The sequence below is a fragment of the Bradyrhizobium cajani genome (genome assembly GCF_009759665.1).
Lineage (GTDB): Bacteria > Pseudomonadota > Alphaproteobacteria > Rhizobiales > Xanthobacteraceae > Bradyrhizobium > Bradyrhizobium cajani.
The window spans coordinates 1-48,470 of record NZ_WQNE01000046.1 but is presented as its reverse complement, the minus strand read 5'-3'; the positions used below and the strand labels follow the sequence as shown (position 1 = coordinate 48,470).

Genomic DNA, 48,470 nt, shown 5'->3' with positions numbered 1-48,470 from the left:
CGCCCGCCCTGTTCGATCGCGCATTGCTGCATGCGCGGCAGCGTCGCGCGCTGGCGCAAGGGCCGGTGACCTTCCTGCTCGATCGCGTCGCGGAGGACATGTCCGATCGGCTGGCGGCAGTGATGCGCGAGTTTCACGCACCGGCCGATCTCTGGACGCCCGGCGAGGGTCTCGCGGCGTTGCGCACGCGGCTGCCCGCCATCGCGCGCATCGCACCCGATGCGGCGGCTGCGGAGACGTTGCCTTTCGCGCCGGAAAGCCTCGATCTCGTCGTCTCGGCGCTGGCGCTGCAATTCGTCAATGATCTGCCGGGCGTGCTCGCGCAAATCCGCCGCGCGCTGAAGCCGGACGGGTTGCTGCTCGCCGCGATGATCGGCGGCGACAGCCTGACCGAGCTGCGTCAGGCTTTTGCTGCGGCGGAAGCCGAATGCGAGGGCGGCGTTTCGCCGCGCGTGGCGCCGTTCGCCGACCTGCGCGACATCGGCGCACTGTTGCAGCGGGCGGGCTTTGCGCTGCCGGTGACCGACGTCGACCGTGTCGTGGTGCGCTATGGCAACGCGTTCGCGCTGATGCAGGATCTCCGCCGCATGGGTGCGGCCAATGTGCTGATCGAGCGGCGGCGCACGCCGACGCGCCGCGCGACGCTGCTGCGCATGGCCGACATCTACACCGAGCGCTTTGCCGATGCCGACGGCCGCATTCGCGCCACCTTCGACATCATCTGGCTCTCCGGCTGGGCGCCGCATGCGAGCCAGCAGCAGCCGCTCAAGCCGGGGTCGGCGAAAGCGAGCCTGGCGGAGGCGGTGAAGAAGGCGGGAGAGACGTAGGCTGTTGGTGCCGTCATTCCGGGGCGGTCCGCAGGACCGAACCCGGAATCTCGAGATTCTCAGGTGCGCAATTGCGCACCATAGGTCGCGCTGTCGCGCGCCCCGGAATGACGGTCGTGAAAATTCACATCAGCAGATCAATCAAATGCGGGATCAGCGGAATGTCCGCTGGCGGCATCGGGTAGTCGCGCAGCTTGTTGGCGCGAACCCAGGCCAGGTTTTGGCCTTCGCGTGCGGTGACCTGCCCCTCCCAGCGCCGGCAGATGTAGAGCGGCATCAACAGGTGGAAGGTCTCGTAGCCGTAGCTCGCAAAGGTCAGCGGCGCCAGGCACGGCTCGGCGACGGTGATGCCGAGTTCCTCGTGGAGCTCGCGGATCAGGCTCTGCTCCGGCCGCTCGCCCGCCTCGAGCTTGCCGCCGGGGAACTCCCAGAGGCCGGCCAGCGCCTTGCCTTCGGGGCGCTGCGCGATCAGGACGCGCTTGTCGGCGTCGACCAGCGCGCAGGCCACCACCAGTGTCAGTTTGAGATCGGCCATCGGCTTTCAGCTACGACCTGTAATCCCCGTTGATCGCGACATACTCCTTGGTCAGATCGCAGGTCAGCACGCGGTCGCGGCCCCTGCCGAGCCCGAGCGAGACCTTGATCGCGATCTCCGGCGCCTTCATCGCGTCCGACACCTGCGCCTCGTCATAGGACGGATCGCGCGCGCCGCTCTTGGCGACGCGGATGCCGTTGAAGGAGATCGACAGCTTGTCGCGGTCGGCCGGCTCGCCGGCCTTGCCGACCGCCATCACCACGCGGCCCCAATTGGCGTCCTCGCCGGCGATCGCGGTCTTCACCAGCGGCGAGTTCGCGATCGACATCGCGATCTTGCGCGCCGAGGCCTTGGTCTTGGCGCCCTCCACGGTGATCTCGACCAGCTTGCGCGCGCCTTCGCCGTCGCGGGCCACCTGCTCGGAAAGATTGGCGAGGATCTGATTGAACGCCTTGACGAAGGCCTTGAGGCGCGGGTCGCTGGCGCGGCTGATCTTCGGCGCGCCGTGCTCGGCCGCAGCCCCCGTCGCGAAGGCGAGTAGGGTATCCGAGGTGGAGGTGTCGCCGTCGATCGTCACCGCGTTGAAGGTGTCCTCGACGCCGCTTTTGAGCAGGGCCTGGAGCGCGGCCGGCGCGATCGGCGCGTCGGTGAAGATAAAGGACAGCATCGTCGCCATATCGGGCGCGATCATGCCCGCACCCTTGGCCATGCCGTTGATGGTGACCTTGGCCTTGCCGAGCTTCACGGTCGCGGTCGCGACCTTCGGGAAGGTGTCGGTGGTCATGATCGCCTTGGCCGCGGCGAGATAATCGCCGGGCTCGGCGGTCTCGGCGAGACGGCCGAGCACGCCGTCGAACTTGGTCGCGTCCAGCGGCTCGCCGATCACACCGGTCGAGGCCAGGAAGATCTCGCTCTCGCTGCACCCCACCGCCTTGGCCGCGATCTTCGCGGTCAGCGCCGTGGAGGCCCGGCCGGTCTTGCCGGTGAAGGCGTTGGCGTTGCCGGAATTGACGACGAGGGCGCGTGCCTTGCCGCCCTTCAGCTTGGCGCGGCACCATTCCACGGGGGCGGACGGGCATTTCGATTTGGTGAAGACGCCGGCGACCGCGGTGCCCTTGTCCATCACCGCCAGCAGCACGTCGGTGCGGTTCTTGTAGCGGATGCCGGCCTCGGCCGTCGCAAGACGGACGCCCGCGATCACGGGCATCTCGGGAACGTGTTTCGGGGCGAGGGGAGAGACGGAGGAGGACATCGCGGGGCGCCTTGGTGAGGTCTGAATATGCAGATGCCCGGCACAGGGCCGGGCATCACGAAGGCTTAGATACTCTTCACGTCACCGAAGTGACAGCGAATTCTTACTTCTTCGCCGGCGGCGCCATCTTGCTGTCGGACGGCTTTGCGTCAGAAGGCTTGGCCGGGTCGGCCGGCTTAGCATCCGGCTTGGCATCCTTGGATGCATCCGCCTGGTCCAAGCGCTCGACCTTGGCTTCCGCGCGCAGCTTGGCGACGTAGTCGGCCTGAGCCTTGCGGGTGACGTAGTTCTCGATCTGGGCCTTGACCTGCTCGAAGTCCGGCGCCTTGCGGTTGCGCTTTTCCTCGACCTTGATGATGTGCCAGCCGAACTGCGACTTCACGGGGTCGGAGATCTTGCCCGGCTCGAGCGCAAAGGCCACGGCCGAGAACTCCGGCACCATCTGCTCCTTGGTGAAGAAGCCGAGGTCGCCGCCGTCGGCAGAGCCCGGATCCTTGGACTTCTTCTTGGCCAGCTCGGCGAAATCGGCGCCCTTGTCGAGCTCGGCCTTCACCGCCTTGGCCTCGTCCTCGGTCTCGACCAGGATGTGGCGGGCGCGCACTTCCTGCTCGCCGGTGATCTGCTTGGAGGCCTCCTCATAGACCTTCTTCATGGCGTCGGGGGTGGTGGCGGCCTTGCCCTCGCCCGCGAGCAGGCTGTCCATCAGCAGCCGGTTGCGGGCGAACGCCAGGCGCTTCTTGAACTCCTCGCTGTCGCCGACCTTCTTGTCCTCAGCCGCCTTGGCGACGATCTTCATGTCGATCAGGAAGGACAGGACGTTCTCGTCCTTGGTCGCCGGGTCCATCTGGGCGAGGCTGGGCCCGAGTTCCTCCTCGGCCATCGCGACGTCGCTCTTCTTGATTTCCGCGCCATTGACCTTCGCCAGCACCGGATCGTCGGCGGCCCGGAGCGGGCCCGCGAACGCCAGGGACAGCGCCAAAGCGAGGCAGCCAGCCAAGGCGGAGGCATGGCGGAAACGCTGGCCGGTGGTTACCGGGAACGAGGTGGTCATGGAAAATCCTTTTGTTGAAGCAGGGGGCTGCTCGAGCGGGGCGGACACTCGCCCAATTCAGGGGGGCTTGGCAACGCGAAAAGTCTGTCAAAATGATGAATTAGCGGCAAGGCGGCCGCCGTTGACAAGGCCCTGACCGGGCCATATCTCTGCGCGGTCGCGTCCATGGCGATGGCGTTTATTTTGCTGCGTTTTTGGCCGTTGAACCCAGACTTGCCCAATTCCCACCCATATGGCGGATGAGCCCCGCAGTCCGGGCCAAAAGCGCCATCAGGCGTCACGGTGAGTTGATAGGCAAAAGGGTGACAACTTCTTGGCTGCAACGCGGTTAAATCGCGAACACAGGAACTAGGCATGATCGGCGCGCTCGCCCGCAAGTTTTTCGGCTCCGCCAACGACCGGCGGGTGAAGGGATATCAGTCCCGCGTCAACGCGATCAACGCGCTGGAGCCCGAAGTCTCGAAGCTCTCCGACGAGGCGCTGAAAGCGCGCACCGCCGAGTTCAAGAAGCAGATTGCCGAGGGCAAGACGCTCGACGACCTGCTGGTGCCGGCCTTCGCCACGGTGCGCGAGGCCGCCAAGCGCACGCTCGGCCAGCGCCATTTCGACGTCCAGCTCATCGGCGGCATGGTGCTGCATGAGGGCGACATCGCCGAGATGAAGACCGGCGAAGGCAAGACGCTGGTGGCAACCCTCGCGGTCTACCTGAACGCGCTCGCCGGCAAGGGCGTCCACGTCGTCACCGTCAACGATTATCTCGCCCGCCGCGACTCCGGCTGGATGGGCCAGATCTACGGCTTCCTCGGCATGACCACCGGCGTGATCGTCCACGGTCTCGACGATGCCGAGCGCAAGGCGGCCTATGCCTGCGACATCACCTACGGCACCAACAACGAATACGGCTTCGACTACTTGCGCGACAACATGAAGTACCGGCTCGAGGACATGGTCCAGCGGCCGCACTTCTTCGCCATCGTCGACGAGGTCGACTCCATCCTGATCGACGAAGCGCGCACCCCGCTGATCATCTCCGGCCCGCTCGACGACCGCTCCGACTTCTACAACACCATCGACGGCTTCCTGCCCAAGCTCGACAAGTCCGACTACGAGGTCGACGAGAAGCAGCGCACGGTGACGCTGACCGAAGCCGGCATGGAGAAGATCGAGACGCTGCTGCGCGATGCCGGCCAGCTCAAGGGCGAGTCGCTCTACGACGTCGAGAACGTCTCCGTCGTGCATCACATCAACCAGGCGCTGCGCGCCCATACGCTGTTCACGCGCGACAAGGACTACATCGTCCGCGACGACGAGGTCGTCATCATCGACGAGTTCACCGGCCGCATGATGCCGGGCCGGCGCTACTCGGAAGGTCTGCACCAGGCGCTCGAAGCCAAGGAGCACGTCCAGGTTCAGCCCGAGAACCAGACGCTGGCCTCGATCACCTTCCAGAACTACTTCCGCATGTACGAGAAGCTGGCGGGCATGACCGGCACGGCCGCGACCGAAGCGGACGAACTGTTCGACATCTACAAGCTCGAAGTCGTGGAGATCCCGACCAACCTGTCGATCGCGCGCCTCGACGAGGACGACGAGGTCTACCGTACCCAGCAGGAAAAATACGGCGCGATCCTCGCCGAGATCGAGCGCGCCAATTCGCGGCTCCAGCCGGTGCTGGTCGGCACCGCCTCGATCGAGAAGTCGGAAGTGCTCGCCGAATTCCTCAAGAAGAACGGCTACAAGCAGATCGACTTCGGCAAGGACAACGCGCTCGACAAGCTCTATGCCGCGGCCCGCGCCGGCAAGCCGGCCAAGCTGTTCGCCGTGCTGAACGCGCGCTTCCACGAGCAGGAAGCCTACATCGTCGCTGAAGCCGGTGTCCCCGGCGCGATCACGATCGCGACCAACATGGCCGGCCGCGGCACCGACATCAAGCTCGGCGGCTCGCTGGAGATGCGCATCCAGCAGGAGACCGCCGCGATCACCGACGAGGCCGAGAAGGCCAAGAAGATCGAGCAGATCAAGGCCGACATCGCGCATTTCCGCGACATCGTGCTGAAGGCCGAGGAGACCGTCGAGATCGAGCCGGCGAAGGGTTCGAAGCCCGCCAAGACCGTGAAGAAGCCCGGCGGCCTCTACATCATCGGCTCCGAGCGGCATGAATCCCGCCGCATCGACAACCAGCTCCGCGGCCGGTCCGGCCGTCAGGGCGACCCCGGCCGCTCGAAGTTCTTCCTGTCGCTCGAAGACGACCTGATGCGCATCTTCGGCTCGGATCGTCTCGACAGCATGCTCCAGCGTCTCGGCCTGCAGGAGGGCGAGGCGATCATCCATCCCTGGATCAACAAGGCCCTGGAAAAGGCGCAGCAGAAGGTCGAAGCGCGCAACTTCGACATCCGCAAGAACCTGCTCAAGTTCGACAACGTCCAGAACGACCAGCGCAAGGTGATCTTCGACCAGCGCGTCGACCTGATGAAGGACGAGAGCGTCGCCGAGACCATCGCCGACATGCGTCACGCCTTCATCGACGATCTCGTCGCCAAGCACGTGCCCGAGCATGCCTATGCCGAGCAGTGGGACGTCGCCGGCCTGAAGGAGGAGCTCAAGCGCGTGCTCGATCTCGACCTGCCGGTCGACGACTGGGCCAGGGAGGAGGGCATCGCCGACGAGGAGTTGCTCACGCGCATCGAGACCAAGGCCGACGAGCATATGGCGGCCAAGGTCGCGCAATGGGGTCCCGACGTGATGCGCTACGTCGAGAAGACCATCCTGCTCCAGACCCTCGATCATCTCTGGCGCGAGCACCTGATCATGCTCGACCATCTGCGCCAGGTCATCGGCCTGCGCGGCTACGGCCAGCGCGATCCGCTCCAGGAGTACAAGACCGAGGCCTTCAACCTCTTCCAGGAGATGAGCGCGCATCTGCGCGAGGCCGTCACGGCGCAGCTGATGCGGGTCGAGATCATCCCGCCGGAGCAGGAAGCCCCGGTGCTGCCGACTATGGAAGCGCACAAGCTCAATCCGGATACCGGCGAAGACGAAATGGCCCTCGCCAGCGTCACGCTCGCCCCGCAAGCGACCGACGCGGCGCTGCGCGATCCCAGGAACCCCGCAAGCTGGGGCAAGGTCGGCCGCAACGAGGATTGCCCCTGCGGCAGCGGCAAGAAGTACAAGCACTGCCACGGGCGGTACGCGTAGCAGCTAGCTCCGCGAACGTGGGGCGCGATGTTCGCGCTTCACTTTCGACCGTCATTGCGAGGAGCACTTGCGACGAAGCAATCCAGAATCTTTCCGCGAACAGATTCTGGATTGCTTCGCGGAGCCTGTTATCGGGCCGCGCTCCGCGCGGACCCGTTGGCTCGCAATGACGGGGTAGGGCACGAGCGTGTCCCCCACCGTCGTCGCCCGGCTTGACCGGGCGACCCAGTACGCCGCGGCCTCCCGGTTCAATCTCATCCGTCTCTGGAATACTGGATCGCCCGCTTGCGCGGGCGATGACAGCTGAGTGTGTGGTGCGCAGCTCCCACCACATCGTCGTCCCTGCGAACGCAGGGACCCATACCGCGGAATCTATCGACGGCGCGCAGTCGTCGTACCGCGCGAGAAAGCGCAACCAGCAGTCTTCGCCAAATCCAATCCTGTGGTTATCGCGACGAGCGCAAACGCTCGCGCGGAGGTCCCGGATCTGCGCTTGTCCGGGACGACGTGTCGAGAGAACTCGTAAGCCGCCTTGTAGCCCGGATGGAGCGAAGCGCAATCCGGGAATTCTGTCGTTGTTCGGGGAAAGACCCGGATTGCGCTTACGCTCCATCCGGGCTACTGCCGTGCAGCGAGACGCGCTGCCCATCGCTCAATTCGAGCTGTCGATCAGGCTCTCGAGCAGCCGCTTCAATTCGCTGGTCGACTTGTCGCCGTAGCTTTCCAGGATGTGCTCCTCCTGGTCCACCGCGAGCGAGTTGAGTTTCTTGCACAGCACCTTGCCGCGGTCGGAGATGAACATCAAAACCTTGCGGCGGTCGTTCGGGTCCTGCACGCGATAGACCAGCGTGTCGGAGACCATGCGGTCGATCATCTTGGTCAATGTCGGATGGTTGAGCAGCACGGCGTCGGCGAGCTCGCCCATCGAATGGCCGTTGCCATCCGACAGCACCTTGAGAATGCGCCACTGCTCGACCGGCACGCCTTCCTTGCTCAACCGCAGTTCGAGCTGCCGGTTGATTTCCCGGTTGGCTTGCGCGAGCAGGTAGGCGAGGTGTTCGGTGATCGGGGAGTTTTCTTTCGACGGTTTTGCCACGGCTAAGACTTCGTCTTGACCCAAATGAGTGAATGTCTTGCAATCAATGCTGCATCTATATGCACTTCAATTGTTGAATATTCAATATTTTCAAAATAGGATCATTGCCCAACAAAAGGGCGGAAGCCGCGGCCGCCTGCTCAATGTGCTTTCAGGTCTGGTGTCAGACAGGAGTTGGCGTGCGCGCGACGGTGAACTTCCCGGCTCATGGCGGCCCGGCGTTGCCGCCGTCATTGCTGTTCAGGAATCTGTCGTCATCGGCGGCTGATGCTGCGTTGTCGCCGAGCGATCACGCCTTCTTCAGGCGGCGGGGCGCCAACAGGCTGCGCATCGGCGGTTTCATCTGCTGCACCGGTTCACCCGGAGTCTGGGGGCCTTGCGCCACCAACAGCGCGCGGCTCGCGGTCGCCGAGATCAACAAGCGCGGCGGCCTCCTCGGCCGCGAGATCGAGCTTTCGATATATGACGCCGGCGGGCCGCTCGATGAAGTGTTGAACCGCGCCGAGCAGGCCATCGCGTTCGACGAGGTCGATCTGATCGTCGGGCTGCACACCAGCGCGGTCCGCGTCGGCTTGCGCGACGTCACCACGCGTCATCGCATTCCCTACATCTATACGCCGGTCTACGAAGGCGGCGAGCGCACACCCGGCGTGATGGCGATCGGCGAGACGCCGCGCTGGCAGAGCCGGCCGTCGATCCACTGGCTCGCCGACGTCAAGAGGGCGACGCGTTGGTACCTGATCGGCAGCGACTACGTCTGGCCCTGGCAGTCGCACCGCGCCGTGAAGAACTACATCAAGGAAACCGGCGGCCACGTCGTCGGCGAGGAGTTCGTTCCCCTCGGCGAGGACAATCACGAGCCGCATCTGGCGCGCATCCGAGCCGCAAGGCCGGACGTCGTGCTGATCTCGCTGATCGGCACCGACAGCATCACATTCAATCGTGCCTTCGGCGAATGCGGCCTTGGCGCCACCACGCTGCGGCTGGCCGGGGCCATGGACGAAACCGTGCTGCTCGGCATCGGCGCCGACAACAGCGAGAACATGTTCTGCGCCTCGGGCTATTTCACCGGCACCGGCACGCGCGCCAATGACGACTTCCAGAGCCGCTATCGCGCGATGTTCGGGCCGAACGCTCCGCCGATCGGCTCGGTCGGGCAGTCCAGCTACGAAGGCCTGCGCTTTCTCGAAGCGGTCGCGAACAAGGCCGGTTCGCTGTCGATGGGGCCGATGCTCGCAGCCGGCCGCAACATCGTCTACAGCGGCGCCCGCGGTCGGGTCACCGTTCGCAATGGGCATGCGCGGACGCCGATGCATCTCGCCGAAGCCGACGGTCTCGACTTCAGGCTGATCAAGCCGATCTGACACGCGCGGCGATCCGCGCACGCTTCAATTCAAAATAATACTTGAAAAGGAAAATATTTCCGTTTTGAATGTTTCGGCGAGGCCGATGGTGCGCGTCGCGCATGGGCGGCCGCGCCCAAGGGACAGTTCCAAGGGACCGTTTCAAGGGATCGTTTCAAGAAACTTCAGGAGAGCGCCGTGACAGTTGTCCTTCCCACGCCAGCCCAACTTCGCAGCGTCGCCGAGCAGTGCGGCCTTTCGCTCACCGACGACGACATCGCCTCGTTCCGCGGCCTGATGCAGGGCTCGATCGAGGCCTACAATCTCGTTGCCGCGATGCCGGACGAGGTGCCGGAGGTCAAATACCCGCGCACGCCGGGCTACCGGCCCTCGGCCGAGGAGAACCCGCGCAACGCCTGGTACCGCAAGTCGACCGTGAAGGGCGCTGCCAGCGGCAAGCTCAAGGGCAAGACCGTCGCGCTGAAGGACAACATCATGCTGGCCGGCGTGCCCATGACCAACGGCTCGTCGACGCTGGAAGGCTATGTGCCCGATTTCGACGCCACCATCGTCACGCGCATGCTGGATGCCGGCGCCGAGATCAAGGGCAAGGTGCATTGCGAGCACTTCTGCCTGTCCGGCGGCAGCCACACCGGCTCCTACGGGCCGGTGCACAATCCGCACAAGATGGGTTACTCGGCCGGCGGCTCGTCGTCAGGCTCGGGCGTCGTGGTTGCGCTCGGCGAGGTCGACATGGCGATCGGCGGCGATCAGGGCGGCTCGATCCGCATGCCGTCCTCGTTCTGCGGCATCTACGGCATGAAGCCGACCTGGGGCCTCGTGCCCTATACCGGGATTATGCCGATCGAAATCTACGTCGACCATACCGGCCCGATGACGGCGACGGTTGCCGACAACGCGCTGCTGCTCGAAGTGCTCGCCGGCGACGACGGCTACGATCCGCGCATCAAGGCGCCGAAGGTCGAGGAATACACCAAGGCGCTCGGCCAGGGCGTCAAGGGCATGAAGATCGGCATCGTCAAGGAAGGCTTTGAGCAGCCGACCGCGGAGGCCGCGGTGAATGAAAGCGTGCGCGAGGCGGCGAAACGCTTCAAGGATCTCGGCGCCAGCGTCGAGACGGTCTCGATCCCGATGCATCTCCTGGGCGGCGCGATCTGGACCCCGATCGGCACCGAAGGCCTGACCCAGACCATGATGTTCGGCGACGGCTACGGCCTCAGCCGCGGCGATCTCTATTCGACCTCGCTGATGGATTTCCATCGCGGCTGGCGCCGGCAGGCCGACTCGCTGTCCGAGACCACGAAATTGTTCATGATGCTCGGCACCTACATCAACAACAATTTCGGCCCACGCTTCTACGGCAAGGCGCTCAACATCTCGCGACGGCTGACCGCGGCCTACGACAAGGCGTTCGGGGACTACGATCTGTTGCTGATGCCGACCACGCCGATGAAGGCGACCAAGCTGCCGGAGCCCAACGCCAGCCGCGAGGAATACGTTGCCCGCGCGCTGGAGATGATCTCCAACACCGCGCCGTTCGACATCACCCATCATCCCGCGATGTCGCTGCCCTGCGGCATGGTCGATGGCCTGCCGGTCGGCCTGATGCTGGTCGGCCGTATGTTCGAGGAAGCCACCATCTACCGCGCCGCCCATGCCTTCGAGCAGAACGGCGACTGGAAGAAGATGTGAAAGGTCTGTTGATGCAGGCCGGAAGCGCAGCGCATGGCTAACGCGTTCGTCGCGGCGTTCGAGATCCTGAGCTTCGGCGCGATCATCGTCCTGATCGTGCTGGGGCTCGGGATCATCGCCAGCATGATGGGTATCTTCAACTTCGCGCAAGGCGAGTTCGTCCTGCTCGGGGCCTACATCACCTGGCTCGCCTACGCCAAGGGGTTGCCGATCTGGGCCGGCATGGCCGCCGCGCCCGTCCTGGTCGGCGCGCTCGGCTTCGTGCTGGAGGCGCTGATCATCCGCAGATTCTACGCCGCGCCGATCGTGGCCATGCTCGGCACCTACGCGCTCGGCCTGATCATCCGCGAATCCGTGCGCGGCCTGATCGGCGGCTTCTATCTCACCGTGCCCGAACCGATCGGCGGCTCCATCGATATCGGCGCCATGCACATCTCGGCCTGGCGCTTCACCATCATCGTCATCACGCTGCTGGTGATGGCGGGCTGCTATCTGCTGCTGTCGCGCACGAGCTTCGGCCTGCGCATGCGCGCCACGCTCGAAAATCCGTCGTTGGCGCGGGCTTCCGGCATTTCAACGCCCTTGATGTACGGTGCCACCTTCGCCTTCGGTTCCGCGCTTGCCGGGCTTGCCGGCGCGCTGATCGTGCCGGTGTTCAGCCTGTACGCGGATCTCGGCCTGCGCTTCCTGATCCAGGGCTTTGTCGCCGTGATGGTCGGCGGCGTCGGCTCCTTCATCGGCCCGGTCGCGGGCGCCGGGGTCATCGGCACGCTCAGTGCCGCGTTGCCCTGGGTGATGGCGCCCGTCGTCGCCGACGTGCTCGTCTTCGTGCTCGCCATCGTCTTCATCAAATTCCGCCCGCAGGGCCTCATCGCTGGAAAAGGGGTTTAATCACATGTTCGATACTCAGATTTCGCGACGCCGCTTTCTCTCCAATTTCGCCTTTGCCTCCGGCGCGGTCGCAACCGGCGTCGGCAGCTGGGTGATCCCGGCGCCCTGGGCCAATGCGGCCGAGGCCCCGATCAAGGTCGGCATTGCGACGGACCTCACCGGCCCGATCGCCTATGCCGGCAATGCCGACGCCAATGTCGCCAAGATGGTGATCAAGGAAATCAACGCCGCCGGCGGCCTGCTCGGCCGTCCGCTCGAGCTCTACATCGAGGACACCGCCTCCAACGAATCCGTCGCCGTCGGCAACGTTCGCAAGCTGATCCAGCGCGACAAGGTCGACATGGTGCTGGGCGGCATCACCTCGTCGATGCGCAACGCGATCAAGGATCCGATCGTGGCGCGCGGCAAGACGCTCTACATCTACCCGCAGCTCTATGAGGGCAAGGAGTGCACGCCGTATCTGTTCTGCACCGGACCGACGCCGGCGCAGCAATGCGACGAGTTCATCCCCTGGCTGATCAAGAACGGCGGCAAGAAATTCGCGCTGCCGAGCGCCAACTACGTCTGGCCGCACACACTCAACGTCTATGCCCGCAAGGTGATCGAGCAGAACGGCGGCGAGGTCGTGTTCGAGGAATACTATCCCCTCGACCAGGTCGATTTCTCCGCGACCGTCAACCGCATCGTCTCCAACAAGGTCGACGTCGTCTTCAACACCGTCATTCCGCCGGGCGTCGGCCCGTTCTTCAAGCAGCTCTATGAAGCCGGCTTCCTCAAGAACGGCGGGCGTCTCGCCTGCGTCTACTATGATGAGAACACGCTCAACATCAATCAGGCCGCCGAGATCGAGGGCCTCGCAAGCTGCCTCGACTATTTCAAGGTGCTGACCAAGGAGAACCCGTTCGACGCCAAGATCCAGGCGGCCTACGAGAAGGACTTTCCGGGCAACTTCCTGTTCGCCGCCGGCAGCGCCGCCACCGGCACCTATCGCGGCCTGAAGCTGTGGGAGGCCGCCGTCAAGGAGGCCGGCAAGATCGATCGTGAATCGGTCGCCGCCGCGCTCGACCACGCCAAGATCGCCGAAGGCCCTGGGGGACCAGCCGAGATGGTGCCGGGCAAGCGGCACTGCAAGATGAAGATGTACACCGCGGTCGCCAAAAGCGGGAATTACGAGATCGTCGGGCGCAGCAACGGCCTCGTCGATCCCAAGGAATGCTGAGGCGGAATGCTGAAGTCGATGAGTGTGGTAAGAGAGGCCATCGCCGGCGACGAAGCGGACGACGCGATGGCTGAACGCGTGGCAGCGGGACAGGCCAGGAAACAAGTCAAGGCAGGTCGAAAGGTCCTGCCGATCGTCGAGGGCGTCGTGCTCGTCGCGGCCCTGCTCGCCCCACTGGTGCTGCAGGACTACCTCACGGTGTTCGCGACGCGCGTGATCATCCTGGCGCTGTTCGCGCTGTCGTTCGATCTGGTCTGGGGCTACGCCGGCATCATGAGCTTCGGCCAGGCCCTGTTCTTCGGCTCGGCCGGCTATGGCGTGGCGCTGCTCGCACGCGACCTCGACATCACCAACATCTTCCTGGTGCTGCCGGCAGGCACCATCATCGGCCTCACCTTCGCGCTGCTGCTCGGCGGCTTCCTGCTGCTCGGGCGGCATCCCTCCAGCGTGATCTTCGTCTCGCTGGGCACGCTGACCGGCTCTTACGCCGCCGATCGCCTGGCGCGCGGCTGGTACTATCTCGGCGGCCAGAACGGCATCCCCTCGATCGCGCCGATGACGCTCGGTGGTTACGAGTTCTCGGAAGGGCCGGCATTCTACTACCTGGTCCTCGGCATCCTCGTCGTCGTCTACCTGCTCTGCCGCTTCCTGGTGCGCTCGCAATTCGGCCTCGCGCTCGCAGGCTTGCGCGAGAACGAGCAGCGCATCGCCTTCTTCGGCTACAAGGCGCAGCATCTGAAGGCGATCATCTTCGCCATCGGCGGGGCGATCGCAGGCCTTGCCGGCAGCCTCTATGCCTTCCACGAGGGCTTTGTCTGGCCCAACATGGTCGGTGTGGTGGTCTCGACGCAGGTCGTGCTCTACGTCCTGTTCGGCGGCTCCGGCACGCTGATCGGGGCCGTCATCGGCACCGTCATCGTCGAGGGCGTCAGCTTCTGGCTGTCAGACAATTACCGCGACGTCTGGCCGATCATCCTGGGCGTGCTGCTGCTGCTCGTGATCCTGTTCCGGCCGCTCGGCCTGATCAGCTTCGTCTTGGGCGAACGCGAGCGGGTCGGCAGTTTTGGTGCCAAGGCAAAGGAGAAGCGCAATGCCGCTCCTTGAAGCCGCCGGCATCAGGAAGGTGTTCGGCAAGCTCACCGCGCTCGACGATGCCGCGCTCACCGTCGGCGAGAACGAGTTTCACGGCCTGATCGGCCCGAACGGCTCCGGCAAGAGCACGCTGATGAAGTGCATTGCGGGTGCCGAAGTGCCGACGCAGGGCAAGGTCTCCTTCGTCAACAGCGATATCACGACGTTCACGCCGACCGAGCGCGCCCGGGCCGGCATGAGCCTGAAATTCCAGATCACCAGCGTGCTGCCGTCGCTGACGCTCTACGACAACATCCTGCTCGCGCTCCAGGCGCAGTGCTCGCTGTTCGATCTCGTGTTCTCGCGCACGCGGGGCGCGCTGCACGATCAGGTCATGACCATGCTGAGGCAATTTCGCCTCGCCGACCGCGCCTTCGATGCGGCGGCTGCCTTGTCGCACGGCCAGCAGCAATGGCTGGAGATCGCGATGGCGCTTGCCGGCAAGCCGAAGCTGTTGCTGCTGGACGAGCCGACCGGCGGCATGAGCCTGGAGGAGCGCCGCGTCACCGGCGAATTGCTCCAGCCGATCAAAAAGCATTGCTCGCTCGTCATCGTCGAGCACGACCTCGATTTCATCCGCGACATCTGCGATCGCCTCACCGTGCTCGACCAGGGCAAGGTGCTGGCATCGGGCACCGTGTCCGAGATCCAGGCCAACACATCCGTCCAGGAGATTTATCTGCGCCGTGCCTGAATTTCTGGATATCAAGCATCTCGACGCCGGCTATGGCCGCAGCCAGGTGCTGTTCGACGTCACCCTCGGCATTCCCTGGCGCGGCGGCGTCGCGGTGCTCGGCCGCAACGGCGCCGGCAAGACCACGCTGATGAAGACCATCGTCGGCGAATTGCCGGCGTGGAAGGGCGAGGTCGCCTTCGACGGCCGCGACATCAGTCGCCGCCGCACCGAGGAACGCGTCCGCGCCGGCATTGGCTACGTGCCGCAGGAGCATTCGGTGTTCGCGCGCCTGTCGGTCCGCGACAATCTCGCGGTCGGCTCGCTCGCGAGCAAGGATAGCGCTGCGGTCGATCGCGTGCTGACCATCTTCCCGAAGCTCGGCCAGCGCCTCGACCAGCCTGCCGGCACGCTCTCCGGCGGCGAGCGCAAGATGCTCGCCATCGGCCGCGCCATGCTCGGTGATCCCAAGCTATTGCTGCTGGATGAACCCACCGAAGGCGTCTGGATCGGCGTGATCGAGGAGATCACCGAACGCCTGATCGAGCTTGCGAAGTCAATCGCCGTCATCATCGTCGAGCAGCACCTCGACCTCGCTTTGCGCGTCGCCGACTACGCCTACGTGCTCGACCGCGGCCGCGTCGCGCTGCAGGGGGAGGCGGGCGAGGTGAGGGGCAATCCGGAACTGATGCGGTATCTGGCGCCGTAGGGCCGCGACTGCCGTCAAATTGCATGGCGCACGATAGTCACGGCATGCTCTGAAGAAACGGATTGACGATGGTGAGGCCGCCGAGACTACGGCCATGCTGCAGGTCTTCGCTGTAAAGCGAGTTGCAGCCTGCCTCGAGCGCGGTGGCAACGATCAGTGCATCGTAGAATGCGAGAGTGTGATCACGGGCGAGCGCGATGGCCGCCGCGTGGGTGTCGGCCGTGATTGGCACGATGTCGGGAAAACGGAAACGAATGGACTGCACGGCTGCCTCGACGACCGACCAGTCCTGCCTCTGCTTCTTGCGCAGCACGTTCGTGAACTCGTTCAGCACCTGCGCGCTAATGACGCCGCCGCCGGCAATCGTGTTCAGCGCCCGCTCGCGCCGGGTATCGGTCGAAAAGGCATAGATCAAAATGTTGGTGTCGAAGAACGCACTCACCGCTCGTTCGCTTCATCGCGGTTGAATTTGTAACCTTCGGGCAGGGGGAATCGGAATTGCTCCACCTGCTTGAGAAATTCCGCTTGCCTGTCGACCTTCTCCACTGCGAGCTGACCTTTCGAGGCTTCCACTACGTTAAGCTCGTCCCCGGGCGACAGGTTCAAGGCTTCGACGAGTGCCTTGGGTAAGCGAACCGCGAGGCTGTTGCCCCATTTGGAGACCAGCATCGGCCTGCTCCATGATATACAAAGTTGATGTATATCATAGAGCGGATATTCCATGATGCAAGGGGGCCTCAAGGCCCGTTTCGACCGTGCTGGACGCCTCGATACTAACCACTATCTGCGCTAAGCGCCTAAGAATTGGAGCCTGGCGCTATCTTGGTTCGGCAGAATACGTGGTCGGCGTCATGAAGAGTGCATTTTCAAGCGGTGGAGCGATCTCGAACATTTGCGCGCGGTTACGAAAGTGAAATACACGTCGAATTCGATATCGATCACTTTTCTCTGCAGCGACTTCAACCTCCCTTCTCGTGAGCCAGAACGCTGTGCGTTCGTGTCCGCAGGTCGTCTTGATCTCCAACAGCCGCTCTTGGCCATCAGGCTCGAAAGATCGGACGTCGTAACCGTAGCCATCCCCGTCGAGATCGGAAATCCAGCGAACGCCATCAGCAAGATCTTCGCGCCCAGCACGCCGCAAACGGTCGCGCTCGAACTCCACAACGAATTTCTCTCCGGCTTTCCCCAACTCGCGATTTCTCGCATCGCGCTCGGCAGGGTCGAACTTCCCGACTAATCGCCGGACGGCGGGCGTCAGTGTCTTGTCGAAGTCCGCGACAGACGGCGGAACAACGAAAACGGCATCGTCGTTGAGCGCCAGCGGTTGAGTGTCCGTGCTTGCGGGGTAAAGAAAATCCGGCGTACCTCGAACGTTGCGCTCAACTGCAGCCACCAACGCATCTTGATAATGCGCCAACGGTTTGTAGCCGTTGATCCACTGTGTCCCGAGCATATCGAGAACGGCGGAGATGTTTTGAAGCTTGCGTTCGATTGAGCCTTCGGACCGACGGACGATTTTCATAAGCTGGCGCCGGCTCTGCGCCTTGCTGTAGGCGACGCCCGCTCTCTCTGAAGTTAGCATCCGAAAATAGCTGTCGACCACGGCGGAGAGTTCACTCTCCGTCCAGGGTGTTCCAGCAATCCCTTCAGTATTCTCCCGATCCAAGTCTCGCCCCTCGGACCCAGAGAGTATCAGGGAGGCCACTGGGCGCAATCTCGGTGCGCAATGCCATAAGGAGTGAAAGTTCGAGAGCGACTAAATCGCTTTACTTCACCGCCCCAAACCGGCTGTCGAATGAATTCGACGACACCACCGGCGCGGCGCCAGCCATCTGCCCGCTGTCACCGGCACCATCGCTCCCCGACGGCTTCAGCGCCGGGCGCGTTGCGGCGACCTTGGTTTCGGCCGGCTTCGCCGGCTCGGCGGGCTTGGCGGCAACCGCAGCCGGCTTCGGCGCGTCCTTCGCTGCATCCTTCACGGTATCTTTGGGCTTGTCATGGCCGGGCACGAAGCGGGTCACTGCGGCCTTGAGCCGCGATGCTGCCGTGGGCGGCGTCGTGGAGGTCTGGGCCGGAGCTGCGGACGCGGTGGCTTGTGGCGGCGGCGTGGTCGCCGTGGTGTCGGCGGTGCCGAAGCCCATCTTGCGGCCGAGGTTCGAGAAGAAGCCTCCGCCTTGCGATTTGTCTTGCGATTTCTCTTGGGATTTCTCGGCCGGTGCAGCGGCGGCGACGCGGGTGCTGGTCGCGGGCGCGCTGACGGCTGTGACCGGCTCTTCCCGCGGCGCGGTCGCGGCCGCATCGAGATTCGGTTTCGGCGGATTGACGTGGCCGGGAATGGTGCCGGGCGCCTTCGCCATCGCCAGCATCTGCAGCGTGGTGCCTTCGGCGCCTTCCGACAGGCCGGTCGAGCCTTCCGGAATCTTCGCGGCGAACACCTTGTTCATGCCGCCGTCGATGCCGGTGTTCATGCGCGCCACCGGCGTGCCCTTGGCGACGAGCTTAGCGTATTCCGTCTCGTCCTTGGCCTGCTTCTCGCGCACAGCGCTGGCGATGTCCTCGGGGATCACATAGGCCGGACATTTTGCCGAGGCGTCGAACACCGGATCGCGCTTGGCGTCCGCCGGCTTCGCCGCGTCGAACACGTATTTCTTCTCGCAGAAATCGACCTTCGGCTCCTGCCGCGTCACCTCGAAATGATCGTAGCCTTCCTTGATCATCTTCCAGAACGCCATGTTCGGATTGTTCCGGTGCTTGGCCATGTTCACCGGCGTCATCTTGAACGGATAGGCCTGGAGCTGGAACGCCTTCTGGCCGCCGAAGAAGGACTCGCGGCCGAGCGAATAGATCTCCGCGATCTGCTCGTCCGTCATGGCGTAGCAGCCGCGCGACGAACAGTCGCCATGCACCATCAGCTGCGAGCCGGTGCGGCCGAGCGCCTTATCGAACGCGTTCGGATAACCCGTGTTGAACGACAGATAATAGGCCGACTGCGGATTCATCTGGCCCGGGTTGATCGAGTAGAATCCTTCCGGCGCCTGGCGGTCGCCCTCACGCACCTTGGGGCCGAGATCGCCCGACCAGCGGCAGATCGGATAGGTCTTGAGCAGCGCGAACTGGCCGTTGCGGGTCTGCTTCCAGACCTCGAGCTCGGCCTCCTGCTTGAACAGGCGGACCAGGATCGGCGATTGCAGATCCATGTCCTTCTCGACCATCGCGGCGAGCAGCTTTGGCGGCACCGGCTGGTTGGCCTTGGCGTTGGTCGCGAGCGAGACCTGGTCGGTGTCGCAGCCGGCCAGCACAAGACTGGCGGCAAGCGCGACCGAAGCCAAAAACGCGCGAGCAAGCGAACGAGAAATCAAGATCGACCCCACACCGAGCCGGGCAAGCGGCGCGAACCCCAATCTTTTGGAGCATGGCCTGGCCGGAGAACCGGACCCGTCGTGACGGGCTTTTTTCAGACCACGCTCCAGCGCTTATGCCCTGAAGCCATTGATTAAAATTCTAACCTCTGGGTCATGTGGTCGCAACCCGAGCGGGGATCACGAGCCCGTTGGCCCAGTGGCATGGTCAACGAAGACTGAATGGACGCGACTTGGGACGTAACTTGGGCCTTTCGGCCCGATTGGAACAGAGATCGCTGATTTGGGCAAAAAAAGGGTTAACGCCGGGTTACCGGGGTGGTCCGGCGCGGTTTGGCCTGGCGTCAAATTCAGTGTCGTCCTGGCTTTCGCCAGGACGACGGCGGGGTGGGGCCCAAACGCGCCCGAATCAGCCCAGTTTCCGGCCGATATCGAGGAATTTCTGCCGCCGCTGCTTGCGGATGGCGTCGGCGTCGAGGCCGCTGAGCTCGTCAAAGGCCTTGGCGATGGCATCGCCCGTGGTGGCGATCATAGCGGCGGGGTCGCGATGGGCGCCGCCGACCGGCTCCTTCAAAATGCTGTCGATCACCCCGAAGCGGAGCATGTCCTGGGCGGTGATCTTCATGTTGTTGGCGGCTTCCTGCGCCTTGGTGCCGTCGCGCCAGAGGATCGAGGACGCCGCCTCCGGCGAGATCACGCTGTAGATCGCATGCTCCAGCATCATCACCTTGTTGGCCGTGGTGATGGCGATGGCGCCGCCCGACATGCCCTCGCCGGTGATGATGGCGACGTTCGGCACGCCCAGCGCCAGGCAGGCATCGGTCGAGCGCGCGATCGCCTCGGCCTGGCCGCGCTCCTCGGCGCCGATGCCGGGATAGGCGCCGGCGGAATCGGCGAGCGACAGCACCGGCAGGCCGAACCGCTCGGCCATCTCCATCAGCCGCACGCATTTGCGATAGCCCTCCGGCCGCGCCATGCCGAAATTGTGCTTGATGCGGCTCTCGGTGGAATCGCCCTTCTCCTGGCCCATCACGCAGATCGGCTCGCCGCGGAAGCGGCCGAAGCCGGCGACCAGCGCCTCGTCCTCGCCGAACTTGCGGTCGCCGGCGAGCGGGGTGAATTCGGTGATCAGGCCCTTGATGAAGTCGTTGAAATGCGGCCGCTGCGGATGCCGCGCGACCAGCGTCTTCTGCCAAGGCGTCAGGTTCAGATAGAGGTCGGCCAGCGCCTGTGCCGCCTTGTCCTCGATCCGCCCGATCTCATCGGTGATGTCGGTGCCGGAGGCGGCCAGCGCGCGCAATTCGTCGACCTTGGAATCAAGCTCGGCGACGGGCTTTTCGAAGTCGAGATAGCTGCGCATCTGGTCTTGCATCAACTCAATATAGGGAGGACGGGGCGAGGCGGCGAAGCGGATTTAGACCGGAGTAAAGAAGTTCAGCTTCTTCAATGAGTTGGCCTGTGTGCTCCTGGCGCCGGCCAAATCAGTCATGAGGCCACGGCTCTTTCTGCGGAGATGTGGCCGAAGTCAAGGCGGTTTCGTGGGGGCGCCCGTAGCCCGGATGGAGCGAAGCGCAATCCGGGAAGGTCTTTCCGCGAGGTGACAGTCCCGGATTTCGCTGCGCTCCATCCGGGCTACCGTTTACGGCCTACTTCTCCGCCAGCGGGTGCAGGTCGCGCACGAGGCTCTTCAGCCGCTCCTCGACCACATGGGTGTAGATCTGGGTCGTGGAGATGTCGGTGTGGCCGAGCAGGGTCTGCACGATGCGCAAATCCGCGCCGTTGTGCAGAAGGTGGCTGGCAAAGGCGTGGCGCAGCACGTGCGGGGAAACCAGGCGGGCCTGCAGCCCCGAGGCGACCGCGAGCTCCTTGAGGTCGCGGGCAAAATGCTGCCGCGTCAGATGCCCGCTCTCGCCGAACGACGGGAACAGCCATTTCGAGGCGGCGAGGCTGTCCTTTTTCTTCTCCGTCTTCGCGGCCTCCGTCGCGGCAAGATAATCCGCCATCGCCTGCCGCGAGGCGTCGTTGAGCGGCACCAGGCGTTCCTTGTTGCCCTTGCCGCGCACCACGATCATGCGTGCGTCGCGCTTGGCCGCCGAGCGCGGCAGCGCCACCAGCTCGGAGACGCGCAGGCCCGTGGCGTAGAGCACCTCGAGCAGGCAATAGAGCCGCAAGCTCCGCAGCCGCTTGGCTGGCGAAGCCTCCTCGGCCTCGCTCAGCTCCTTGGCGCGGCGGAGCATGCGGTCGACGTCGGCGATCGACAGCACCTTTGGCAGGCCGCGGCCGCGCTTGGGGCCGGACAGGATCGCGGCGGGATCATCGCCACGGATGCGCTCGTTGAGGAGAAAGCGGTAGAGATGCCGCATCGCCGACAGGCGGCGGGCGACGCTGGTGGATTTGAAGCCGCGCGTGTCGAGATCGGCGAGGTAGTCGCGCAGCGTCTGGGTGTCGGCGTCGGCAAAGCTATGCCCGGCGCGGGTCAGAAAATCCGAGAAATCGGTGAGGTCCCGGCGGTAGGCATCCAGCGTATTCGGGCCGGCGCCTTGTTCCGCCGCGAGCATGTCGAGGAACAGGCCGGTGAGCTTGGCATCTGAGGGCTTTGCGCGCATGCCCCGTACGCTAGCTCCTATTTCTTGAGAAATTTGTCAGGCGGGATCGTCACGGTCATTTCCCGCGATTTGGGGCTGACGAAGTTCGCCAGCGCGAAGATCACGCCATAGACGATGCCGGCGATCACGGCGACGACCGTCAGGAAGCGGAACAGGCTGGGCATCGGGAAAGGTCTCGGGGCATGGCAAATTAACCAATGAAATCATCCAACATGTTCGCCGTTTCGTGGCAAGAGTCCTCTGGCGAGGCCCCCTGCGGGGTCGTATAGGTGGCCAAAGCATGCCGCCTTTGGCGGCAGATCGAGCGAGATCCAGAGCAAGATCCAAATGTCCGACGCTGCGTTGCCGATCCAAGCTTCCCCTGAGGCCGACATCCTGTCGGCTCTGGGGGCGCGCTCGATCGTGCTCGTCGGCATGATGGGGGTGGGCAAATCCACCATCGGCCGCCGCATGGCGGCCCGGCTCAAGCTGCCCTTCGTCGATGCCGACACCGAGATCGAGGCGGCGGCCGGCATGACCATACCGGAAATCTTCGAGCGTCACGGCGAGCCGCATTTCCGCGACGGCGAGGCCCGGGTGATCGCGCGTCTGCTCGACGGCGGCCCGATCGTGCTGGCGACCGGCGGCGGCGCCTTCATGCGCGAGGAGACGCGCAAGCGCATCGCGGCGAAGGCGGTCTCGATCTGGCTCAAGGCGGACCACGACGTCATCATGCGCCGCGTCCGCCGCCGCGCCGATCGCCCGCTGCTCCAGACCGCCGATCCCGAGGGAACCGTAACGCGCCTGCTCACCGAGCGCGAGCCGGTCTATAGCCATGCCGACCTCACCATCGCCTCGCGCGACGTGCCGCACGACAAGATCGTCGAGGAGTGCATCGAGACGCTGCGCACCCATCTCTGCGGCGAACAGGCATCCCAACCACCTTCCGATGTCGCGAGTGCCGCACGATGACTGCGCCGTTGAAACATTCCGATCCTGTCAACGTCGACGTCGCGCTCGGTGATCGCGCCTATGACATCGTCATCGGCCGCGGCGTGCTGGCCTCGCTCGGCGAGCGGGTCGCCGCCTTGCGCCCCGGCGTGCGCACCGCCATCGTGACCGACCGTACCGTCGCGAAATATTGGCTCGAGCCCACCGAGGCTTCGCTTGCGGCCGCGGGCATCCCGACCTCGCGCATCGTGGTCGAGGAAGGCGAGATCTCCAAGACCTATGCCGGCCTGGAGAAGGTCAGCGAAGCCCTGATCGCCGCCAGGATCGAGCGCAACGATCTCGTCATCGCGCTCGGCGGCGGCGTGGTCGGCGATCTCGCCGGCTTTGCCGCGGCGATCCTGCGTCGCGGCGTCGATTTCGTGCAGGTGCCGACCTCGCTGTTGGCGCAGGTCGATTCCTCCGTCGGCGGCAAGACCGGCATCAACTCGCCGCAGGGCAAGAACCTGCTCGGCGCCTTCCACCAGCCGGTGCTGGTCATCGCCGACACCGCCGTGCTCGATACGCTGTCGCCGCGGCAGTTCCGCGCCGGTTATGCCGAGGTCGCCAAATACGGCGTGCTCGGCGACGAGGCTTTCTTCACGTGGCTGGAGACGAACCACGCCGATATCTTCAAGGGCGGCTCCGCGCGCGAGCATGCGATCGCGACCTCCTGCCGCGCCAAGGCGGGTGTCGTCTCGCGTGACGAGCGCGAGACCGGCGAGCGTGCGCTGCTCAATCTCGGTCACACCTTCGGTCACGCGCTGGAAGCGGCGACCGGCTTCTCCGACCGTCTCTTCCATGGTGAGGGCGTCGCGATCGGCATGACGCTGGCGGCGCAGTTCTCGGCGAAACTGGGTATGATCGGCGAGGCCGATGCCGCCCGCGTCGAGCGTCACCTCATCGAGGCCGGCCTGCCGACGCGCTTGCAGGACATCGCCGGCTTCGCGCAGGAGGGCCTTGCCGACACCGACGCGCTGATGGCGCTGATGGCGCAGGACAAGAAGGTCAAGCGCGGCAAGTTGACCTTCATCCTGCTGGAGGCCGTGGGCCGCGCCGTGATCGCGAAGGATGTCGAGCCGGCGCCGGTGCGCGATTTCCTGAAGGCGAAATTGTCGCAGTGATGGCGGGCTCGTCTGGATCTGCCGCCCGCGAAACGGCGCGGAATGCCGGGGCGGCCGCGAGGCAAACATGAGTTCGATCTCGATCAATCTGCTGCTTGCGGTCCTCCTGCTCGCCGCCAACGCATTCTACGTGGCGGCCGAATTCGCCCTGGTGAAGAGCCGGGGGTTTCGGGTCAAGGCGATGGTCGAGCAGAATCGCTTCGGTGCGCGCCTGCTGCAGACGATGATGGGGAACATCGAATCCTATCTCGCATGCTGCCAGCTCGGCATCACCATGGCCTCCCTCGGCCTCGGCTGGATCGGTGAGCCGACCGTCTCTGCGCTGCTGAGCCCGGTTCTCCGTCCGCTGGGATTGTCCGAGGGCACGCTGCACTTCACCTCGTTCGTGGCGGGCTTTCTCGTGTTTTCCTCGCTGCACATCATTATCGGCGAGCAGGTGCCGAAGACGTTTGCGATCCGGGAGCCGATGCCCGTGTCGCAATGGATCGCATATCCGCTTCACGTCTCCTACCTGGTCTTCTATCCGCTGAGCTGGTGTCTCAACACCGCGTCGAGTGCGATCTTGCGCCTGATCGGGGTCCAGGAATTTTCCCAGCACGAGATCCTCACGAACTCCGAGATCGAGGGTCTGGTTGAGGAATCGGCCGTCCACGGCCAGATCGAGAGCGGCGAGGCCGAGTACATTCACAACGTCTTCCGCCTCGGTGACCTGACCGTGTCCGACGTGATGGTTCACCGCACCGCCATGGTGATGATCAATGCCGACCTGCCGCCGGAGGAATTGGTGCGGGAGGTGCTGGCCACCGAATACACACGGATTCCGCTGTGGCGCGACAAGACGGAGAACATCATCGGCATTCTGCACGCCAAGGATCTGTTGCGGGCGATCCGCGCATCGGAGGGAGATACCTCGCGCATCGACGTTGCCAGCATCATGCTGCCGCCCTGGTTCGTGCCGGAAATGCGGCCGATATCCCAGCAGCTCAAGGCGTTCCGCCGGCGCAAGACCCATTTCGCGCTCGTCGTCGACGAGTACGGCGAAGTTGAAGGTCTCGTGACGCTGGAAGACATCCTGGAGGAGATCGTCGGCGACATCTCCGACGAGCATGACGTGGTGGTGGCGGGGGTACGCACCCAGCCCGATGGCTCGGTCGTCGTCGACGGCTCGGTGCCGATCCGCGATCTCAACCGCGCCATGGACTGGCATCTGCCTGACGAAGAGGCAACCACGGTTGCCGGCCTCGTCATTCACGAGGCGCGCTCGATCCCCGATCGCGGCCAGAGTTTCACCTTCCACGGCTTCCGCTTCCGCGTCCTGCGCCGCGAGCGCAACCGCATCACCGCGCTCCGTATTTCACCGGTGCCGCGCGAGGCGGAGCTGGAAGAGGCAAAGCCGAGGCGGGCCGGGACGTCGTTTTGACGCAGCAGCTATTGGCGCTCAAGCATCCACATCGTCATGGCCGGGCTTGACCCGGCCATCCGCGTCTTACTTGCTGCACCAAAAACGTGGATGCTCGGGACAAGCCCGGGCATGACGACCGTTTTCGTACTGCCCGCAGGGCTCCTCGCAGGGGAGGGTGAGGAGCGCTACCCTTCCCCCGGCGCCTGCGCGTGAATCGCGAGTGCGTGCACGCCGCCGGAGAGTTCCGCGGCCAGCGCTGAATTTATCATGCGGTGGCGGTCGACACGGGTCTTCCCTTTGAAGGCGGCAGATACGATATAAACACGGAAGTGCGTCTCGCCGCTCGGTCGGTGGCCGGCGTGCCCCTCATGCAAATGTGACTCGTCGACGACTTGCAGGCTTTCCGGCGAGAAAGCTTCCTGCAACTTGTTGCTGATAATGTCTCTGATAGCCATGTGTGCCATTAAGGTGCGCGTTCGCACCCCGTCAATACCCGGGAGTTCTAGGTAATTGCGACCGGGTGCTCAGCTAATTGCAATGTCAAGACTTGAAGGTTTTTGCATTGCGTAGTCAAAGTCAGCCATGCCGATCGATTCATCAAAGTTCTTCGACTCCATCCGCGTCAAGCCGCGAGGCAAGCAGCCGGAAGCGAAGCCGCGCGAGACGGTGGTCGCCTGCGAATGGACGGGCTGCCAGAACAAGGGCAGCCACCGCGCGCCGAAGGGGCGCGAGAATTCGCGCGAGTACTGGCACTTCTGCCTCGATCACGTGCGCGAGTACAACCAGAACTACAATTTCTTCTCGGGCATGAATGCCGATGCCGTCGCGCGCTACCAGAAGGATGCGCTGACCGGCCATCGTCCGACCTGGAAGATGGGCGCCAATGGCGGCGTCAAGAAGGGTTCGGAAGCCGAGATCGACGGCGCCTTCGATCCGTTCAGCATGTTCAGTGAGATCAACGGCCGCGCCAACTGGCGCCGCGGCCCGGAGGCCCAGCCCAAGGCCGAGACGCGCAAGGTGATGAATGCCGAACGCAAGGCGCTCCAGGTCATGGGCCTCGGCCCCGATGCGACGCTCGCCGACGTCAAGACCAAGTACAAGGCCCTGGTGAAGCAGCACCACCCCGACGCCAATGGCGGCGACCGCTCCACCGAAGACCGCCTGATCGAGATCATCAAGGCGTATAATTATCTGAAGACGGTGGTGCGCGAGGCGTAGGGCTTCGCTGAGAGCCGCGTGGGCACGCGGCGCCACGCCCTCGGTGTCGTCCCGGACAAGCGCAGCGAAGCGGAGCGCCGATCCGGGACCCATAGCCACAGGGAGAGCTTTGGCGAAGACTCGCAGTGAATCGTGTCTTCCCGCGGTACGCACACCTTCATTTCACCGATAGATCACGCGGTATGGGTCCCTGCGTTCGCAGGGACGACGGCGGAGTGGGGAACGCCGCCCCGTAGCCCGGATGGAGCGTAAGCGTAATCCGGGGCTTCTCACACAACGACCACTTTCCCGGATTGCGCTTCGCTCCATCCGGACTACGCATTCATCACCCCTCCGGCATCGCCCCCACATACGACGAGCTCGGCCGGATCAGGCGCCCTGTCCGCTGCTGTTCGCGTGCATGCGCGGTCCATCCTGCAGCGCGCGCCACCGCAAAGATCGGCGTGAAGGCCTGCCTCGGAATCGCGAGCGCATCGAGCAGGATCGCGGTGAAGAACTCGACATTGGTCTCCAGCGGCCGGTCCGGATTCTTCTTGCGCAGGGCGCTGCGGATATAGGCCTCGACCTCGCCGGCGAAGGGCAGGTCGGCGCCGTTGGAAGCCAGTGCCTCGATCGCTGTCTTCAGCACGTCGGCGCGCGGGTCGCGCACGCGATAGACGCGGTGACCAAAGCCCATCATCCGCTCGCCGCGTGCCAGCGCCGCATCCACCCAGGACTGGATGCGCTCGCGCGAGCCGATCGCGTCGAGCATTTCCAGCACCGGTTCGGGCGCGCCGCCGTGCAAGGGGCCGGTGAGCGCGCAATAGCCCGCGGTCACGGCGGCGAACAGATCGGCCTGCGTCGAGGCCACCACGCGCGTCGTGAAGGTCGAGGCATTCATGCCGTGGTCGCAGACGGTGACGAGATAGGCATCGAGCGCGGTGACCTCGCGCGCTGCAGGCGCGCGTCCGTGCAGCATACGCAGCGTGTCGGCGGCATGGCTCACGCTGGGATCGGGCGCGACCGGCTCCAACCCCGTCGCGCGGCGGACCAGCGCGCCCGCGATCACCGGAAACGCGCCGACGATGGTCGCCTCGTGCTCGAGGCCATGCTCCGCACGAAGCCCGGCGACGGCTGCGCGAAACCCGTCGATGATGCCGATGCCTTGTGTCGCCGGCAAAAGCTCCGGCAATCGCGCGAAGGCGCGCTCGCGCGCGGCGCCCAGGCTCGCCCGCACATTGGCTTCGCTCAGTGCAGTTTTGCTGGCGCCGTTCCAGAGCCGGGCGGTGACGCCCTCGAAGCTCGATTTGGCGGCGAGGCTGCCGATGTGTTCGCCGGCGATGATCAGTTCGCCGCGCTCGCCATCGACATGGCTCAGCACGGTCTCAGCCGCGGGAACGCCGTCCAGCCCGATCTGGCTCTTGGTGAGGTGGATGTTCATGGCCCAAATCTCCTTTCCAATGCAGGAAAGGTCAGGCCTCTCGACAGATTGATCAATCTTGATTACATAAATCAATATGAAAAATTCTTCGGCGCTGTACCTCTCCGCCCGGGAAGCCGCGGCCGAGCTCGCGATCTCGCCGGCCACGCTCTACGCCTATGTCAGCCGCGGCCTGATCCGCTCCGAGCCGACGCCGGATTCGCGCAAGAACCGCTACCGCGCCGAGGACGTCCGCGCGCTCAAGGAGCGGCGGGTGCCCTCGCCGGAGCCGCGGGGGCTGCGCAGCTTCGACGCCGACCTGCCGGTCATGGACACTGAGATCTCGACCATCACCGAGGCCGGCGCGATCTATCGCGGCGTCAACTGCGTCGATCTCGCCGAGAACGACACGCTGGAGCACACGGCGACGCTGCTGTGGGACGTCTCCGGCGTCGATCCCTTCGCGCCGGACAATTTGCCCGAGATCTCCGACGAGATGCGGGCGATCGCAGAGGCCGCGCGCAGAGCCGCGCCGATCGACCGCGCCATCGCCGTGCTGGCGCTGGCAACGAGTGCCGATTCGCGTGCCTTCACCCGCGCGCCCGAGGGCCGCGCGCTGGTCGGCGCGCGCATCGTCCGGCTGCTGGTCGCGACCATGCTCAACGCCGAGCCGTCGTCCGAGCCGCTGCATCAGCAGATTGCGCGGGTCTGGGCGCCGGACAACAAGCATGCGTCCGACCTCATTCGTCGCGCGCTGGTGCTGCTCGCCGACCACGAATTGAACGCCTCCACCTTCACCGCGCGCTGTGCGGCCTCGACCGGCCTCAATCTCTACGATTCCGTCATTGCCGGCCTCGCCGCGCTGAAGGGGCCGAAGCATGGCGGCGCCGGCGTACTGGCCTCGCAGCTCGTCAAAGCGCTGGTCGATCGCGACGTCGAGCCGCTGGTGCGCGAGCGCGTCGCGCTCGGCGAGCGCTTTGCCGGCTTCGGCCACGGCGTCTACAAGCGCGGCGATCCGCGCGCGCAGTCGCTGCTCAACGCGCTGGCGCGAACTGGGGCACCGCGCAAATTCACCCGCGAGGTGCCGGAGCGGATCGCGGAGGCGACCGGCGAATTCGTCAATATCGACTACGTCCTCGCGGTCCTCGTGCACGCGCTGCGCCTGCCGGCGGGCAGTGAGCTCGCCCTGTTCGCAATGGCCCGCAGCGTCGGCTGGATCGCCCACGCCAGCGAGCAGTTGCAGTTCGGCAAGCTGATCCGGCCGCGGGCGCGGTATGTCGGGCCTGCGCCGGGGCGGCGGGCGGGAGCTGCGGATTCCAAGAGCTAGACCCTCATGGTGAGGAGCGCGGAACGCGCGTCTCGAACCATGCAGGCCCGGCTGCCACCCTCCCCTGGAGGGGGAGGGTCGATCGCGCGAAACGCGAGCGGGGTGGGGTGATCTCTCCACTCGGGCGGTGTTCGTTGTGGAGAGACCGTCACCCCACCCCGTCTCACATTCCGCTACGCTTCATGTGAGCCGACCCACGAGCGAGCTTCGCTCGTCTCGGACCCCTTTAGGGGAGGGTAAGATCTAAGCTCGCGGCTTGGCCGTCGCGGCGACGCCGTTCCGCCGTCGGCGGTAGTACCAGATGCCAAGGCCGCCGATGATCGCAACAGCCACCACCGTCAAAATCCAGATATGCTTGCCGACATGCTCATGATGGTGCAGCCCGGCATATTCGTGCAGTGCCGACACCGCCAGCACGCCCGGCAGCACATGCGCCGGCGCCCAGACCAGGATCGCCGGGATGTTCACCGCGTAGAATTTCGCCGGCGCCATGCCCAGCGCGCCGGCGGTGACGGGCACGAAGGCGCGGATCGGCGGGACGAAGCGGGCGAAGAACACGGCCCAGGTGCCGAAGCGGCGGAAGAAGCTCTCGCTCTCCGCGACCACGCGCGGATAGTTGGTCAGGGGCCAGGTGTTGAGGATCTCGCGCTGGCGCCGGTGCCCGATCCAGTAGGCCGAGCCGTCTCCCAGCACCGCGCCGAACGCGGCCGCCAGCAGCACGAAAGGAAGCTTCAGTTCGCCGCCGGGGACCAGCGCGCTCAGCGCCAGGATAATGGTCGAGCCCGGCACCACCGAGCCCACCACCGGCACGGCTTCGAGCAGCGCTGCCAGGAACAGGGTCAGGTAGGCCAGCCATGGATGGGCTGCGACGAACGAGATGAGGGGATCGAGGAAGGACGTCACGTCGTCTCTGTCGCGGGGGCTGGGCTTTCGGGTTCAGGCACCTACATAAGTAAGCGGCGGCGGCAAAAATACCATTCGCTTGGACAGGCCAGGCATCCGGGGCCGAAAATCGAGCGTGATTCGCAAGGCAGCCCTCCAAAAACTGCGTTCCTTGCCTATCTAAATGAAAAGACAACGGAACTTTGATTGGTGGCCGGGCTTCTGCCAGCACGTTGTCTCTGATAGGTTGATTTTCAGCACCCAGCCGCAGCCAACGTGCGAATAACCGGTTTCGGGACCGCCCGGGACCTCGGAGGATTGATGACGACCGCCGCCATGTCCAAAGTTGAGGAAGTTTCCGGTCTGCCCGACATGAAGGTGTCGGTGCGCCAGGTATTCGGGATCGACAGCGATCTCGAAGTGCCGGCCTATTCCGAAGTCGATCCTCATGTGCCCGAAGTCGACTCCGACTACCGCTTCGACCGCGCCACCACGCTCGCCATTCTCGCCGGCTTTGCCCGCAACCGCCGCGTGATGGTGACCGGCTATCACGGCACCGGCAAGTCCACCCATATCGAGCAGGTCGCCGCGCGGCTGAACTGGCCCTGCGTGCGCGTCAACCTCGACAGCCACATCAGCCGTATCGACCTCGTCGGCAAGGACTCGATCGTGGTCCGCGACGGCAAGCAGGTCACCGAATTCCGCGACGGCATCCTGCCCTGGGCGCTCCAGAACAACGTCGCGCTGGTGTTCGACGAATACGACGCCGGCCGCCCGGACGTGATGTTCGTGATCCAGCGCGTGCTGGAGGTCTCCGGCCGCCTGACGCTGCTCGACCAGAACAAGGTGATCAAGCCGCATCCGGCGTTCCGCCTGTTCTCGACCGCCAACACGGTCGGCCTCGGCGACACCTCGGGCCTCTATCACGGCACCCAGCAGATCAACCAGGGCCAGATGGACCGCTGGTCGATCGTGACCACGCTGAACTATCTCAGCCATGACGAGGAAGTGGAGATCGTGCTGGCCAAGGCCAAGCACTATCGCACCCAGGAGGGCCGCGACATCGTCAACAAGATGGTGCGTCTTGCCGATCTCACCCGCAACGCCTTCGCCAATGGCGATCTGTCGACGGTGATGAGCCCGCGCACGGTGATCACCTGGGCGGAGAACGCCGACATCTTCGGCGATATCGGCTTCGCTTTCCGCGTCACCTTCCTCAACAAGTGCGACGAGCTCGAGCGTCCGCTGGTCGCCGAGTTCTATCAGCGCTGCTTCAACGCGGAGCTGCCGGAATCGGCGGTGAACGTGGCACTCAGCTAGACCATGCCAACCATCACCGTCGAGCGCACCATTGGGACCACCAAGAAGGCTGTGCTCGCCGGGCTCGGCGGCTATAACGACGAGCACTTTGGCAAGCAGTCGGTCAAGAGCATCGCGGTTTCACTGAAGGATCGCGGCAAGATCGTCGGCGGCATCGTCGGGCACCTCTGGGCCACCGTTCTGTTCATCCAGTATTTCTGGATCGACCAGAAGCAGCGCGGCAAGGGTTTGGGTACGAAGCTGATCGCGGCGATCGAGGATGAGGCAAGGCGGCAGGGCGCGGTCCAGGCCCATGTCGACACGATGAGTTTCCAGGCGCCGGGCTTCTATCGTTCCTGCGGGTACGAGGAATTCGGCACCCTCAAGGGCTATCCCGGCGGCGTGACGCGCCATTCGTTTACGAAGTCGCTATGAGCACATCATCATCCAACTCCAAGTTCCGTAACTCCAAGGAAGCGCCGACCGAGCCGTTCAAGCGCTCGGTGGCCAGCTGCCTCAAGGCGATCGCGAAATCGCCCGAGCTCGAGGTCTCCTTCGCCGCCGAGCGGCCGGGGCTTGCGCCGGGCAAGGCACGGCTGCCCGAGCCCGCGCGGAAAATGACCAAGCGCGACGCCGCGGTCGTGCGCGGCCATGCCGATTCCATCGCGCTCAAGATCGCCTGTCACGACCCGAAAGTTCATCGCAAGCTGATGCCCGGCAATCCGCAGGCACGCGGCGTGTTCGAGGCGGTGGAGCAGGCGCGGGTCGAGGCGATCGGCGCGCGCCGCATGGCGGGCGTTGCCAAGAACCTCACCGCGATGCTCGACGACCATTTCCATCGCGGCAAGTTCGACGAGATCACCGACCGCGCCGACGCGCCGCTGGCCGACGCGCTGGCGATGCTGGTGCGCGAGCGCCTGACCGGCATGGCGCCGCCGGCCGCGGCCAAGAAGATGGTCGATCTCTGGCGGCCCATTCTCGAGGACAAGATCGGACGGCGGCTCGACCGGCTCGACAGCGTGGTCGAGGACCAGACCAGGTTCGGCGATGCCGTGCACGATCTGCTCTCGGCGCTCGAGCTCGGCGACGAGCGCAACGCCGACAGCGAAGACAATGACGACAACGACGAGAACCAGGACGGCGACAACGACCAGTCGGGCGCCGAAGGCTCGCCCGATTCCGACGCCGCCCAGGAGATGAGCGCCGACCAGGCGCAGGCGACCTCGGAAGAGATGAGCGAGAGCGCGATGGAAAGCGCGCAGGCCTCGACCTCGGACACCTTCGACGACGGCGAGCTCGGCGACGACGAGACGCCGGGCGAGGCGACGCGTCCGAATTCGCACGGCAGGAACGAGCCGCGCGGGCCGGAATACCATGCCTTTGCGCCGAAATTCGACGAGGTCATCGCCGCCGAGGATCTCTGCGACCATGACGAGCTGGAGCGCCTGCGCGCCTATCTCGACAAGCAGCTCGCGCATCTGCAAGGAATCGTCGCCCGTCTCGCCAACCGTCTGCAGCGCCGCCTGATGGCGCAGCAGAACCGCGCCTGGGAGTTCGACCTCGAAGAAGGCATTTTGGATCCCGCGCGGCTGTCGCGCGTCGTCACCGATCCCTATCATCCGCTGTCCTTCATGCACGAGAAGGAGGCAACGTTCCGCGACACCGTGGTGACGCTGCTGCTCGACAATTCCGGCTCGATGCGCGGACGCCCGATCACGGTGGCCGCGACCTGCGCCGACATTCTCGCCCGCACGCTGGAGCGCTGCGGCGTCAAGGTTGAGATTCTGGGCTTCACCACGCGCGCCTGGAAGGGCGGCCAATCGCGTGAGGCGTGGCTTGCCGCCGGCAAGCCGGCCAACCCCGGCCGCCTCAACGATCTCCGCCACATCATCTACAAATCCGCCGACGCGCCCTGGCGCCGTGCGCGAAAGAACCTCGGCCTGATGATGCGCGAGGGCCTGCTCAAGGAAAACATCGACGGCGAGGCGCTGGACTGGGCGCACAAGCGCCTGCTCGGCCGGCCCGAGCAGCGCAAGATCCTGATGATGATCTCGGACGGCGCGCCGGTCGACGATTCCACGCTGTCGGTCAATCCCGGCAACTATCTCGAGCGGCACCTGCGCCACATCATCGAGGAGATCGAGACCCGCTCACCGGTCGAGCTGATCGCGATCGGCATCGGCCATGATGTCACGCGCTACTATCGCCGCGCGGTGACGATCGTGGACGCCGAGGAGCTCGGCGGCGCCATCACCGAGAAGCTCGCCGAGCTGTTCAGCGAGACGCATACCGCGCCGTCGCAGCCGGCCGGCCGCCCGCGCCGCAAATTGCATTCGTGAGCGCAGCTCTATCCCGCCGCGGCTTCATCGGCCACGCGGCGGCGGGAATTTCTTATCTGACGATGTCCCGATTGGCGCAGGCGCAGCCTGTGGCCGAGCCGCCGCCGCGCCCGCTCCAGGTCGAGCATGCCGTCGCCGAGCCGGTCAGCATCGAGGTCAACGCGCGGCCGATTCCCAGTTTCGAGCCGCGCGACCGTTCGCGCGCGCGTTTCGGCTCGCTCGATTATCGCGGCGGCCTCGTGCTGACCTCGCCCTATCGCGGCTTCGGCGGCCTGTCCGCGATCCGCCTCGACGCCAGGGGCGAGCGCTTCCTCGCCATCTCCGACCAGGGCGCCTGGTTCACCGGCGCCCTGCGCTATTCCGGCGGCAAGCTCGCCGGCCTCGACGATGTCGAGGCCGCGCCGCTGCTGGGTGCGGAAGGGCGGCCGATCACTGAAAAGCGCCTCTGGTACGATACGGAATCGATCGCGCGCGATGGCAACCTCGTCTATGTCGGGCTCGAGCGCGTCAACCAGATCCTGCGCTACGATTTCGCCAAGGGCGGCACCCGCGCCCGCGGCGAGGTGATCCCCGTGCCACCCGGCGTGCGCAAGCTGCCGTACAACAAGGGGCTGGAGGCGCTGGTGTTCGTGCCGAAAGGGCAGCCGCTCGCCAACACCCTGATCGCCTTCTCCGAGCGCGGGCTCGACGCCGACGGCAATCTGGTGGCGTTCCTGATCGGCGGTCCCACGCCCGGCCAGTTCAGCGTCCGCCGCACCGAGAAGTTCGACATCAGCGATGCGGTGCTGCTGCCCGCGGGCGATCTGCTCATCCTCGAACGCAAATTCTCCTGGTTCACCGGCGTCGACATCCGCATCCGCGCGATCCCGCTGAAATCGATCGCGCCGGGCGCGCTGGTCGACGGTCCCGTGCTGTTCAAGGCCGATCTCGGCCAGGAGATCGACAACATGGAAGGCATCGACGCCCACGTCACGCCGGAGGGCGAGACCGTGCTGACGCTGGTCTCCGACGACAATTTCTCGATGCTCCAGCGCACGCTGCTGCTCCAGTTCACGCTGGTGGAATAGCCCCACTGTCGTCCCTGCATTCTCCGCTGGCGTCATCTCGCGTCAAACCGTGATTGCGGGAATGCACGCTGAGGCTACCCGCCATTCCCGCCGCGCGGGTGGCAATCCGCTTGTCCCTCACTACACTTCCACCATTGCCCCTCCATCCACCGGGATTCCCCGCATGAGCGCCCTGTTTTCCCCGATCAAGCTGCGCGGCCTGACCTTGAAGAACCGCCTGGTGGTGTCGCCGATGTGCCAGTATTCGGCCGACGACGGCGTCGCCACCGACTGGCACTTCACCCACATCAACAATCTCAGCCTGTCGGGCGCGGCGATGTTCTGCATCGAGGCGACCCATGTCGAGGCGATCGGCCGCATCACGCCGGGCTGCCTCGGGCTCTACAGCGATGCCGGCGAGGCCGCGCTGAAGCAGATCCTCACCTCGGTGCGCAGGCATTCCTCCACCGCGGTCGCGATGCAGCTCGCCCATGCCGGCCGCAAGGCTTCCAGCGCGCGGCCCTGGGACGGCGGCCAGCTCATCCCGGTCGAGCATGGCGGCTGGCAGACGGTCGCGCCATCAGCCGTGCCGCACAAGGAGGGCGAGGCCTCCCCTACGGCGCTGGATGCGAGCGGCCTCAAGCGCGTCCGCGAGGCCTTCGTCGACAGCGCGAAGCGCGCCGCGCGGCTCGGCATCGACGCCATCGAGATCCACGGCGCGCACGGCTATCTCCTGCACCAATTCCTCTCGCCGATCTCCAACCGGCGCACCGACGAATATGGCGGGTCCTTGCAGAACCGCATGCGCTTTCCGCTCGAAGTGTTCGACGCGGTGCGCAGCGTCTTCCCCGACGACAAGCCAGTCGGCATGCGGGTGTCGTCGACCGACTGGGTCGAAGGCGGCTGGGACTTGGGCCAGACCATCGAATTCGCCAGCGCGCTGAAGGCGCGCGGCGTCGACTGGATCGATGCCTCCTCCGGCGGCGTCTCGCCGTTGCAGAAGATCACGCTCGGCCCCGGCTACCAGGTGCAGTTTGCGGAGGCCATCCGCCGCGCGACCGGCCTGCCCACCATCGCCGTCGGCCTGATCACGGAAGCAAGGCATGCCGAGGAGATCGTCGCCTCCGGCAAGGCCGACATGGTCGCGCTCGCGCGCGGCATGCTCTACGACCCGCGCTGGGGCTGGCACGCCGCTGCCGACCTCGGCGGCGAGGTCGAAGCCCCGCCGCAATACTGGCGCTCGCAGCCCTCGACGCAAAAGGCGCTGTTCGGGAAGACCACGTTCGGGGCAAGGTAGGGCGTGTGGCGCGACGGCCGCGCCACACGCTCGTCATTGCGAGGAGCTCTTGCGACGAAGCAATCCAGAACCCCTCCGCGGAAAGACTCTGGATTGCTTCGCTGCGCTCGCAATGACGATGGGGGAGGCAGAAGTGAGCCACACGCACAGATCGTCGTTTGGTGCGCCCTTTAATCCCTCACCATCGCCACCCCTCACGCATCCGTAAACCTCCCCAGCTTCCACCTCCCGCAAAACTGGCCTAACCTCCGTCCCGTCAACGCCTCACGGAGGCACGTCATGCGTTTTCGTGTCCGCAAAACCGCCCACGTGTTCGAGCGCGTGGGTCTCGCGATGGCGGGGGCCGCCTGCGGGCTGTTCGTCGGCGCCTATGTCGGATCGGCGATCGCCCCGCTCACCACGCAGGGTTTTCTGCTGCTGATGATGGCGCTCGGCGCGATCGGCTTCTATCTCGGCATCGACACGCCACAGCTTCCCTTCGACGAGGCGCACGGCGACATCGACGCCGCCGAATTGCTGAGCTCGGCCGGCACGCTCTGCGCCACGATCACCGCGCTCGCCTCCGTCGCCGTCATCGTGCTGCGGCTCGATCCGCACATGGCCTGGACCTGGCTCGTCCTGCTCGGCTGGATCGCCGGCGTCGCCATGCAGATCGTCGCGGGGACCAAGGCGAGGATGCGGAAGTAGCCTTCTTCCTTCTCCCCTTGCGGGAGAGGGTCAGCAAGGTGATGTCTCCCTCAGAACACCACGCCCACCCGCGTGCCGCGCTTCCAGGCGATCCGGCAGCGCTTCCTGGTGTTGACGTGCAGCAGCTCGAAGCGATCGGGGATGCTGACCTGGCCGCCGAGATCGACGCAGGCCCCGCCGGGCGAATAGTCGATCAGCGTGCAGGGAATCACCGGCGCGCGCGGGTCGGTGATGATCTTGGCCTGGCGCGACACCAGCCCCGCCGGCTTCACGCGGGCATATTTACGCGGGTGCATTGGCACGTCTCCTCCAATTCCCGGCTCGCGGGTTTTGGGGGACGATGATGGAAGAGAGATGATGCGATATGACTAAGGCGGGCGCGAGAATTTTAATGAAAACCGGCAGCAAGGTGCCGCCCACCTTGCTGCCGCCGCCTCGGCCCCGTTACCCCGGCGCTATCGCACGCGTTCGAGCGAGATGAAGTTGCGATTGCGGGCCTCGTACTGGAAGGCATAGACGTAGCCTTCCTGGCAGGAATCGCCGACGGCGGCGCGGCGCTCGAGATCCTTGAACTGCGTGAACTTCCGCCCGGTCGCGTCGGCGTCGTATCTGACGTGAACCTTCGGCGACGAGTTCTCGTTGGCGCGGTCGTAGCGATGCGCCATCCGCCATTCAGCGCCCGGCTCGATGAAGCGGGTTTGCCAGGCGCCATCGCCGACCTTGCGCATGTAGGTGATGTTGGCCTTGGTGTTGTTCCTCACACAGACCACCCCGTAGTGCTTCTCGTCGGCAGCCCCGGCCGCCGCCGGCCACAGCGCCGCGGCGCCAAGGCCGGACGCGACGACAAACAGCGCGGCGCGAATATGTGCAGCATGAAATGAAGACTTCGTCATTGGAAAATCTCCTCGATCGATACCCTCGCTGATGGAGGTCTCGCGCAAGGATAGGTGCGGGGGAAGCGGATGCACATGATCCACTTCACAATCTCCGCGCTAGCGGCGGGATTCTGCCGGACATCTTGTCGCGGCGGTGCGAGCCCTGCTGACGAACGTGGAGGCCGTCACGCCATCGCCGTCTCTTCCGCAACATGTGGCGGCACCGGCATCGGCACCGTCACATAGTCCTTCGGCAGGTTCACCGGCCGATAGCTCGGCTCCGCTGCCATCCGCTTCACGACGCTCTCATGCACATGCGCGCCTTCGGGGATGACGCGCGGCTCGCAATCGGGGACGTAGAAGCCGAAATAGACTTTCCGCTCCGGCCATTCCTTGTACTTCGCGCTCTTCGGGAAATACTCCAGCACGCGCCAGGCCGGCGTCATCGAATCGTGCAGCGCGCCCGCCTTGCCGGTGTAGGCAGGCTCGACATATTTGAACGGCGAGTTCTTGCGCTGCACGCCCCAGGCGAGCTGGTTCACTGTGCTGACGTTGAAGTTCAGTCCGGCTTTCGTCGCTTCCTCGATCATCCAGATCAGCGGATATTTGGACTCGCCGCTCTCGACTTCCGGATAGCCGCCGCCGACGTCGCAATGCACGCCGGCGAACCACACCTGCAAAATATCTTGCGGCTCCTTCTTCTCGTCCGGCACATAGCGGTTGCGCCAGTATTCCTGCGGCTCCCGGTACTGCTTCAGGCGGAACATGCAGCGCCGCTCGTCGATCGCGATCGCCTGGCGGAAGATCTTGACGCTCGGATTGCGCAGCGTGAAGGCGAGCTCCTCCAGGCTGAACAGGAAGAAGAAATTGTCGCGCCGCGGCACGATCACGCTCGCCACCGTGTCCCAGACGCCGATGAAGTGGATGGTCGGCCAGCGCGTCGAGGTGATGCGCGCGAACTGCGCGGCGAGATCGAACGTGTCCTTCGGCAGCGGCCCCTGATCGTCGAAGGCGACGTCCTTGAGGTCCTCGATGTCGTTGCCGCGCCCGGTGCCGGAATATTGCTTGTAGGCGACGAGCCCGCTGCCGGCGAGGTTGGCCTGCTCCGGCGAGATCAGCCCGATCTTGTGGATCAGCCCCGCCAGCACCCGCACGGTATAGGCGCCGCGCGAGAAGCCGAACAGGTAGATCTTGTCGCCCGGCGCGTAATGCTCGATCAGGAAGCAATAGGCCGACAGCACGTTGTCATCGAGCCCGTAGCCGGTGGCGAGCCCCAGCACCAGGTTGATATTGGCCTTCCAGCGGTGCCACGTCGTCGGCTCCGTCACCGTGCCGACCCCGGGATCGTAGAACACCATCTGCCGAGGATGCGTCTTGTCGGTCTTGCGCAGGCAGCGATAGAGCTTCAGGACGTTGGAGATGTTCTCCGAGATCTCGTTGCCGGTGCCGTCACAGCAGATGACGAGGTTCTTCGGCTCGGGCTTGTGGTCGGATTTGGCTTCGTGCTCCACGGGATGCGCCTCCGGGTGATGCTACCGGGGCGAGTATAGCGGAAAAGCGCGACGGAGAAGAGACGGCGGCGAGAGTTGGACCGATGGTCGCGCCACAAACTCGTCATGCCCGGGCTTGTCCCGGGCATCCACGTTCTGGCTTCCGCACAAAAAGAACGTGGATGGCCGGGACAAGCCCGGCCATGACGGAATCCGTCGACGCGCCGAGCGCCCCCTCTATCGTCGCTACTTCTTCTTCGCCGGCCCGAAATCCGGCTGCCAGTTCGCCTCCTTGCGGCTCGGCGCTGCGGCGATCACCTTGGCTTTGTCCTTCTTCGGTTTCTTGATTTCGCGGTTGCTGCGTTGCTGTCCTTTTGCCATCTCGCTCTCCTCCGTGACGTCACGAGTTGATCAGGGGCGTCGGCCATCGCGCATCGGCGGGAACACGTGCGATCCTTGGTCGCCGGCCGATGCCATCTGCGACAGCGATGATGCGAAAGCTACGCCCGCGACAGGCGAATAGCGAGCGCAAACGCCAATGCCGCCTCGGAAGCTCGCGTTGCAGCGCGGTCGCCTCGGGACAAAGCGGTGGCTATTGTCGGCGAAACGGCGCATGGTCCGCGATAGCGGCGACGGTGGGGCGCTTTGCAAAAGGCACGCAGGCATGACCATCCGCTCGCGGCGCGAGACCGTCACCTTCAAGCATCCATTCCACCTCCGCGGCGTCGCGCGCCAGTTTCCGGCGGGTGCCTATGAGGTCGTCACCGACGAGGAGATGATCGAGGGCCTGTCGTTCCCGGTCTGGCACCGCGTCGCCACGATGATCACCGTGCCGGCGGACAGCGTGCGCGGCGCCACCGAGCGGCTGTCGATCGGTTCGGTCGATCTCGCCGATGCGCAACGCATCGACGCCAGTGCCCCTGATGCGGGCCCTTCCGAGCCAGGTTCGTCCACGCCAGATTCTTCCAATTCACGTTCTTCAAATTCAGGTTCTTCCAATTCACCCTCATCCAAGGCGGGCTCTTGATGTCTGACGATCCGGTCGATCTCGACAAGCATCGCGGCATGGCCGCCCAGAAGGCGACCGATCTGCGCCGGGCGCTGGCGGAGGTCGAGACCCATGTCAGGGAGCTGCGCGAACGCGAGGCCGAGCTTGAAAATCGCATGATGACGGTGCCCGCGATGTCGTGGCCGGAGGCCGCGGTGAAGGCGCGCCATCTGCTCAACCTCTACGCCGCGAGCCTGCCGCCCGAGGACACCAGGCACCGGGCGCTGGTGGCGGCGCTGCTGGATGATTTCGCCCGGCTGTCGGGAGAGGGCTGAGCCGCGGGAGAGGGAGGGCACCCATCGCGCAAAGGAGTAACCCCATGACGCTCACGACCGGCCGCTACATCGGCCACGAACAGGATCGCGGCATCGTCCAGTTCTCGATGCAGGACGGCGCGAAGGAGATCGCCTGCGCGATCTCGACCTCCGCGATGGACGACCTTGAGCGCGGCCCGCGCGCCAGGCCCGACGAGCGCGAAGCCCAGTTCATGCGCCTGCGCGAGCGCATCGAGGCCTGCGCCGGACGCAAATATCAGGCAACGGAGTTCGAGGGCACGCCGCCGGGGATCGTGCTGCGGAGCATTGATTTTCGGGGGTAGGGTGGAGCATGATCCGGAAAAGTGTGACGCGGTTTTCCCTCGCGACAAACGCGGAACGCGTTTGCGCGGAGATCATGCTCAAAACAACAACCTAAAGCGCGATAACGATTCATCCCAATCTCATCGCGACGGTTCGCAGCGCGAGCGTGCGCAAGCTTCGCGCATTTTCGATCGCATCCGCAGGCCCCATTGCCACATCGGCTGTTGACATTAACCACTTGTTAACCATGCGGTCGCCTAATGAGGACGATTGGGGGTCACCATGTCGGCCCATCTGACGCGACTGAAGTTGATGCCTGCTTTGGCCGATCCAGCCATTGGTTCGGCTGCAAGGCTGGCGGTTCGCGCCAAGGCCGTCCTACAGGCCAAATCGGCTGTCCTACGGAGCAATGCCATGTTCGGAAAGGACGACTTAGTGGACAATCTCAGTCGCGATCTCGATCGTGCGCGCGGACGACGCGATGCGCTTGCATCCGAAGCTGCGACCCTGACGGCTCAGATCGCCGAAATCGAAACCCGCCTTTCGGAGGAGAAGAACAGGCGGGAGCGTGATCGTGTTCTGGCCGAGATCGAGGCGATAAAAACCCGAATCAAACAGGCCGCCGGCGCGTTTGCACCGGTCGTCGATGGTCTCTCCAGGGCGATCGAGTCGGCTGCGGCCGTTGTGCCCGAGGCGCGTGAGCTCAACAGTTTCCTGGTGTCGGTGGCGACCGAGATCGACACCGTGATCGATCCCTTGTTGCGCGAGTTGGCTCAGCGCGCGGATGCGGTGCGAGGCGGACACGCCGTGCTGGACCTCCCGAGTTCGGCCATTGAGTGGTCCATCGTACCGCCCGTGGAACTGCCAAAAGACAACAACGATCGCCTGCTTCGTTTCCCGGCCTGGCTGTCTCGCGACAAGGAGCCGGAAAAAAAGGAAGCAGCGGAGAGCCCGCGCAGCACGGCAGCGTGAACCCGGCGGGTGCTGTCCTTGCGACGCATCCTTCGAGACGCCCGCCTTCGGCGGGCTCCTCAGGATGAGGACGGAGTGCGCGGCACTGGTTTCAACGGGCACCGATGCCGATTAGCCTCATCCTGAGGAGACCGCTGGAAGCGGTCGTCTCGAAGGACGAGGCGCGCGCCCAGGCGGGCGCACCGCTTGCGTGGCTAGAACATGGCTGTCCCATCGCGCTTTAGGTCGCGCAGCAGCGGCATTGGAGAGTTGTTGTTTTGCTCCGTCATTCCCATTGCGCAATTGCGCATCTGAGAATCCATTGCTCAACAGTCACTGGGGATCGATGGATCCCGGGCTCGCGACGGAGCCTGTCAACGGGCCGCGCTTCGCGCGGACCCGTTGGTCGCGCCCCGGGATGACGACCCATTGTTGGGCTCGCTGGTCGCCAAGCCAGTAACTCCGGCTCCTGCGACCAGCTCAGTTGGCGGCGCGGCGCAGGAAGGCCGGGATGTCGAGCAGGTCTTCGTCGGGGGCATTGCGGGAAACGGAGCGGCCGTAAGGATCGAGCGGCCGATCGGCCACCTGGCGCGCATAGATCGGCCTCGTCCCTGCCGGTTGCCCCGCGGGCTGACTTGCCTCGGAGCGGAGCGGCGGGCTTTCCACTTGAGGAAGGGGCGCACCGCGCTCGATACGATCGGCGATGCGGCGGCTGTCGTTGCGCAGCCTGCCGGCGAGCTGCGTGAGTGAGGTTTCCGCCGGTGGCGTCTGCTGCGCCGGATCAAGATTGTCTATACCGGTCGCCACCACCGAGACGCGGACGATGCCTTCGAGGCTTTCATCGAACGACGCGCCGACGATGATGTTGGCGTCCGGGTCGGCCTCGTCGCGGATGCGGGTCGCGGCTTCGTCGACTTCGAACAGCATCAGATCCCTGCCGCCGGTGATGGAGATGATGAGGCCGCTGGCGCGCTTGATCGAGGGGTTCTCGATCAATGGATTGGAAATCGCCGCCACGGCGGCGGCGAGCACGCGTTTCTCGCCGGACGCCTCGCCCCGTCCCATCATGGCCTTGCCCTTCTCTCGCATCACGCAGAGAACGTCGGCGAAATCCAGATTGATCAGGCCTTCCTTGACGATGAGGTCGCTGATGCAGGCCACGCCCGAATAGAGCACCTGATCGGCAAGGGCAAAGGCATCGGCGAATGTGGTCTTCTCGCTGGCGACCCGGAACAGGTTCTGGTTCGGGATGATCAGCAGGGTGTCGACCGTCTTCAGCAACTCCTCGATGCCGGCTTCGGCAAAGCGCATGCGGCGCTGGCCCTCGAAGTAGAATGGCTTGGTGACCACGCCGATCGTGAGGATGCCGAGCTCGCGCGCGGTCCTGGCGATGATGGGTGCAGCCCCGGTGCCGGTGCCGCCGCCCATGCCGGCAGTCACGAACACCATGTGCGCGCCGGTCAGATGATTGCGGATCGTATCGATTGCCTCCTCGGCCGCGGCGCGTCCCAATTCGGGTTGCGAGCCGGCGCCGAGGCCTGCAGTCACATGTGTGCCGAGCTGGATGAGGCGCGTCGCCTTCGACATGGCCAGCGCCTGCGCGTCGGTATTGGCGACGACGAAGTCGACCCCCTGCAGCCCGGCCGTGATCATGTTGTTGACGGCATTGCCGCCGGCGCCGCCAACCCCGAATACGACGATGCGCGCCTTCATCTCGCGAATATCGGTGATGCCAGTCATTCTGTCCTCGCAATTGCTCCGGCAGGCCGGGATGGAGAAAGGTTCACGTGCTACCTGCTGGCAGCGCGGTCTGCTTGCACGATGGAAGCGGCCAGACGTCCCAATCGGAGCGCGGCCTGTCCCGCGATCGAGCCGCCAGCTTGTCGGCCGGTCCGCAGCGCCGCCACTTCGTCTTCCAGTCGGGCCGCCCACGCGTTGGCCGCAATCGTCTCGGCGGCCGCCTGCGACAGCTCGATCGCTAGGGAATCGGCGCGCTCGCGCTCGCGCTCGAAAACCATCCTGTAACCGGCGGCGACGACTTCGAGCCGCGCGATCTCCGCCTTGCAGGCCGCGACCTTGAACGCCTCGATCTTGGCCATGGAGGCGTCGACGGAGTTTGCCTGGCGGCCACGTCGTGGGCGGGGCCTGTACCGGAGTTCGGAGACATCAACGCTCACCAGGGCCTTGCCGCCATCCGAACGCGAGCGCGGCCAACCGCGTCGTCGACTAAGCGAACGAGCGGCCTCGCGCGAGATGTCGAGGCGGGCACCTAGATCGGCATAAGTCAGCAACGCAACGGACATCGGCTGTCTCCAGGAATGAACCAGGGAGGCATTTCAGGCTGATGATGGCTGGGCAATGCGTTGAGGCTAGGCCGCGTTGGTTAACGGACGGTTAACGCGCGCGGCGCTGTTTACCGGTGCCGTCACCGTGCCGACCCCGGGATCGCAGGACACCATCTGCCGCGGATGCGTCCTTGTCCGTCTCGCGCAGGCAGCGATAGAGCTTCAGGACGTTGGAGATGTTCTCCGAGATCTCGTTGCCGGTGCCGTCAAAGCAGATGATGAGGTTTTTGGTGAGGGCTTGTGGTCGGTGTGGGTGCGTGATCCACGGGATGCGCCTCCGGGTGATGCTACCGGGGCGAGTATAGCGGAGAATGCGATTGTCTAGAACCTGCGATCAGGAGTTCTATCCAGGCTTTGAGAACGAAAGAATCACCTCGCGGCGCATCCTTGTATCCAATGAGTCCGTAGTAAGATGCTTAGCTGGCGGAGGAGGAAGATAGCGGCGGTTAGCCGGGAGGGTTCGTGCATGCCTTCGGTCAGTCTTAAGCCCCGATCTCTCGGCCACTGCGGCTACGATTTTAGCATTCGGAATGAATGTGCCTCGGACTGTGTTTTCACCAACAACGTACACAGCCTTTCCGCCCGGCGAAAGAACACGCGCAGCCTCGCCGACAGCTTGCATCATGTCGTCGATATAGTGAGCCAGCACCGCTTCATGACGGTTAGAAAGCTTCGGCACTAAACGCAATTCCGAAATAATTTCCTGAATGCTCTCATCGTCGCGAGCATTTTGATCGCCGCACTCTGTGCCTACGCTTTCGGTGCGAATGCTCCCTAGTTCGCCAACTGAATAGCCCATCCAGACTAGCGAGAACTTACTACAGCGCATGTAGTCGATTGCGTTTAGATAGGGTGGGGACGTCAGCACAAGATCGATGGAGCCGGCCTTTATTGGAAGGTCTCGAGCATCGCCGAGGAGTGTCCGAGTCGCCGGTCCCCTATCAGGCTGGCCCTTGGCGATGCAGTTCTTGAGCACGAGTTCGACTGCGGCCATGAACTTATTGAATGGCTTTATTGGCGCACTTTCGAATGCGCGATGGGGGCGGCTGTGCGACAAATCCATCGCCAATGACGCGCCAGCTTGTTTGGTAATGATGAGACGCGAGAAAGCACACCACAATGCGTCTCTCACTGGCTCGCCTTTCACGTCGAAGATCGCTTCGGCAAGTGAACTCAATTGGCGACGGGCGTAGTCGTCGAACCAGTAGCGAACGAATCGCCGCGTCTCCAAATCTGCGTTTCGCGGATAAGCGTCCCCGACATTCCGCTCTGGGAAGATGTCCTTAGCTCGCTCCAAGACGCGGGTCGCGGTTCGTCTAACTTGCGCCGTATCTACAGATGTCGTCCAAACGCGGGCAAGTAAAACAGCTAGCGGATCGATATCGATACCTATCGCCGAATGGCCGCGCGCTCGCGCCATCGCGAGTACCGTCCCAGAGCCCATCATGGGGTCGAGAACGCGAATTCTATCTTGTTCGCTATTCAGGATGTCGAGTGCGATTCCCGGGGCCATTCTGGCCGGAAATGGGTGAACCGGATCACGCCCGAGTGCCTGCTGTATGGTCTTTTTGTAAGTCTTGCTCATGTCTCTTCCCCGTATAGAAACGGGGCGGCGGCGCCTGAGAAGCAAATCGGATTTCTGCGATAGAGGGAATGACTAGCCCGAAGCATAACGCTCACGTCCTCGCGTCTTGAGCGTCTCTGGAATCAACCCGATTCCTCTCGCAACCTTATACTTCAATTCTCCCCGATTCCCCGCTAGCTCATATTGCGTGCGAGGAGACCTTGATATGCTAACCCAAGCGTTCTCGCTCTCTTGAAAGCTGACGATGCTGTGCAAGTCGGCCATCGAGAGTGTCACTAGGCCGTCCGCCTCGCATACGAATACCATGAAAGAATCTGGGAATTTATGCTCAAGGTCGAGCAAGTCTGCGGCCTGCTCGATGGTGAATGTGAATCGCCATGGCGACATGCGTTTGGAGGAGTGCTTTATGTAAACCCCAGCGCGACCATTCATCACGAAGGCGTTGATTCGTCCTTCACGAACAAATGGTCGGAAAGACACAGACATGGAATAGTCGTTCTCGACGGCAAGTTGTCGCAAAACGACGCCTTGGTAAAACTCGTATTCATCCAACATTTTTCACGTTCTTCAAAAAACTGATGTTGCCATCGAATTTATAAATCACCCTCGCCTTGTTCTTCTTGTTGCGGAATATCTTGAAGTGGTGAACGGCTTCGGGAAACTCGCGTTTGACTTGACCAAAGAGGCCCTTCTTGCGTTCGATCTTTTCGTGATCTGCGTCTTTCATTCCCTCGATTGTGCTTGAACTATGCAGGGCTATGGAGGCGGGACCCTTAGGAAGAATTCTCTGCACATAGCGAAGCAAGTAGTCGGGCAGGGCGTCGCTGCCTATCCTTTCTTGCAATCGCTTCAAGCTGCCGATGGGATCGTTGCTGCCTACCACAATCTGTTCAAGGTCTGTGGAATAATCGAAGATTGGGAACGTCATTTCTCCCTTATCAAGGAGTACATTGGCCTTATCAATGCTGTTCGAGGCAACGGCAGAAATTCTTTGATCGGCTAGCCAAACAGGAGAGCCCTTCTTCGTCTTAATCGCTTCTAGGGCCAACTTGTGAAATGCGAAACAGCGTTGCCAGTCGAGATAGAGCTGTTGAGGAATCGTCAGTTCAAAGTACGGGAGATGTTTCTTTCTCGATCCAAACATTCGAGCGCGCTGAATATATGTGTCTTGCTGGATCTTGTGCTTTGAGTCCCGTGTGAAGAACATCGAAAGAAGATTGTCGAATGTAACTCCGCGGGAGACGATGTTGCCGCCGATCACGAATGTAAACATCGCTGCTGGCGACGTTGCTGATTTGAAGTCGACGTTCTTGTCCCGCTCGCTGTTCATGATGACAGTGCTAGTTTGGTCGCAGTTCTTCACGATATAGGCGAGGATGCTGCTCGCTTGCTCTGGGCCGTACAGCTTGGTGGCTATCTTGTCTATTTCGTGTGTGTAGCTCTCGAACTTTTTCGAGTGAACATCTGTAAGCGCATTCATTACGTCGTCGATTGGCTTCTTATCGGACTTGTGATCAAGCTTCTTTCCGCTCGTGTGAATAAGCATAGAGAAATTTTCGTCGGACTTTGTCGCCAAGTTCAAAGCGGCGACTCGCACGAGAAACCGGAAGATCGCTTCGCGCAGATATTTTGGGCTATCGTCGGTGTCTGGCAACGTGTGAAGCGAGAATTGTACGTCTGTATCTAGCGGGAAGAAGATGTCTTGACCTGTATATGCATCGTGGGGCGGGAAATTGACCCATTTCTCGTTGTCGTTGTCGAACGTATTATTCAGATCTAAGCGGGCGGGGGTCGCAGTGACCCCAATGTATATTCCGTCGTGACTGATCAGCTTTTTGATCAGTGCATTTATCCGGGTTACGTCGCTCTTGTTGATCAATGCGTTCGGTGTTGCGAAGTCAGCTTCATCATCGACGATGACCTTGCTGCCGATTTTCTCCAGCTTTTGGTTTAGTTTCGTAAGGTCGCTCGCATTCTTCTTGCAGAAGATGACGTGATACCCTGTCGATAGTGAGTACTCTGGGTCGATAACTTCGGAGAAGTTACGAGCTGCAGGTGAAAGCTTCGACCGCTGGAAGCGATCAAGGTTTTGTTGGAGAAGCTGCACACTGTCGTTCAGCAGGTGCACTACAACTCGATGTCCATCGTCCAAGAGTCTCGCAGTCAGGCAAATCATCATCTCGGTCTTGCCGCTTTGCGGTTCACCGTAGATCACAAATGACGTCGTTTTGCTGCTAAGGGTCTCGCAAGCGCTTGTAACAGCAGCTTCGATACAGGAGGTCTGCTTGCCTGCTGCCTTTAGGCGAGACAATTGCGTTTGATATCTATCGCGTTGCTGCGCAATAGCCCGCAGCTGGCTGACACTGAGCCCCAACCCACTACCCCCTAGTTGAATTATCGTTTTCTGCGATCATAACGGGCGATGGATTCGAGGCAAGATAGGCAGGCGCATAATGTCGCCGACGCACAAAACAAAAACGGCCGGATCTTCCGATCCGGCCGTCACGCAAAACTCAACTGGCTAAGCCTACGCCACGCGACGCAACCTAGCCCCCGCCCTAACTGGGAATCTTTCTTAGCTCGCCTTCTTCGCCGGCTGGGTGTTGCCGACCTTCTTCTGGATGGCGCGCTTCAGTTCGAGGGCGCGCGGGGAGAGGGCGTCGGCGTTGGCCTTGAGCAGGAAGGCGTCGAGGCCGCCATTGTGGTCGACGCTCTTCACCGCGTTGGTGGAGACGCGCAGGCGCACGTTGCGCTCCAGGGCTTCGCTGATGAACGTCACGTTGACGAGGTTCGGCAGGAAGCGGCGCTTGGTCTTGATGTTGGAGTGGCTGACCTTGTGGCCGACGAGGGGGCCCTTGGCCGTCAGTTCGCAGCGGCGAGACATGTCACAAATCCTTATCCTAAAACCCCCAACGGGTTGCGGCCGCCATTCTGGGCGCCACGGGGGCGAATTCTCTGTCCTTGCAGGGAGCGGGCGGACGTATAGGGGGGAAGGCGCGGGTAGTCAAGGAT

At 63.9% G+C, this 48,470-nt stretch carries 48 protein-coding genes and 1 pseudogene; 24 read left to right on the top strand and 25 right to left on the bottom strand.

What is annotated here, in order from left to right; translation table 11 throughout:
* Nucleotides 1-827 (top strand): methyltransferase domain-containing protein (locus tag GPL20_RS34760; protein ID WP_246251179.1); only part of this gene is annotated, 827 nt, incomplete at its 5' end.
* Nucleotides 828-951: 124 nt separating this feature from the next.
* Here GPL20_RS34760 and mutT read toward each other — a convergent pair.
* The 3 genes from mutT to GPL20_RS34745 form a co-directional block, all read right to left on the bottom strand.
* A complete protein-coding gene (gene mutT / locus GPL20_RS34755) occupies nt 952-1,362 on the bottom strand; it encodes an 8-oxo-dGTP diphosphatase MutT (RefSeq protein ID WP_130215853.1) in 411 nt (136 codons plus the stop codon).
* Nucleotides 1,363-1,372: 10 nt separating this feature from the next.
* Nucleotides 1,373-2,614, bottom strand: a complete 1,242-nt coding sequence (gene argJ / locus GPL20_RS34750; protein ID WP_157336612.1) for a bifunctional glutamate N-acetyltransferase/amino-acid acetyltransferase ArgJ — start codon at nt 2,612-2,614, stop codon at nt 1,373-1,375.
* A gap of 103 nt (nt 2,615-2,717) precedes the next feature.
* Nucleotides 2,718-3,665, bottom strand: a complete 948-nt coding sequence (locus GPL20_RS34745) for a peptidylprolyl isomerase (RefSeq protein WP_157336610.1) — start codon at nt 3,663-3,665, stop codon at nt 2,718-2,720.
* Between the two features lie 354 nt (nt 3,666-4,019).
* Between GPL20_RS34745 and secA the strand changes: the two genes are divergently transcribed.
* Nucleotides 4,020-6,860, top strand: coding sequence for a preprotein translocase subunit SecA (secA, locus tag GPL20_RS34740; RefSeq protein WP_157336608.1), 2,841 nt, complete (start codon nt 4,020-4,022; stop codon nt 6,858-6,860).
* 652 nt (nt 6,861-7,512) lie between these two features.
* On the opposite strand, the gene GPL20_RS34735 is transcribed toward secA, so the two are convergent.
* Nucleotides 7,513-7,956: a MarR family winged helix-turn-helix transcriptional regulator gene (locus tag GPL20_RS34735; RefSeq protein WP_025576502.1), complete on the bottom strand. Its 444-nt coding sequence runs from the start codon at nt 7,954-7,956 to the stop codon at nt 7,513-7,515.
* A 179-nt stretch (nt 7,957-8,135) separates the two neighbouring features.
* Between GPL20_RS34735 and GPL20_RS34730 the strand changes: the two genes are divergently transcribed.
* The 7 genes from GPL20_RS34730 to GPL20_RS34700 all read left to right on the top strand — a co-directional run bounded on the left by GPL20_RS34730 (nt 8,136) and on the right by GPL20_RS34700 (nt 15,635).
* Complete coding sequence (locus GPL20_RS34730; protein ID WP_254125482.1) at nt 8,136-9,320, top strand: substrate-binding domain-containing protein; 1,185 nt, start codon at nt 8,136-8,138, stop codon at nt 9,318-9,320.
* Nucleotides 9,321-9,497: 177 nt separating this feature from the next.
* Nucleotides 9,498-11,012 (top strand): amidase, encoded by a 1,515-nt coding sequence (locus tag GPL20_RS34725; protein ID WP_254125480.1) that lies wholly within the window; start codon nt 9,498-9,500, stop codon nt 11,010-11,012.
* 33 nt (nt 11,013-11,045) lie between these two features.
* Nucleotides 11,046-11,903, top strand: coding sequence for a branched-chain amino acid ABC transporter permease (locus GPL20_RS34720; protein ID WP_157336604.1), 858 nt, complete (start codon nt 11,046-11,048; stop codon nt 11,901-11,903).
* Between the two features lie 4 nt (nt 11,904-11,907).
* Nucleotides 11,908-13,122 (top strand): substrate-binding protein, encoded by a 1,215-nt coding sequence (locus GPL20_RS34715; RefSeq protein ID WP_157336602.1) that lies wholly within the window; start codon nt 11,908-11,910, stop codon nt 13,120-13,122.
* 6 nt (nt 13,123-13,128) lie between these two features.
* Nucleotides 13,129-14,226, top strand: a complete 1,098-nt coding sequence (locus GPL20_RS34710; protein ID WP_157336600.1) for a branched-chain amino acid ABC transporter permease — start codon at nt 13,129-13,131, stop codon at nt 14,224-14,226.
* Nucleotides 14,213-14,947 (top strand): ABC transporter ATP-binding protein, encoded by a 735-nt coding sequence (locus tag GPL20_RS34705; RefSeq protein WP_157336598.1) that lies wholly within the window; start codon nt 14,213-14,215, stop codon nt 14,945-14,947. The genes GPL20_RS34710 and GPL20_RS34705 overlap by 14 nt, the downstream gene beginning before the upstream one ends.
* On the top strand, nt 14,940-15,635 hold the full coding sequence (locus GPL20_RS34700) for an ABC transporter ATP-binding protein (protein WP_212435103.1): 696 nt from the start codon (nt 14,940-14,942) through the stop codon (nt 15,633-15,635). The genes GPL20_RS34705 and GPL20_RS34700 overlap by 8 nt, the downstream gene beginning before the upstream one ends.
* Before the next feature lie 37 nt (nt 15,636-15,672).
* On the opposite strand, the gene GPL20_RS34695 is transcribed toward GPL20_RS34700, so the two are convergent.
* The 7 genes from GPL20_RS34695 to GPL20_RS34665 all read right to left on the bottom strand — a co-directional run bounded on the left by GPL20_RS34695 (nt 15,673) and on the right by GPL20_RS34665 (nt 21,764).
* Nucleotides 15,673-16,077 carry a PIN domain-containing protein gene (locus GPL20_RS34695; RefSeq protein WP_254125478.1) on the bottom strand — a complete coding sequence of 135 codons (405 nt, stop codon included), beginning with the start codon at nt 16,075-16,077 and terminating at the stop codon, nt 15,673-15,675.
* The gene (locus tag GPL20_RS34690) at nt 16,074-16,304 is read right to left on the bottom strand and encodes an AbrB/MazE/SpoVT family DNA-binding domain-containing protein (protein ID WP_157336596.1); all 231 of its coding nucleotides are present in this window, start codon (nt 16,302-16,304) and stop codon (nt 16,074-16,076) included. Before GPL20_RS34690 ends, GPL20_RS34695 begins: the two co-directional genes overlap by 4 nt.
* Nucleotides 16,305-16,452: 148 nt before the next feature.
* Complete coding sequence (locus GPL20_RS34685) at nt 16,453-17,301, bottom strand: protein NO VEIN domain-containing protein (RefSeq protein ID WP_157336594.1); 849 nt, start codon at nt 17,299-17,301, stop codon at nt 16,453-16,455.
* 100 nt (nt 17,302-17,401) lie between these two features.
* Nucleotides 17,402-18,994, bottom strand: coding sequence for a L,D-transpeptidase family protein (locus GPL20_RS34680; protein WP_167533343.1), 1,593 nt, complete (start codon nt 18,992-18,994; stop codon nt 17,402-17,404).
* A gap of 409 nt (nt 18,995-19,403) precedes the next feature.
* Entirely contained in the window at nt 19,404-20,366 is a 963-nt protein-coding gene (locus GPL20_RS34675) for an acetyl-CoA carboxylase carboxyltransferase subunit alpha (protein WP_157336590.1), read from the bottom strand.
* 274 nt (nt 20,367-20,640) lie between these two features.
* Nucleotides 20,641-21,600: a site-specific tyrosine recombinase XerD gene (xerD, locus tag GPL20_RS34670; protein ID WP_157336588.1), complete on the bottom strand. Its 960-nt coding sequence runs from the start codon at nt 21,598-21,600 to the stop codon at nt 20,641-20,643.
* 17 nt (nt 21,601-21,617) lie between these two features.
* A complete protein-coding gene (locus GPL20_RS34665) occupies nt 21,618-21,764 on the bottom strand; it encodes a histidine kinase (RefSeq protein WP_157336586.1) in 147 nt (48 codons plus the stop codon).
* Nucleotides 21,765-21,927: 163 nt separating this feature from the next.
* Here GPL20_RS34665 and GPL20_RS34660 point away from each other — a divergent pair, with 163 nt between their 5' ends.
* From GPL20_RS34660 to GPL20_RS34650, 3 genes are all read left to right on the top strand, one after another.
* Entirely contained in the window at nt 21,928-22,551 is a 624-nt protein-coding gene (locus GPL20_RS34660; RefSeq protein ID WP_157336584.1) for a shikimate kinase, read from the top strand.
* The gene (aroB, locus tag GPL20_RS34655; protein ID WP_157336582.1) at nt 22,548-23,690 is read left to right on the top strand and encodes a 3-dehydroquinate synthase; all 1,143 of its coding nucleotides are present in this window, start codon (nt 22,548-22,550) and stop codon (nt 23,688-23,690) included. Before GPL20_RS34660 ends, aroB begins: the two co-directional genes overlap by 4 nt.
* Nucleotides 23,691-23,757: 67 nt before the next feature.
* Nucleotides 23,758-25,110 (top strand): hemolysin family protein, encoded by a 1,353-nt coding sequence (locus tag GPL20_RS34650; RefSeq protein WP_157336580.1) that lies wholly within the window; start codon nt 23,758-23,760, stop codon nt 25,108-25,110.
* 167 nt (nt 25,111-25,277) lie between these two features.
* Here the strand turns inward: GPL20_RS34650 and GPL20_RS34645 are convergent, their stop codons facing one another.
* Nucleotides 25,278-25,547, bottom strand: coding sequence for a BolA family protein (locus GPL20_RS34645; RefSeq protein WP_157336578.1), 270 nt, complete (start codon nt 25,545-25,547; stop codon nt 25,278-25,280).
* Between the two features lie 127 nt (nt 25,548-25,674).
* On the opposite strand from GPL20_RS34645, the gene GPL20_RS34640 reads away from it, so the two are divergent.
* Nucleotides 25,675-26,310: a J domain-containing protein gene (locus tag GPL20_RS34640; RefSeq protein ID WP_157336576.1), complete on the top strand. Its 636-nt coding sequence runs from the start codon at nt 25,675-25,677 to the stop codon at nt 26,308-26,310.
* Nucleotides 26,311-26,635: 325 nt separating this feature from the next.
* Here the strand turns inward: GPL20_RS34640 and GPL20_RS34635 are convergent, their stop codons facing one another.
* Nucleotides 26,636-27,730: a citrate synthase/methylcitrate synthase gene (locus GPL20_RS34635; RefSeq protein WP_157336574.1), complete on the bottom strand. Its 1,095-nt coding sequence runs from the start codon at nt 27,728-27,730 to the stop codon at nt 26,636-26,638.
* Nucleotides 27,731-27,806: 76 nt separating this feature from the next.
* On the opposite strand from GPL20_RS34635, the gene GPL20_RS34630 reads away from it, so the two are divergent.
* Nucleotides 27,807-29,036 carry a citrate/2-methylcitrate synthase gene (locus GPL20_RS34630; RefSeq protein ID WP_157336572.1) on the top strand — a complete coding sequence of 410 codons (1,230 nt, stop codon included), beginning with the start codon at nt 27,807-27,809 and terminating at the stop codon, nt 29,034-29,036.
* A gap of 243 nt (nt 29,037-29,279) precedes the next feature.
* Here the strand turns inward: GPL20_RS34630 and GPL20_RS34625 are convergent, their stop codons facing one another.
* Nucleotides 29,280-29,939: a DedA family protein gene (locus tag GPL20_RS34625; RefSeq protein ID WP_254125476.1), complete on the bottom strand. Its 660-nt coding sequence runs from the start codon at nt 29,937-29,939 to the stop codon at nt 29,280-29,282.
* A 315-nt stretch (nt 29,940-30,254) separates the two neighbouring features.
* Here GPL20_RS34625 and cobS point away from each other — a divergent pair, with 315 nt between their 5' ends.
* The 6 genes from cobS (at nt 30,255) to GPL20_RS34595 (ending at nt 36,586) form a co-directional block, all read left to right on the top strand.
* On the top strand, nt 30,255-31,238 hold the full coding sequence (gene cobS / locus GPL20_RS34620; RefSeq protein ID WP_373568220.1) for a cobaltochelatase subunit CobS: 984 nt from the start codon (nt 30,255-30,257) through the stop codon (nt 31,236-31,238).
* 3 nt (nt 31,239-31,241) lie between these two features.
* Nucleotides 31,242-31,652, top strand: coding sequence for a GNAT family N-acetyltransferase (locus tag GPL20_RS34615; RefSeq protein WP_157336568.1), 411 nt, complete (start codon nt 31,242-31,244; stop codon nt 31,650-31,652).
* Nucleotides 31,649-33,556 (top strand): cobaltochelatase subunit CobT, encoded by a 1,908-nt coding sequence (gene cobT / locus GPL20_RS34610; protein WP_157336566.1) that lies wholly within the window; start codon nt 31,649-31,651, stop codon nt 33,554-33,556. The genes GPL20_RS34615 and cobT overlap by 4 nt, the downstream gene beginning before the upstream one ends.
* Nucleotides 33,553-34,623, top strand: a complete 1,071-nt coding sequence (locus tag GPL20_RS34605) for an esterase-like activity of phytase family protein (RefSeq protein ID WP_254125474.1) — start codon at nt 33,553-33,555, stop codon at nt 34,621-34,623. Before cobT ends, GPL20_RS34605 begins: the two co-directional genes overlap by 4 nt.
* Nucleotides 34,624-34,786: 163 nt before the next feature.
* Nucleotides 34,787-35,899 carry an NADH:flavin oxidoreductase/NADH oxidase gene (locus GPL20_RS34600; protein WP_157336565.1) on the top strand — a complete coding sequence of 371 codons (1,113 nt, stop codon included), beginning with the start codon at nt 34,787-34,789 and terminating at the stop codon, nt 35,897-35,899.
* 279 nt (nt 35,900-36,178) lie between these two features.
* Nucleotides 36,179-36,586 carry a hypothetical protein gene (locus GPL20_RS34595; RefSeq protein WP_157336563.1) on the top strand — a complete coding sequence of 136 codons (408 nt, stop codon included), beginning with the start codon at nt 36,179-36,181 and terminating at the stop codon, nt 36,584-36,586.
* 50 nt (nt 36,587-36,636) lie between these two features.
* Here GPL20_RS34595 and GPL20_RS34590 read toward each other — a convergent pair whose 3' ends face one another.
* From GPL20_RS34590 to GPL20_RS40020, 4 genes are all read right to left on the bottom strand, one after another.
* A complete protein-coding gene (locus GPL20_RS34590) occupies nt 36,637-36,882 on the bottom strand; it encodes a PilZ domain-containing protein (RefSeq protein ID WP_157336561.1) in 246 nt (81 codons plus the stop codon).
* 159 nt (nt 36,883-37,041) lie between these two features.
* The gene (locus tag GPL20_RS34585) at nt 37,042-37,479 is read right to left on the bottom strand and encodes a hypothetical protein (protein WP_157336559.1); all 438 of its coding nucleotides are present in this window, start codon (nt 37,477-37,479) and stop codon (nt 37,042-37,044) included.
* Between the two features lie 167 nt (nt 37,480-37,646).
* Nucleotides 37,647-38,972, bottom strand: coding sequence for a T6SS phospholipase effector Tle1-like catalytic domain-containing protein (locus GPL20_RS34580; protein WP_254125473.1), 1,326 nt, complete (start codon nt 38,970-38,972; stop codon nt 37,647-37,649).
* Between the two features lie 225 nt (nt 38,973-39,197).
* Nucleotides 39,198-39,332: a hypothetical protein gene (locus GPL20_RS40020; protein ID WP_256557417.1), complete on the bottom strand. Its 135-nt coding sequence runs from the start codon at nt 39,330-39,332 to the stop codon at nt 39,198-39,200.
* Nucleotides 39,333-39,615: 283 nt separating this feature from the next.
* Between GPL20_RS40020 and GPL20_RS34575 the strand changes: the two genes are divergently transcribed.
* From GPL20_RS34575 to GPL20_RS34560, 4 genes are all read left to right on the top strand, one after another.
* Entirely contained in the window at nt 39,616-39,978 is a 363-nt protein-coding gene (locus GPL20_RS34575; protein ID WP_246251178.1) for a hypothetical protein, read from the top strand.
* Nucleotides 39,978-40,274 (top strand): hypothetical protein, encoded by a 297-nt coding sequence (locus tag GPL20_RS34570; protein WP_157336557.1) that lies wholly within the window; start codon nt 39,978-39,980, stop codon nt 40,272-40,274. The genes GPL20_RS34575 and GPL20_RS34570 overlap by 1 nt, the downstream gene beginning before the upstream one ends.
* Before the next feature lie 44 nt (nt 40,275-40,318).
* Nucleotides 40,319-40,597, top strand: coding sequence for a DUF1488 family protein (locus GPL20_RS34565; RefSeq protein ID WP_157336555.1), 279 nt, complete (start codon nt 40,319-40,321; stop codon nt 40,595-40,597).
* A 262-nt stretch (nt 40,598-40,859) separates the two neighbouring features.
* Nucleotides 40,860-41,549 carry a nucleotide exchange factor GrpE gene (locus GPL20_RS34560; protein WP_157336553.1) on the top strand — a complete coding sequence of 230 codons (690 nt, stop codon included), beginning with the start codon at nt 40,860-40,862 and terminating at the stop codon, nt 41,547-41,549.
* 459 nt (nt 41,550-42,008) lie between these two features.
* Here the strand turns inward: GPL20_RS34560 and ftsZ are convergent, their stop codons facing one another.
* The 7 genes and pseudogenes from ftsZ to rpmB all read right to left on the bottom strand — a co-directional run bounded on the left by ftsZ (nt 42,009) and on the right by rpmB (nt 48,342).
* A complete protein-coding gene (gene ftsZ, locus GPL20_RS34555; protein WP_157336551.1) occupies nt 42,009-43,268 on the bottom strand; it encodes a cell division protein FtsZ in 1,260 nt (419 codons plus the stop codon).
* A 50-nt stretch (nt 43,269-43,318) separates the two neighbouring features.
* On the bottom strand, nt 43,319-43,627 hold the full coding sequence (locus GPL20_RS39740; protein ID WP_246251177.1) for a hypothetical protein: 309 nt from the start codon (nt 43,625-43,627) through the stop codon (nt 43,319-43,321).
* 318 nt (nt 43,628-43,945) lie between these two features.
* Nucleotides 43,946-44,135 (bottom strand): annotated as a pseudogene (locus GPL20_RS34545) (T6SS phospholipase effector Tle1-like catalytic domain-containing protein); the annotation flags it as partial.
* Nucleotides 44,136-44,216: 81 nt separating this feature from the next.
* Nucleotides 44,217-45,458: a hypothetical protein gene (locus GPL20_RS34540; protein ID WP_157336546.1), complete on the bottom strand. Its 1,242-nt coding sequence runs from the start codon at nt 45,456-45,458 to the stop codon at nt 44,217-44,219.
* 72 nt (nt 45,459-45,530) lie between these two features.
* Complete coding sequence (locus tag GPL20_RS34535; protein ID WP_157336525.1) at nt 45,531-46,013, bottom strand: hypothetical protein; 483 nt, start codon at nt 46,011-46,013, stop codon at nt 45,531-45,533.
* Nucleotides 46,003-47,832 carry a Z1 domain-containing protein gene (locus GPL20_RS34530; RefSeq protein WP_157336523.1) on the bottom strand — a complete coding sequence of 610 codons (1,830 nt, stop codon included), beginning with the start codon at nt 47,830-47,832 and terminating at the stop codon, nt 46,003-46,005. Before GPL20_RS34530 ends, GPL20_RS34535 begins: the two co-directional genes overlap by 11 nt.
* 201 nt (nt 47,833-48,033) lie before the next feature.
* Entirely contained in the window at nt 48,034-48,342 is a 309-nt protein-coding gene (rpmB, locus tag GPL20_RS34525; protein ID WP_157336521.1) for a 50S ribosomal protein L28, read from the bottom strand.
* Nucleotides 48,343-48,470 lie beyond the last annotated feature (128 nt).

Bases quoted from the DNA above. Each gene is read 5' to 3' on its own strand.
- GPL20_RS34575 (WP_246251178.1), top strand. From the start codon at position 39,616: ATGACCATCCGCTCGCGGCGCGAGACCGTCACCTTCAAGCATCCATTC.
- ftsZ (WP_157336551.1), bottom strand. From the start codon at position 43,268: ATGACTGGCATCACCGATATTCGCGAGATGAAGGCGCGCATCGTCGTA.
- GPL20_RS34640 (WP_157336576.1), top strand. From the start codon at position 25,675: ATGCCGATCGATTCATCAAAGTTCTTCGACTCCATCCGCGTCAAGCCG.
- cobS (WP_373568220.1), top strand. From the start codon at position 30,255: ATGTCCAAAGTTGAGGAAGTTTCCGGTCTGCCCGACATGAAGGTGTCG.
- GPL20_RS34660 (WP_157336584.1), top strand. From the start codon at position 21,928: ATGTCCGACGCTGCGTTGCCGATCCAAGCTTCCCCTGAGGCCGACATC.
- aroB (WP_157336582.1), top strand. From the start codon at position 22,548: ATGACTGCGCCGTTGAAACATTCCGATCCTGTCAACGTCGACGTCGCG.
- GPL20_RS34570 (WP_157336557.1), top strand. From the start codon at position 39,978: ATGTCTGACGATCCGGTCGATCTCGACAAGCATCGCGGCATGGCCGCC.
- GPL20_RS34715 (WP_157336602.1), top strand. From the start codon at position 11,908: ATGTTCGATACTCAGATTTCGCGACGCCGCTTTCTCTCCAATTTCGCC.
- secA (WP_157336608.1), top strand. From the start codon at position 4,020: ATGATCGGCGCGCTCGCCCGCAAGTTTTTCGGCTCCGCCAACGACCGG.
- GPL20_RS34615 (WP_157336568.1), top strand. From the start codon at position 31,242: ATGCCAACCATCACCGTCGAGCGCACCATTGGGACCACCAAGAAGGCT.
- GPL20_RS34710 (WP_157336600.1), top strand. From the start codon at position 13,129: ATGCTGAAGTCGATGAGTGTGGTAAGAGAGGCCATCGCCGGCGACGAA.
- GPL20_RS34630 (WP_157336572.1), top strand. From the start codon at position 27,807: ATGAAAAATTCTTCGGCGCTGTACCTCTCCGCCCGGGAAGCCGCGGCC.
- GPL20_RS34585 (WP_157336559.1), bottom strand. From the start codon at position 37,479: ATGACGAAGTCTTCATTTCATGCTGCACATATTCGCGCCGCGCTGTTT.
- GPL20_RS34560 (WP_157336553.1), top strand. From the start codon at position 40,860: ATGTCGGCCCATCTGACGCGACTGAAGTTGATGCCTGCTTTGGCCGAT.
- GPL20_RS34540 (WP_157336546.1), bottom strand. From the start codon at position 45,458: ATGAGCAAGACTTACAAAAAGACCATACAGCAGGCACTCGGGCGTGAT.
- GPL20_RS39740 (WP_246251177.1), bottom strand. From the start codon at position 43,627: ATGGCCAAGATCGAGGCGTTCAAGGTCGCGGCCTGCAAGGCGGAGATC.
- GPL20_RS34600 (WP_157336565.1), top strand. From the start codon at position 34,787: ATGAGCGCCCTGTTTTCCCCGATCAAGCTGCGCGGCCTGACCTTGAAG.
- xerD (WP_157336588.1), bottom strand. From the start codon at position 21,600: ATGCGCGCAAAGCCCTCAGATGCCAAGCTCACCGGCCTGTTCCTCGAC.
- GPL20_RS34675 (WP_157336590.1), bottom strand. From the start codon at position 20,366: ATGCAAGACCAGATGCGCAGCTATCTCGACTTCGAAAAGCCCGTCGCC.
- GPL20_RS34665 (WP_157336586.1), bottom strand. From the start codon at position 21,764: ATGCCCAGCCTGTTCCGCTTCCTGACGGTCGTCGCCGTGATCGCCGGC.
- GPL20_RS34595 (WP_157336563.1), top strand. From the start codon at position 36,179: ATGCGTTTTCGTGTCCGCAAAACCGCCCACGTGTTCGAGCGCGTGGGT.
- GPL20_RS34535 (WP_157336525.1), bottom strand. From the start codon at position 46,013: ATGTTGGATGAATACGAGTTTTACCAAGGCGTCGTTTTGCGACAACTT.
- GPL20_RS34590 (WP_157336561.1), bottom strand. From the start codon at position 36,882: ATGCACCCGCGTAAATATGCCCGCGTGAAGCCGGCGGGGCTGGTGTCG.
- GPL20_RS34650 (WP_157336580.1), top strand. From the start codon at position 23,758: ATGAGTTCGATCTCGATCAATCTGCTGCTTGCGGTCCTCCTGCTCGCC.
- GPL20_RS34745 (WP_157336610.1), bottom strand. From the start codon at position 3,665: ATGACCACCTCGTTCCCGGTAACCACCGGCCAGCGTTTCCGCCATGCC.
- GPL20_RS34635 (WP_157336574.1), bottom strand. From the start codon at position 27,730: ATGAACATCCACCTCACCAAGAGCCAGATCGGGCTGGACGGCGTTCCC.
- GPL20_RS34645 (WP_157336578.1), bottom strand. From the start codon at position 25,547: ATGGCTATCAGAGACATTATCAGCAACAAGTTGCAGGAAGCTTTCTCG.
- GPL20_RS34720 (WP_157336604.1), top strand. From the start codon at position 11,046: ATGGCTAACGCGTTCGTCGCGGCGTTCGAGATCCTGAGCTTCGGCGCG.
- GPL20_RS34565 (WP_157336555.1), top strand. From the start codon at position 40,319: ATGACGCTCACGACCGGCCGCTACATCGGCCACGAACAGGATCGCGGC.
- cobT (WP_157336566.1), top strand. From the start codon at position 31,649: ATGAGCACATCATCATCCAACTCCAAGTTCCGTAACTCCAAGGAAGCG.
- GPL20_RS40020 (WP_256557417.1), bottom strand. From the start codon at position 39,332: ATGGCAAAAGGACAGCAACGCAGCAACCGCGAAATCAAGAAACCGAAG.
- rpmB (WP_157336521.1), bottom strand. From the start codon at position 48,342: ATGTCTCGCCGCTGCGAACTGACGGCCAAGGGCCCCCTCGTCGGCCAC.
- mutT (WP_130215853.1), bottom strand. From the start codon at position 1,362: ATGGCCGATCTCAAACTGACACTGGTGGTGGCCTGCGCGCTGGTCGAC.
- argJ (WP_157336612.1), bottom strand. From the start codon at position 2,614: ATGTCCTCCTCCGTCTCTCCCCTCGCCCCGAAACACGTTCCCGAGATG.
- GPL20_RS34705 (WP_157336598.1), top strand. From the start codon at position 14,213: ATGCCGCTCCTTGAAGCCGCCGGCATCAGGAAGGTGTTCGGCAAGCTC.
- GPL20_RS34690 (WP_157336596.1), bottom strand. From the start codon at position 16,304: ATGCTGGTCTCCAAATGGGGCAACAGCCTCGCGGTTCGCTTACCCAAG.